Origin of the sequence: Flammeovirga sp. SubArs3 (assembly GCF_947387565.1) — a bacterium.
GTDB classification, from domain to species: Bacteria; Bacteroidota; Bacteroidia; order Cytophagales; family Flammeovirgaceae; genus Flammeovirga; species Flammeovirga agarivorans.
On sequence record NZ_CANDOA010000002.1, the window covers coordinates 1 to 57,671 of the forward strand.

The 57,671-nt window shown below is 35.1% G+C and carries 49 protein-coding genes, 3 tRNA genes and 2 rRNA genes (1 of these 54 running past the window's edge); 27 read left to right on the forward strand and 27 right to left on the reverse strand.

Translation table 11 applies throughout. The annotated features are described in order from the left end of the window. The first annotated feature begins 17 nt into the window (after positions 1-17). Positions 18-2,896, forward strand: a 23S ribosomal RNA gene (locus QL232_RS04465). 121 nt (positions 2,897-3,017) lie between these two features. After that, positions 3,018-3,129 (forward strand): 5S ribosomal RNA (rrf, locus tag QL232_RS04470). A gap of 136 nt (positions 3,130-3,265) precedes the next feature. Here the strand turns inward: rrf and QL232_RS04475 are convergent. After that, a complete protein-coding gene (locus tag QL232_RS04475) occupies positions 3,266-3,415 on the reverse strand; it encodes a hypothetical protein (RefSeq protein WP_281613271.1) in 150 nt (49 codons plus the stop codon). 10 nt (positions 3,416-3,425) lie between these two features. Continuing rightward, positions 3,426-4,415 (reverse strand): acyl transferase, encoded by a 990-nt coding sequence (locus QL232_RS04480; protein WP_168880263.1) that lies wholly within the window; start codon positions 4,413-4,415, stop codon positions 3,426-3,428. Between the two features lie 118 nt (positions 4,416-4,533). On the opposite strand from QL232_RS04480, the gene QL232_RS04485 reads away from it, so the two are divergent. Then, positions 4,534-5,160, forward strand: coding sequence for a hypothetical protein (locus tag QL232_RS04485; protein ID WP_168880264.1), 627 nt, complete (start codon positions 4,534-4,536; stop codon positions 5,158-5,160). A 37-nt stretch (positions 5,161-5,197) separates the two neighbouring features. Here the strand turns inward: QL232_RS04485 and QL232_RS04490 are convergent, their stop codons facing one another. Together QL232_RS04490 and ubiE are read right to left on the reverse strand one after the other, a co-directional pair. Beyond that, positions 5,198-5,929, reverse strand: coding sequence for an outer membrane beta-barrel protein (locus QL232_RS04490; protein ID WP_281613272.1), 732 nt, complete (start codon positions 5,927-5,929; stop codon positions 5,198-5,200). Positions 5,930-5,952: 23 nt separating this feature from the next. Next, a complete protein-coding gene (ubiE, locus tag QL232_RS04495; RefSeq protein ID WP_168880266.1) occupies positions 5,953-6,678 on the reverse strand; it encodes a bifunctional demethylmenaquinone methyltransferase/2-methoxy-6-polyprenyl-1,4-benzoquinol methylase UbiE in 726 nt (241 codons plus the stop codon). A 216-nt stretch (positions 6,679-6,894) separates the two neighbouring features. On the opposite strand from ubiE, the gene QL232_RS04500 reads away from it, so the two are divergent. Continuing rightward, positions 6,895-9,258: an OmpA family protein gene (locus tag QL232_RS04500; protein ID WP_281613273.1), complete on the forward strand. Its 2,364-nt coding sequence runs from the start codon at positions 6,895-6,897 to the stop codon at positions 9,256-9,258. Positions 9,259-9,280: 22 nt separating this feature from the next. Then, positions 9,281-12,094: an OmpA family protein gene (locus QL232_RS04505; RefSeq protein ID WP_281613274.1), complete on the forward strand. Its 2,814-nt coding sequence runs from the start codon at positions 9,281-9,283 to the stop codon at positions 12,092-12,094. Between the two features lie 54 nt (positions 12,095-12,148). Here the strand turns inward: QL232_RS04505 and QL232_RS04510 are convergent, their stop codons facing one another. From QL232_RS04510 to QL232_RS04525, 4 genes are read right to left on the reverse strand one after another with little or no spacing between them, the layout of a single operon-like run. Further along, positions 12,149-12,562, reverse strand: coding sequence for a BrxA/BrxB family bacilliredoxin (locus tag QL232_RS04510; RefSeq protein ID WP_281613275.1), 414 nt, complete (start codon positions 12,560-12,562; stop codon positions 12,149-12,151). A gap of 38 nt (positions 12,563-12,600) precedes the next feature. After that, a complete protein-coding gene (locus QL232_RS04515) occupies positions 12,601-12,945 on the reverse strand; it encodes an iron-sulfur cluster assembly protein (RefSeq protein WP_168880270.1) in 345 nt (114 codons plus the stop codon). Between the two features lie 19 nt (positions 12,946-12,964). Beyond that, positions 12,965-13,402, reverse strand: a complete 438-nt coding sequence (locus QL232_RS04520) for a SufE family protein (RefSeq protein WP_168880271.1) — start codon at positions 13,400-13,402, stop codon at positions 12,965-12,967. 17 nt (positions 13,403-13,419) lie between these two features. Then, on the reverse strand, positions 13,420-14,640 hold the full coding sequence (locus tag QL232_RS04525; protein ID WP_281613276.1) for a cysteine desulfurase: 1,221 nt from the start codon (positions 14,638-14,640) through the stop codon (positions 13,420-13,422). Between the two features lie 215 nt (positions 14,641-14,855). Between QL232_RS04525 and QL232_RS04530 the strand changes: the two genes are divergently transcribed. Further along, positions 14,856-15,302, forward strand: a complete 447-nt coding sequence (locus tag QL232_RS04530) for a MerC domain-containing protein (protein WP_281613277.1) — start codon at positions 14,856-14,858, stop codon at positions 15,300-15,302. 24 nt (positions 15,303-15,326) lie between these two features. Here the strand turns inward: QL232_RS04530 and QL232_RS04535 are convergent, their stop codons facing one another. From QL232_RS04535 to QL232_RS04550, 4 genes are all read right to left on the reverse strand, one after another. After that, positions 15,327-15,974 carry a hypothetical protein gene (locus QL232_RS04535; protein WP_281613278.1) on the reverse strand — a complete coding sequence of 216 codons (648 nt, stop codon included), beginning with the start codon at positions 15,972-15,974 and terminating at the stop codon, positions 15,327-15,329. A gap of 77 nt (positions 15,975-16,051) precedes the next feature. Next, positions 16,052-16,498, reverse strand: a complete 447-nt coding sequence (locus tag QL232_RS04540; RefSeq protein ID WP_281613279.1) for a hypothetical protein — start codon at positions 16,496-16,498, stop codon at positions 16,052-16,054. A gap of 1 nt (position 16,499) precedes the next feature. Continuing rightward, complete coding sequence (locus tag QL232_RS04545) at positions 16,500-17,717, reverse strand: FtsX-like permease family protein (RefSeq protein WP_168880276.1); 1,218 nt, start codon at positions 17,715-17,717, stop codon at positions 16,500-16,502. Positions 17,718-17,726: 9 nt separating this feature from the next. Next, a complete protein-coding gene (locus tag QL232_RS04550; protein WP_281613280.1) occupies positions 17,727-18,368 on the reverse strand; it encodes an ATP-binding cassette domain-containing protein in 642 nt (213 codons plus the stop codon). 238 nt (positions 18,369-18,606) lie between these two features. Between QL232_RS04550 and QL232_RS04555 the strand changes: the two genes are divergently transcribed. The 5 genes from QL232_RS04555 to trpC all read left to right on the forward strand — a co-directional run bounded on the left by QL232_RS04555 (position 18,607) and on the right by trpC (position 24,792). Then, positions 18,607-20,520, forward strand: coding sequence for a PQQ-binding-like beta-propeller repeat protein (locus QL232_RS04555; RefSeq protein WP_281613281.1), 1,914 nt, complete (start codon positions 18,607-18,609; stop codon positions 20,518-20,520). A 368-nt stretch (positions 20,521-20,888) separates the two neighbouring features. Then, a complete protein-coding gene (locus QL232_RS04560) occupies positions 20,889-22,295 on the forward strand; it encodes an anthranilate synthase component I family protein (RefSeq protein WP_281613282.1) in 1,407 nt (468 codons plus the stop codon). Between the two features lie 63 nt (positions 22,296-22,358). Continuing rightward, complete coding sequence (locus tag QL232_RS04565) at positions 22,359-22,928, forward strand: aminodeoxychorismate/anthranilate synthase component II (RefSeq protein ID WP_168880280.1); 570 nt, start codon at positions 22,359-22,361, stop codon at positions 22,926-22,928. Between the two features lie 73 nt (positions 22,929-23,001). Next, positions 23,002-23,985, forward strand: a complete 984-nt coding sequence (gene trpD, locus QL232_RS04570; protein ID WP_168881212.1) for an anthranilate phosphoribosyltransferase — start codon at positions 23,002-23,004, stop codon at positions 23,983-23,985. Between the two features lie 24 nt (positions 23,986-24,009). Then, the gene (gene trpC, locus QL232_RS04575; protein ID WP_281613283.1) at positions 24,010-24,792 is read left to right on the forward strand and encodes an indole-3-glycerol phosphate synthase TrpC; all 783 of its coding nucleotides are present in this window, start codon (positions 24,010-24,012) and stop codon (positions 24,790-24,792) included. Here trpC and QL232_RS04580 read toward each other — a convergent pair. Then, entirely contained in the window at positions 24,776-25,180 is a 405-nt protein-coding gene (locus tag QL232_RS04580) for a hypothetical protein (RefSeq protein WP_168880282.1), read from the reverse strand. The two genes, trpC and QL232_RS04580, sit on opposite strands and share 17 nt — an antisense overlap. Before the next feature lie 355 nt (positions 25,181-25,535). Here QL232_RS04580 and QL232_RS04585 point away from each other — a divergent pair, with 355 nt between their 5' ends. From QL232_RS04585 to QL232_RS04600, 4 genes are all read left to right on the forward strand, one after another. Continuing rightward, complete coding sequence (locus QL232_RS04585) at positions 25,536-26,210, forward strand: phosphoribosylanthranilate isomerase (protein WP_281613284.1); 675 nt, start codon at positions 25,536-25,538, stop codon at positions 26,208-26,210. A 4-nt stretch (positions 26,211-26,214) separates the two neighbouring features. Next, the gene (gene trpB, locus QL232_RS04590) at positions 26,215-27,399 is read left to right on the forward strand and encodes a tryptophan synthase subunit beta (RefSeq protein WP_168880285.1); all 1,185 of its coding nucleotides are present in this window, start codon (positions 26,215-26,217) and stop codon (positions 27,397-27,399) included. A 169-nt stretch (positions 27,400-27,568) separates the two neighbouring features. Continuing rightward, positions 27,569-28,450 (forward strand): hypothetical protein, encoded by an 882-nt coding sequence (locus QL232_RS04595; protein WP_281613285.1) that lies wholly within the window; start codon positions 27,569-27,571, stop codon positions 28,448-28,450. Positions 28,451-28,518: 68 nt separating this feature from the next. After that, on the forward strand, positions 28,519-28,911 hold the full coding sequence (locus QL232_RS04600) for a nucleoside 2-deoxyribosyltransferase (RefSeq protein ID WP_168880287.1): 393 nt from the start codon (positions 28,519-28,521) through the stop codon (positions 28,909-28,911). 56 nt (positions 28,912-28,967) lie between these two features. Here the strand turns inward: QL232_RS04600 and QL232_RS04605 are convergent, their stop codons facing one another. Next, the gene (locus tag QL232_RS04605) at positions 28,968-31,202 is read right to left on the reverse strand and encodes a caspase family protein (protein WP_281613286.1); all 2,235 of its coding nucleotides are present in this window, start codon (positions 31,200-31,202) and stop codon (positions 28,968-28,970) included. Between the two features lie 223 nt (positions 31,203-31,425). On the opposite strand from QL232_RS04605, the gene thrC reads away from it, so the two are divergent. The 5 genes from thrC (at position 31,426) to QL232_RS04630 (ending at position 37,336) form a co-directional block, all read left to right on the forward strand. Beyond that, positions 31,426-32,748, forward strand: coding sequence for a threonine synthase (thrC, locus tag QL232_RS04610; RefSeq protein WP_168880289.1), 1,323 nt, complete (start codon positions 31,426-31,428; stop codon positions 32,746-32,748). A gap of 152 nt (positions 32,749-32,900) precedes the next feature. Further along, complete coding sequence (locus QL232_RS04615) at positions 32,901-33,893, forward strand: AraC family transcriptional regulator (protein WP_168880290.1); 993 nt, start codon at positions 32,901-32,903, stop codon at positions 33,891-33,893. 445 nt (positions 33,894-34,338) lie between these two features. Beyond that, on the forward strand, positions 34,339-34,734 hold the full coding sequence (locus QL232_RS04620) for a DUF3302 domain-containing protein (RefSeq protein WP_168880291.1): 396 nt from the start codon (positions 34,339-34,341) through the stop codon (positions 34,732-34,734). A gap of 55 nt (positions 34,735-34,789) precedes the next feature. Continuing rightward, complete coding sequence (locus QL232_RS04625) at positions 34,790-35,911, forward strand: HlyD family secretion protein (RefSeq protein WP_281613287.1); 1,122 nt, start codon at positions 34,790-34,792, stop codon at positions 35,909-35,911. 18 nt (positions 35,912-35,929) lie between these two features. After that, a complete protein-coding gene (locus QL232_RS04630) occupies positions 35,930-37,336 on the forward strand; it encodes a TolC family protein (RefSeq protein WP_281613288.1) in 1,407 nt (468 codons plus the stop codon). A gap of 128 nt (positions 37,337-37,464) precedes the next feature. On the opposite strand, the gene QL232_RS04635 is transcribed toward QL232_RS04630, so the two are convergent. The 5 genes from QL232_RS04635 to QL232_RS04655 all read right to left on the reverse strand — a co-directional run bounded on the left by QL232_RS04635 (position 37,465) and on the right by QL232_RS04655 (position 44,518). Beyond that, positions 37,465-39,636: a S9 family peptidase gene (locus tag QL232_RS04635; RefSeq protein ID WP_168880294.1), complete on the reverse strand. Its 2,172-nt coding sequence runs from the start codon at positions 39,634-39,636 to the stop codon at positions 37,465-37,467. A 126-nt stretch (positions 39,637-39,762) separates the two neighbouring features. Continuing rightward, positions 39,763-40,002 (reverse strand): hypothetical protein, encoded by a 240-nt coding sequence (locus QL232_RS04640; RefSeq protein WP_281613289.1) that lies wholly within the window; start codon positions 40,000-40,002, stop codon positions 39,763-39,765. 330 nt (positions 40,003-40,332) lie between these two features. Continuing rightward, positions 40,333-42,930, reverse strand: coding sequence for a TonB-dependent receptor plug domain-containing protein (locus QL232_RS04645; RefSeq protein WP_281613290.1), 2,598 nt, complete (start codon positions 42,928-42,930; stop codon positions 40,333-40,335). Continuing rightward, positions 42,914-43,870, reverse strand: coding sequence for a FecR domain-containing protein (locus QL232_RS04650; RefSeq protein WP_168880297.1), 957 nt, complete (start codon positions 43,868-43,870; stop codon positions 42,914-42,916). Before QL232_RS04650 ends, QL232_RS04645 begins: the two co-directional genes overlap by 17 nt. Positions 43,871-43,921: 51 nt before the next feature. Beyond that, on the reverse strand, positions 43,922-44,518 hold the full coding sequence (locus QL232_RS04655; RefSeq protein ID WP_168880298.1) for a sigma-70 family RNA polymerase sigma factor: 597 nt from the start codon (positions 44,516-44,518) through the stop codon (positions 43,922-43,924). Positions 44,519-44,949: 431 nt separating this feature from the next. Between QL232_RS04655 and QL232_RS04660 the strand changes: the two genes are divergently transcribed. After that, positions 44,950-45,984, forward strand: a complete 1,035-nt coding sequence (locus QL232_RS04660) for a hypothetical protein (RefSeq protein WP_168880299.1) — start codon at positions 44,950-44,952, stop codon at positions 45,982-45,984. 184 nt (positions 45,985-46,168) lie between these two features. Here QL232_RS04660 and QL232_RS04665 read toward each other — a convergent pair whose 3' ends face one another. From QL232_RS04665 to QL232_RS04680, 4 genes are all read right to left on the reverse strand, one after another. Further along, positions 46,169-47,599: an MFS transporter gene (locus tag QL232_RS04665; RefSeq protein ID WP_281613291.1), complete on the reverse strand. Its 1,431-nt coding sequence runs from the start codon at positions 47,597-47,599 to the stop codon at positions 46,169-46,171. 17 nt (positions 47,600-47,616) lie between these two features. Continuing rightward, positions 47,617-49,146: a family 10 glycosylhydrolase gene (locus tag QL232_RS04670; protein ID WP_281613292.1), complete on the reverse strand. Its 1,530-nt coding sequence runs from the start codon at positions 49,144-49,146 to the stop codon at positions 47,617-47,619. 43 nt (positions 49,147-49,189) lie between these two features. Further along, positions 49,190-49,552, reverse strand: a complete 363-nt coding sequence (locus QL232_RS04675; protein ID WP_281613293.1) for a hypothetical protein — start codon at positions 49,550-49,552, stop codon at positions 49,190-49,192. Positions 49,553-50,067: 515 nt separating this feature from the next. Then, a complete protein-coding gene (locus QL232_RS04680; RefSeq protein ID WP_168880303.1) occupies positions 50,068-50,973 on the reverse strand; it encodes a hypothetical protein in 906 nt (301 codons plus the stop codon). Between the two features lie 493 nt (positions 50,974-51,466). On the opposite strand from QL232_RS04680, the gene QL232_RS04685 reads away from it, so the two are divergent. Then, positions 51,467-52,111, forward strand: coding sequence for a glucosaminidase domain-containing protein (locus tag QL232_RS04685; RefSeq protein WP_281613294.1), 645 nt, complete (start codon positions 51,467-51,469; stop codon positions 52,109-52,111). Between the two features lie 136 nt (positions 52,112-52,247). On the opposite strand, the gene QL232_RS04690 is transcribed toward QL232_RS04685, so the two are convergent. After that, the gene (locus tag QL232_RS04690) at positions 52,248-52,583 is read right to left on the reverse strand and encodes a hypothetical protein (RefSeq protein ID WP_168880305.1); all 336 of its coding nucleotides are present in this window, start codon (positions 52,581-52,583) and stop codon (positions 52,248-52,250) included. A 540-nt stretch (positions 52,584-53,123) separates the two neighbouring features. Between QL232_RS04690 and QL232_RS04695 the strand changes: the two genes are divergently transcribed. Continuing rightward, positions 53,124-53,288, forward strand: coding sequence for a DUF5522 domain-containing protein (locus QL232_RS04695; RefSeq protein ID WP_168880306.1), 165 nt, complete (start codon positions 53,124-53,126; stop codon positions 53,286-53,288). A gap of 332 nt (positions 53,289-53,620) precedes the next feature. After that, on the forward strand, positions 53,621-54,685 hold the full coding sequence (rsgA, locus tag QL232_RS04700) for a ribosome small subunit-dependent GTPase A (protein ID WP_281613295.1): 1,065 nt from the start codon (positions 53,621-53,623) through the stop codon (positions 54,683-54,685). Between the two features lie 61 nt (positions 54,686-54,746). On the opposite strand, the gene QL232_RS04705 is transcribed toward rsgA, so the two are convergent. The 3 genes from QL232_RS04705 to QL232_RS04715 form a co-directional block, all read right to left on the reverse strand. Continuing rightward, positions 54,747-55,913, reverse strand: a complete 1,167-nt coding sequence (locus QL232_RS04705) for an AIR synthase related protein (RefSeq protein ID WP_168880307.1) — start codon at positions 55,911-55,913, stop codon at positions 54,747-54,749. A 138-nt stretch (positions 55,914-56,051) separates the two neighbouring features. Further along, complete coding sequence (locus QL232_RS04710) at positions 56,052-56,447, reverse strand: cytochrome c (RefSeq protein WP_168880308.1); 396 nt, start codon at positions 56,445-56,447, stop codon at positions 56,052-56,054. A gap of 94 nt (positions 56,448-56,541) precedes the next feature. Then, positions 56,542-57,306, reverse strand: coding sequence for a TIGR02757 family protein (locus QL232_RS04715; RefSeq protein ID WP_281613296.1), 765 nt, complete (start codon positions 57,304-57,306; stop codon positions 56,542-56,544). Positions 57,307-57,451: 145 nt separating this feature from the next. Here QL232_RS04715 and QL232_RS04720 point away from each other — a divergent pair. The 3 genes from QL232_RS04720 to QL232_RS04730 all read left to right on the forward strand — a co-directional run. Beyond that, positions 57,452-57,523: transfer RNA gene (locus QL232_RS04720), tRNA-Glu, on the forward strand. A gap of 33 nt (positions 57,524-57,556) precedes the next feature. Continuing rightward, positions 57,557-57,628 (forward strand) — tRNA-Glu (locus QL232_RS04725). A 33-nt stretch (positions 57,629-57,661) separates the two neighbouring features. Continuing rightward, positions 57,662-57,671, forward strand: a tRNA-Glu gene (locus QL232_RS04730) (it continues 62 nt past the right edge of the window).

The following is a 57,671-nucleotide window of genomic DNA, read 5'->3' on the forward strand; positions in this document are numbered from 1 at the left end:
TCAATATGATCGAATCAAGAAAAGCAAAATAAGGGTATACAGAGGATGCCTAGGCTTTTGGAGGCTACGAAGGACGCGACAAGCGGCGAAACGCTTCGGGGAGGTGCACATGACCTATGATCCGGAGGTATCCGAATGAGACAACTCAGTATGTTGAAGACATACTTATATAGCCAACCCGGGGAACTGAAACATCTAAGTACCTGGAGGAAAAGAAAACAATAGTGATTCCGCAAGTAGTGGCGAGCGAACGCGGACGAGTCCAAACCAGTTGAGTTCCGGCTTGACTGGGGTTGTAGGACCCCGATAATCGAAATAACATGAACTGGAAAGCATTGGAAAGTGCGGCCGCAGAGGGTGATAGTCCCGTACAGGCAAGTGTTATTGAGAGCGGGAGTTCCTGAGTAAGTGGGGGCCGGTGAAACCCCCATTGAATCCGGCGGCACCATCCGCCAAGACTAAATACTCCCAAAAGACCGATAGTGAACAAGTACCGTGAGGGAAAGGTGAAAAGTACCGTGAATAACGGGGTGCAATAGATCCTGAAACTGTATACCTACAAGCGGACGGAGCTCATTCGTTGAGTGACGTCGTGCCTTTTGCATAATGAGCCTACGAGTTACCTATATTAGCAAGGTTAAGCATTTAAGGTGTGAATCCGTAGCGAAAGCGAGTCTTAAGTGGCGCATAAGTTAGTGTAGGTAGACGCGAAACCAGGTGATCTACCCATGGGCAGGTTGAAGTTGTGGTAACACACAATGGAGGACCGAACCGGTTGACGTTGAAAAGTCTTCGGATGACCTGTGGGTAGGGGTGAAAGGCCAATCAAACCTGGAAATAGCTCGTACTCCCCGAAATGCCTTTAGGGGCAGCGTCGGATGAGTTTGATGGAGGTAGAGCTACCAATTAGATGCGGGGGAGTCATATCCTACCAAATCTAGATGAACTCCGAATGCCATCAAACACTACCGGCAGTGAGGGCTAGGGTGCCAAGGTCCTAGTCCGAGAGGGAAAGAACCCGGACCATCGTCTAAGGTCCCGAAGTGATAGTTAAGTTGAACTAAGGAGGTCCAGTCGCTGAGACAGCCAGGATGTTAGCTTGGAAGCAGCTATTCATTCAAAGAGTGCGTAACAGCTCACTGGTCGAGCGACAGGGCATCGATAATGATCGGGCATTAAACTATCCACCGAAGACATGGATTTGTGCTTAGGCACGAGTGGTAGGGGAGCATTCTTACTGGGTTGAAGCTGTATGGTGATGTACAGTGGACCGGTCAGAAAAGCAAATGTAGGCATAAGTAACGATAAGGCAGGTGAGAAACCTGCCCGCCGATAGACCAAGGTTTCCTGGGCGACGCTAATCGTCCCAGGGTTAGCCGGGACCTAAGGGGATTGCCGAATGGCATACTCGATGGATATCAGGTCAAAATTCCTGAGCATCCTATATCATCGACGGAGTGACGGAGTGATGAAGTATCCGCGTACTGACGGAATAGTACGTTGAATCGCGTACCTATAGGCGCCATAGTTAAATGCGTGGTGCTTGGGGAAACGAGACAGTACAGAGCGGCCACGGCCAATCTGATAGCGATATGAAACGCTTCCAAGAAAACCTTCTACGATTATGTTATAGGATCCCGTACCCCAAACCGACACAGGTGGTCAGGGTGAGTAACCCGAGGCGCTCGAGTGATTCATGGCTAAGGAACTAGGCAAATTAGCCCCGTAACTTCGGGAGAAGGGGCGCCTACTTACTTTGTAAGAGGCCGCAGCGAAGAAGTCCAGGCGACTGTTTAACAAAAACACATGGCTATGCGAACTCGCAAGATTCAGTATATAGCCTGACACCTGCCCGGTGCTGGAAGGTTAAGAGGGGGCGTTAGTGGTAACACGAAGCGCTGAATTGAAGCCCCAGTAAACGGCGGCCGTAACTATAACGGTCCTAAGGTAGCGAAATTCCTTGTCGGGTAAGTTCCGACCTGCACGAATGGTGCAACGATCTGGACGCTGTCTCGGCCATGAGCTCGGTGAAATTGAAGTAGCGGTGAAGATGCCGCTTACCCGCAACGGGACGAAAAGACCCCATGAACCTTTACTGCAACTTAACGTTGGCCGTTGGCCAGGAGTGTGTAGGATAGGCGGGAGACTGTGAAGGAGCGTCGCCAGGCGTTTTGGAGTCATTGTTGAAATACCGCCCTCTCCTGTTCGACGGTCTAACGGGCTTAAAGTCCGGACATTGTTTGGTGGGTAGTTTGACTGGGGTGGTCGCCTCCAAAAGAGTAACGGAGGCTTTCCAAGGTTCCCTCACGACGGTCGGCAATCGTCGGAAGAGCGCAATGGCATAAGGGAGCCTGACTGCGAGAGAGACATCTCGACCAGGCACGAAAGTGGGACATAGTGATCCGGTGGTACCGCATGGAAGGGCCATCGCTCAAAGGATAAAAGGTACTCTGGGGATAACAGGCTGATCTCCCCCAAGAGCTCAAATCGACGGGGAGGTTTGGCACCTCGATGTCGGCTCGTCACGTCCTGGGGCTGGAGAAGGTCCCAAGGGTTGGGCTGTTCGCCCATTAAAGTGGCACGCGAGCTGGGTTCAGAACGTCGTGAGACAGTTCGGTCTCTATCTGTTGCGGGCGTTGGAAATTTGAGAGGCTCTGACTTTAGTACGAGAGGACCGAGTTGGACACACCTCTGGCGTACCGGTTGTTCCGCCAGGAGCATCGCCGGGTACCTATGTGTGGAGCGGATAAGCGCTGAAAGCATCTAAGCGCGAAACCCACCTCGAGATGAGATTTCCTTATAAGGGTTGTTGTAGATGACGACGTTGATAGGCTTCAAGTGTAAGTTCAGAGATGGATTCAGCTGAGAAGTACTAATCGCCCAAAAGCTTTTCTACGGTTGCTACCTTTCTTAATGAGAGGTAGCGACAGAGTTTTTCCTTTTCGCTGTCAATGAAGTTATAGTATAACTTTATGATAGTGATTAGATTCAAAGAATCATTAGATCATTAAGAAATTGATGGTGCCAATGACGTAGGTGTTCACCTCTTCCCATTCCGAACAGAGCAGTTAAGCCCTACAGTGCTGATGGTACTGGGTTAACCCCCGGGAGAGTAAGTCGGCGCCACATTCATTAGATATAGAAGGTTAGTTAACACAAGATGTTAGCTAACCTTTTTTTGTGTACCAAGATTTTTGGGCAAAATAAAAAGCCTAAATGCTTTGTGCATTAGGCTCAATATTTTTAAGGAATACAGTTTTAAAAATTAATTTTTTGTATTCATTGTATTTTTCTCAGTTGCTAGGATGGCATTTTTTACATCACTTTTAGCATAAGTAGGACAAGTTTTATATGTTCTACAAGAAGATAGGCCTAAAAGTAAAAGACCTGAACAGATAATTAAAAAGCGTTTCATTATAAATTTTTTATTGTACCATCAAATTACAACCTCTAATATCGGTATTATCAAAGCGACCTAAAACATAAAAATGATTAAAGTCTTTGCCTGGAGCACCAATATCTTTAGTTTCAATAAAACAACAGGATTCAATATTTCCCAAATCAATGACATTAATACCTCCACGTTTAGAAGTTGATAATGCAAATGGATCATTGATCTCCCTAAAATAAATACGCATCCAAGGTGGTGTGAAGAATTGTTCATCTCCGAGAGAGTACCCTTGAGATAAAAGTTCAGTCATACCATATTCAGAATGTATTAGGTCAGAGTTAAAAGCCTTTTTAAGTTGTTGGTGTACTTCTTCTCTTGTGATTTCCTTACGTCTTCCTTTCATACCACCAGTTTCCATGATTGTGATGTTGGAGTAGTCTGAGGGGAATTTTTCAGCGAAATCAAGTAAAGCGAAAGTGACACCAAATAAAATAGCCTTTTCACCACTTTGTTGTATTTCCTGCAATTTATTTGCCAATTTCTGAAGATCATCCAAGTAGAAGTCTGATTTATCAGCAGATAGCTCCATGAAATCACTGACCATACAGATAAGAGAGGCATCTTTTCTTTCTAGGTAACTAGGAAGAAGAGCTAGGATATGAATATTCTCTAATGATCCATATATAGATTGGAAGAAAGATGTAGTGATCTTTTTATAATGATTAAGGTCTGAAACATAATGTTGACTTCTTACACTACCTGTAGTGCCACTACTTCTAAAAATGATTTCTTCATCAATATTCTCACAAAGAACCTTTTGAGTCTTAAAAAACTCAATAGGCATAAACGGAATGTCAGTAATCTTATGTATATTATTAGGAGAAACTCCAAGATACTTCAAATAACTTGCATAAATTGGATTAGCAACAGCTTGAAAGTGAAAAGCTTCTAGCGCTGCAGATTCAAAATCCTGATCATTTTGAATAGAAAATATTTTTTTCTTGAATTGATGAATGAATTCCATTATATGCTTTTATGAATGTATATAAATGATTTTCTTCGTATAGAAATATCCTTGTAAAATAATTAATTCAGTATTGTGACACAAAGTTCGCAGACTAAATAAAATTATCATAATAACTATGATTTCGCTAAGATATATAACTCAATTTTTAAAGCGTATTCGTCCGTTGTTAATACTTCTGATGCTCTCATCTTGTTTTGGTGAGCCAGAATTTCCATTGGAACCAGAAATAGAATTTGCCTGGATTGAAAATTATAATTCAGAGGAAAAGAAAGATAGTGTATATATCGCTTTTACTTTTAAAGACGGAGATGGAGATCTTGGCTTAGATCCAGAAGATAATGAAGGCCCTTACGCTCCTAAAACTATTGATCCGGTAAATGGAGATACAATAGACAATAAGTACCACAATAATTATTTTGTTGAAGTATTAAGAAAAGAAGAAGACGGCACTTATCAGCCCGTAACATATGAAGGCGAAACTAACTTCAATGGTCGTTTTCCAATGTTGAATACCTCAGGAAGAGATAGACCTTTAGAAGGGGAACTCCGGTATGGTATTGTCCTTTGGTTTGATGGTGTATTTGAGTCACCACTATACAAAGGAGATTCAGTGAAGTTTAATATTCATATTTGTGATAGAGCACTAAATGAAAGTAATGAAATCACAACGGAAGGAATAGAGATAGGATCTCCGAAGCGTAAAGAAGATAATGAAGAACCCCCTCAAAATCAGCCAGAGTGATTTTTAAGGGGGTTCCCTTTTTTTAAGGCAAGCTTACTTACCCTTCAAAGTTGATGATAAATGATATTTTATGTAATCGTATCGCATCAACAGTGTGCATATATAATGAGGTATCCACAGGGTCAGCTACATTAAGTAGTCCATGTGAAATTCTTATCTCAGGTGATAAGCAAAACATTCGATTGTAAATGTGCATACCAAATCCCCAAGTGAAAGATAGGTTGTATTCCTTCAATGTAATCCAAAACTCTTCTCGAGTAGATTCTTGTTTGGTTGCAACAGTAAATGAAGGAGTTAAACCACCTAAAAGATAAAGCCTGTGATTCTTTCTTCTTTTGGATTGATACTTAAACATAATAGGTATTTCCAAAGAGGTATTGGATTGTAATTGTACCAAATCACGATTAGGGTCAATGATAATATCGTCTGAAGAAGGAAGGTTATATCCTAAAGAGTCGATTGTAAACCTTCTAGAATAAAAAGATACATTAGGTGATATTCGTAAATGCCAATGGTTATCGTCAGATAATTTGATATTCATTAAAAAACCTAATAAAAAGCTTGCTGTAGTTTGAGGAGTGATATATACAGCAGTTGTATCAGTACCGTTAATTTGAAAAGCATTTTCCGACGGATCTAAACCAACTGGTGATGAAACAAAACCTAGCTGAAATCCATAATGGAATTTCTTTTTATCAAAATTAGGCAGATTTAGTATTGTACTGGTTTTACCTTTTTGTTGAGCTTTTGCAGTGTATGAAAAAGCCAACAAAAAGATAAAACTTGTAATAATTATTTTTGGCCAGTATAAACTGAACTTATTCCAAACGTGAGTGGTGTACATGTGACTGATTTATAGCCCAACTTGTCTAAGATATCAGTAAAGGCCTTTCCATATGGGAATTTTTCTACTGATTCTGGAAGATAAGTATACGCTGAGTTATCTTTTGAAACAATCTTTCCTATTGTTGGAAGGACTTTCATAGAGTAAAATCTATATAAGTGCTTGAATAGGAAATTAGTTGGTTGTGAAAATTCAAGTACAACTAATGTGCCATTAGGTCTAAGCACTCTTTGTATTTCTGATAACCCTTTTTCAAGATTCTCAAAGTTTCTCACACCAAAAGCAACAGTAACAGCATCAAAAGAATTGTCTTCGAAAGGAAGGTTTTCAGAGTCGCCAATCTGTAAATCGATTTTGTCTGAAAGTCCTTTTTTAGCTACTTTTTCTCTACCAACTTCAACCATTCCAGCTGAGATATCTGCACCTGTAATTTTCTCTGGTTGTAAAGTACTCCATGCCTGAAGAGCAAGGTCACCTGTACCAGTGGCAACATCAAGAATTGTTTTTGGCTGTTTACTTTTTAGCTTATTAATAGCAACTTTTCTCCAATAGATATCAATACCTCCGCTAAGTACCCTGTTCAATAAATCATATTTTGAAGAAATATTATCGAACATACTGGCTACCTGTTCTTTCTTCCCGTCATTGCTATCTTTATATGGTAATACTGTCATGTTTTATACAATTTTTTCTCTACCAATAGGTTACTATTGTATAGATTGCTAATATTGTGGACTCAATTATTGGTCTAATCCAATCTTTGATGTGCAAAATTACACTTTTAAAAGCTTAGACCAACGCTTTTTGCATTTAACTTTTAATAGTATGATTTTGTTTACATTATCCTACTATTCAATACTGTACTAACGACATATTTTATTATCATTTTTATGAAGTACTTTTTTAATCGATTCGTTCTGTTTTCGGTACTTTTTCTTTTTATAAAACCTGTTCAAGCACAAAAAAATAAATACTCATCAGACTTCAAAAAAGCTATTCGATACGCTAGAGATTACATGCGTATTGAAGAGTATCATCATGCAGTCGATGTTTTATTGGAAGTGAAAGAAGAGGGGAAAGAAGTTGAAGACTGGAATTATCTTATGGGGTATAATTATATATACTCTCAAACCTTAAATAAAAGTCATGCATTACCGTACCTCCAAAAGGTTACGGATTATGAGTCATACGAAGATATTTATCGTCTGATGGCGGTTTCATTACAGTATAATCATAAGTTCCAAGAAGCATACGACTATTATGACAAGTATCTAGAATTTCTTGATTACAGTGATAGAGACATTAACAAAGAGATCAATCAACTCAAAAAACAATGCTTAACTAGTATTGACTTGATGGAAGATTCTCTAGAAATGTTGATTGTCAATTTAGGTCCTAACATTAATACTGAGTATCAGGAATTGGCTCCTGTTTTATCTGCAGATGAACAGATGATGATTTTCACAGCAAGGAGACCAGATAGCCGAGGAAAAGATATAGATCCAATTGATGGACTCTATTATGAGGATGTATATATTTCTCTTAGAGATGAAGAGGGAAATTGGTCAAAAGCAACTTCAATTGGTAACTCAGTAAATACAATCGGACATGATGCAGCGGTAGGATTATCCCCTTCTGGAAATACTTTGTTTTTATACCGAAGTGACCGAGGCCATACGGGAAATATCTTTTTTAGTGAATGGAATGGGAAACTTTGGACAAGCCCTGAGAAATTGCCAAAAGGAATAAATTCCGATAATTGGGAAACACATGCCTCATTAACTGCAGATGGACAGTCTTTATATTTTACAAGTAATCGATCAGGGAAAGGCGCCTTGGGAGAAAAAGATATTTATGTTATCCATAAAGATAAATATGGAGAATGGGGAGATCCAGAAAATTTAGGTGATCATATTAATACAGAATATGATGAAGAAAGCCCTTTTGTACACCCAAATGGAAATATCTTATACTTCAGTTCAAAAGGACATGAAGGTATGGGTGGTTATGATATCTTTTACTCAGAGAGGAATGAAAAAACAGGGGAATGGTCGGTAGCGAAAAATATTGGCTATCCCATTAATACAGCAGGTGACGATATTTTCTATTCTATTTCTTCGGATGGGGAGAGAGGTTATTTCTCTTCTATTCGCGAAGATAGCTATGGAGGTCAGGATATTTATATGGCAATGATTCCGTCTCAAACGATTAACCTTATTGCTTTAACAGGTGAGGTAAGGGATGAAACATCAAATAATCTGATCGAAGCAACGATAGAAGTAGTAGATAATACAACTGGTGAAGTGCTTCAAAGTGTTGTTGCTGAGGGTGGCAAATATTTAGTATATCTAGAACCTGAATTGAATTATGGTATACGTTTTACGCAAGAAGGTTATTTATTCCATTCTAAAAATATTCATATTCAAGGTCAGGAACAGTATATCGAAATGAACGAAACTGTTCAGTTACAAAGAGTTGAAGAACAGAATAGAGAAAAACTCAATAATATCTTTTTTGCATCGAAGACTCACTTGGATAATTCTTCTAGTTCAGAGTTAAAAGCATTAGCAAATTTCACTAAAACTACAGGAGAATATAAGGTCGGTATTTATGTACACTCAGCGAAGGTAGAAGAGGATTCTACAGTAAATGTTTATGAAACTCAAATGAGAGCAGATCTTATTGCTGATCAATTACTTAAGTTGGGTGTTGCTGAAGATAAAATTGAGGCAAAAGGATTGGGTTGGCAATTTCCTGTAGCTTCTAATCAATCTAGTTTAGGTAGACAAAAAAACAACCGTATAGAATATATCATTTTACCTGTTGAAAAAGAGGTCATTGTTTATGAAGAAACTGTTGTAGAAGATACCATCCCACAGCTTACTCCTCACCTTGGTGAAGTACTAGATGTTGTCGGAACGATTACCTTCGCATCTAATAGTAATGCAATTACTTTTGAGAGTTATATCGTAGTAGAACAGATCTATGATGTGATGGATCGATACCCAAATTTGGTGATTGAGATAGGTGGACATACCGATAATATAGGTACTTCTTCGTTTAACTATATTTTAGGTGAGAAACGTGCAAAAATAATTGTTCAACAATTAGTAATTTTGGGGATAGAAAAGGAACGGATGAAATTTAGGTCTTACGGCTTCGATGAACCCATTGCTGATAACGCTACAGCAGAGGGTAGAAAAAAGAATAGACGAATTTCATTTACACCACTTGAATACAAAAATTTTAAATAAGTAAATTAATCTGACTATCACAATGTGTTACCCTAGACAAAGACTGTTGCTCATCGTACTACTCATTCACTTTGCTTCTTTTTTTGCTATTGGACAAGAATTAACAAACAAGGAGAAAAAAGCCTTGAAAGAGGCTGAAACGTATTTACGATTAGAGGAATATCATTTCGTGGAGGACGAGATGCTTGAATCTACCAAATTAAGTCCATCTATTGCTTTAATGTGGTATTATTTAGGTATTGCTACTTTCTACTCACCCACTAAAAATAAAGTGGATGCATTGCCTTATTTTGAAAAAGCCAATGAGTTATCTCCTGATATGCGTCAGGTGAACTATTGGTTAGGTAAAAACTATCAGTTATCAACACAGTTTGATAAGGCGGTAGTCGCTTACCAAAAGGCAAGAGGCGAGCTTGCAAAGCTTGATGAAGATGCTTTGAAAGAAGCTAAGAAAAATGCAGGATATCAAAATTATACAATTGAAGAGCTAGATCGATTCATCGAACAGTCACAAAGAGGAACGGCTTTTATGGAGCAGGCTGATGATAAGTTGATGCTAAACCTTTCTTTAGCAAATACTTACCTTCCAGATATTACTCCGATTATTACTGTTGATGCTCAACGTTTGTACTTTACATCTCACCGTCAGGATATCTCAAGCCATCATGAGTTAGATCCACATGATCAACTACCTTATCAGGATGTGTTCTATATGGATAGAAGAGAAGATGGATATTGGGGTTCTCCAAAAGAGTTTGTAGAAATCAATACGGAAGAGCATGATGCCGCAATTGCACTAACAGCAGACGGCAACCAGTTATTTATGTACAGAAGTGTAGGTGCAAGTACAGTAAATCCTGGGGATATCTATGAAGTGCATAGAAAAGGGAAAAAATGGACTTCCCCAAAACCTATTAGTGCTCCAATTAACTCTTCAGCACTAGAAACACATATGAGTATGTCTAGTGATGGAAAAGTAATTATTTTCACTAGTAATAGGACAGATAAAAATGCTCATGGAGGAAAAGATTTATATATAGTAAGACAACTACCTAATGGTGAGTGGGCTGAACCTCAAAATATGGGAGATAAAATCAATACAGACTTAGATGAAGAATCTCCTTATATCCACCCAGACGGTAAAGTACTTTACTTTAGTTCACAAGGCCACCATAGTATTGGAGGTTTTGATGTTTTTAAAGTCGATATAGATTTGAAAACAGGAGAACTTGGAGAATTAGAGCAATTGAATTATCCTGTAAACTCACCAAGTGATGATCTATTTTACGTAATGTCGGCAGATGGATCTGAATCTTACTTCTCTTCAGTTCGTGAAGAGGGAATGGGTGGCTTTGATATTTACTGTGTAAAGAATAATGAATCTAACGTTCGTAAAGTTGTTTTCTTTAACTTAAAAGTAAACACTGAAAATGCTAAGAAGGTAAAAGCTCATGTGAAGTTAGTGAACATTCAAACTCACGAAGTAGAGAAAGACGAAATTGTATATACTGATGGAGGACAGCTAAAGTTTATGCATCGATGTGCTGATGATTATGCTATCCTTGTTTCTGCAGAAGGTTACTTATTTAAATCGGAAAGAATCAATTTTGATTTATATGAAACACCAACTATTGAGCTCAATGAGTTTTATGAATTACAGACTTTTGCAGTAAATAAATCTGAGCCTTTAAATAACATCTATTTTAAAGATGGAGAACTAGACTTAGCTTCTTCAACAGCAGAATTACAAGAGTTAAAAACTTTAGTAGATGATCACTCATCATATAGTTTAGAAATAATTGGCCACTCGAATTTTGATGATTCAAAAAGTCCATTGGTATTAGAGTTTGAAACAAAAACGAAATCAATGGAAACATTAGAGGGACTTAAGACTATTGGTGTCGAAGATGATAACCTTATTAATGAGAATATTGGTTATGGTACTCGTTTTCCTTTGTATTTAAAAGATAGTCCTGATAGTTGGAAGAATGATAGAATGGAATACATTATTCGTCCGAAGGGATATAGAAAAATGTTATCTAGAGCAGCCAATTGTACAATTGAGACTTATGATCAAGAATACTACGAGTTAGATACTCGAAATGATGTTGAGTTTATTGAAAGAAACGAAGGGAAGTTATCACACCTTTTATCAGAATTGAAGCAGTGTGCTTATTTAGAGTTAGTGATCACAGCTGACAATTCGAAAAAGAGTTTGATGGAAATAAATCAGGTCTTCAAATATATGGAAGATAATGGAGTTGAAAGAGAACAACTTACTTCCAATATTGTTTCTGATGCCACCACTGGGATGAACCTTCAGTATATTGAAGATGAAGTTGCAGAAGATGGTTATGTAAATTATGACCCTCAACATGATCATGATGAAATTCATGAAGAGTTAATCAGTGGAACTACTGAACTTGTAGAGACAAGAACTAGTGGAGCCTCAATAGCAAAATCAAACGAAGATTTAGCTTTTGAAAGCCGTATTGAAGATATGACTATCCAATTCCCATTCAATTCGGAAGAGTTTGGTCATGCACATGATGATGTATTACAAGAAATCTTTGATTATTTAGAGAATAATCCTTTAAAAGGTTTAAAAATAATTGGTCATACAGACAGTACTGGACCAGATGTATATAATACTTATTTAGGAATGCAAAGAGCGAAATCTGTAGCTTATTTCTTTAAAGATCTATCAAATCCTAATAGGATTAGTGTTGACAGTAAAGGAGAGGATGAACCGATAGCTTCTAATAGTACTCGTAATGGAAGGAGTGAAAATAGAAGAATTCAGTTTAAGTTTCAGGTAGTTTCTAATGCTAAGTAAATAAAAAAGGGCTGACTCAATGAAGAGTCAGCCCTTTTTTGATTTGAAGTTGAATTAGCAGAATTCGTTATAAACTGCTACTAAGTGTTCCGCAATCATATCAGCAGAACGACCTTCAATGTGATGTCTTTCGATGAAGTGAACTAATTCACCATCTTTGAACATAGCGATACTTGGAGATGATGGAGGGTATGGTAACATCAACTCTCTTGCTTTAGCTGTAGCCTCTTGGTCAACACCAGCAAAAACTGTTGCTAATTGTGCAGGCTTCTTTTCTGTTTTTGCTAAAGAACCTAGTACACCTGGACGGCAAGTACCAGCAGCACAACCACAAACAGAGTTGATTACTAAAAGAGTAGTTCCCTCTTTTGCTAAAGTTTCTTCTACTTGAGCAGCAGAAGTTAAATCTGTAAAGCCATTGTCTGTTAACTCCATTTTCATAGGAGCTGTTAAATGTTCAGGATACATATTTTTCGTTGTTAATTAAATTCGATTTAAAGAAGATTTTATAAGAAACCAAGTTCAAGTTTAGCCTCTTCAGACATCATGTCTGTTGTGTATGGAGGTTCGAATGTAAGTTCAATTTCTACATCACTCACCTCTTCAACACTTTTCACAACTTGCTCGATCTCACCAGGAATCTGCTCTGCAGATGGACAAGAAGGAGTTGTTAAAGTCATAAGTATATGTACTTTATTTAGAGGAGGAATAATGTTGATATCATAGATTAAACCTAATTCAAAAACATCAACTGGAATTTCAGGATCGTAAACTGTTTTTATTGCAGTAACGATTTTATCTTTTAGTTCTGTATTACTTACAGGTGATACAGATTCTTTATTTTCTGACATAACGCTATTCAATTATTATTTAGTTTTTTGCACTGTAAGCTAAAGCGTAGAATTTCATTTGCTTTATCATAGATGCAAAACCGTTCGAACGTTGAGAGCCGATTACACCGTTCATTCCTATTTTATCAAAAAAGAAAAGGTCGGCATTAATAATTTCTTGAGGAGAACGACCATTTAATACTCTAATTAGAAGGCTAATTAATCCTTTTGTAATGTCTGTGTTACTATCTGATTGGAAAATTACTTTACCATCTATAAAGTCAGTAGTTAACCAAACTTTAGATTGACAACCTTTAATCAAGTTTTCGTCTACCATAAACTTTTCATCAAGAGGTGGTAATTCTTGTCCAAGTTCCATGATGTAGAAAATTGTTGATTCTCTATCTCCATCTAACAAATCGAAATCTTCAATAATATCGTTTTGTACTTCTTCTATACTTTTTGTTGCCACTGTCATAATTTTACACCTATTATTTAACCAAACATTTTGACAATTCTTTTTAGAGCTTCGATAAACTTATCTACCTCTTCAAAAGTATTGTAAACTGAGAATGATGCTCTAACTGTACCTTCTAAATTATAACGAGCCATTAGAGGTTGCGTACAGTGATGTCCTGTTCTTACAGCAATTCCTCTTGCGTCTAACATCATTCCTATATCGTAGTTATGTATATTTTCTATCACAAACGAAAGTACACTAACTTTGTTTTTAGCTTGCCCGATTATTTTTGCTGAAGGAATTTCTGAAGTTAATTTCTCAGTAGCATATTCCAACAAAGCAATTTCATGAGCTGCTATATCTTCTTTACCATATTTATTGATGAATTCGAGAGCTTTTGCAAAAGCTACTGTATCAGCAATATTTGGAGTGCCTGCTTCAAATTTGTAAGGAAGAGTATTGAAAGTAGTACCATCAAACGATACTTCCTTAATCATCTCTCCACCACCTAAGAATGGAGGCATATCGTTTAAGATATCTTCTTTACCATACAAAAAGCCCATACCTGTTGGTCCGAACATTTTGTGAGCGGAAGTCACAAAGAAATCACAGTTTAATTGTTGTACATCAATAGGAAGGTGAGCAGCAGATTGAGCACCGTCTACCAATACCTTAGCACCTACTTCATGAGCTTTTTCAATGATTTTTTCAATAGGATTTATTGTTCCTAATGCATTAGAAGCGTGTACAACAGAAACAATCTTCACTTTATCTGAAAGCATTTTTTCAAATTCTTCGAAGATAATTTCTCCTTCATCAGTGATGGGAATAGGGCGTACAACCGCTCCTTTTTCCTGAGCAATCATCTGCCATGGAACAATGTTAGAATGATGTTCCATCGTAGAAACTATAATCTCATCTCCTTTGGTAATATTCGCTCTACCAAAAGTATTTGCTACAAGGTTGATACCTTCTGTAGTTCCTTTAGTAAAGATTACTTGTTCTGTTTTAGGAGAATTGATGAAGTCTTTGATTAACTCTCTAGTACGCTCAAACTCCTGTGTAGCTTTGTCCGCTAAGGCGTGAGCTCCTCTATGTACATTTGAATTATAGCCATCATAATACTCTGTTAATGCATCAGTAACAACTTTTGGTTTTTGGTTGGTTGCTGCATTATCAAAATATACTAATGGATGACCATTTACTTCTGTACTTAATATTGGAAATTCACTACGAAGTTGTTCTACGTCAATCATTTTTATACTATTTAGAATCAATCTATATCTAATGAAACTGCAATTTTGTATAAAAGTTCTTTGTATTCAAGTTTCTTGACGTTTTCATTGAAAATATTTAGGAAAAACATGAATATATGATGAAATATTGATGCTTTAAGAAAAATTAAATATTGCGACGTCATCTTACTTGCGACAAGTTTGCAATTTTCGTCTACAAGAATTTATTTTGTAGCATGATTGAAAAAGTTCAAATAAAGTTAGAGAAATACGCAGATCAGATAGGATTTACCGGCTCATTCTTTTGCCTGATACATTGTATCCTAACATCAGGTTTGATATTTATCAGCTCTACTGTCTCTCATATTCATGATGGACATGATCACGACCATGGTCACGTATTTGACTTTTGGGGGGTATTAGATATCTCTATGATTCTAGTAGGAGGTGTTGCTGTTTATTTTGCTAGTAAAAAGACTCACTCAAAACCTATAAAATGGGGTTTATGGTTGTCTTACTTAGTATATGCAACATCAATGTTGATTAAATATGTAGGGTTTGAGCCTGTATGGTTAGCTGTTTTATCTTATACAGCTTCTTTTGCGTTAATTGCTTTACACTTAGCAAATTTAAAGTTTTCGCATTCATCAAAAGAATGTGATTCTAAAGTGTGTGTATCATAACCTAGTCTAGACTTCCGTAATCAACTAAATCAACAAACCAGTTAAGTTTACATTAAAAATAAAATCTAGAGCAAGTAAGTAAGGAACAAGGTAGATCTTCCAAGTATTTATTAGCTCAGGAGCTAAAATCACTAATCGGTCTATTAGGAACTGATTAAATATGAATATGTAGAGTAGAATAGATACTCCATAAATCATTATTTTTTGAACAATTACTTCAATAACACTAGTTCTTAATTTATTAAGATCTCTGTAGTGATGAATGATATCGTCTGCTTTTGTTATCCCACTTAGCATACCACCAATTACTTCTTCCAAAAGATATTTTTCTGATAATACCCTTAAGTAGAAACTAATCAGTTTTTTACTATTAAAGAAGATAAAGACATTCCCTTTGTTTAGTAAAATAAATGAAATATATCTATAGGTTGAAAACCCTATTTGAGTGATTGTGATTAATAATAAACCGACACCAAATAGTGATCCTACTAATATCGTAGAGTCTCCGAAAATTTGTGAATTGCAAATGATTGACCCAATTGTGAAGTTCAGTAACAATAAACTGCAGAATCGAAAAGTATTTTTTACTAGTTGAAAAAGATAATGGTCAATGACTTGATGTACACTTTGTTCATTTGACTCTAATGATAATTTGCCAAATGTATTTAACATGGATAATGAAGTCAATTAAGTTAGACTTCAAGATAATGAAAATATTTGTAAATATTAGATATTAAACGATGTTGTATTTAGTCTTCTACCTTAATTAGCACAGTATCTGATAATTTATATATCAAACTATAAAAATCATCTCTGTTTAATTTCAATCTACCTTTCACAGTTACTTTCTTATTTACCCAGCTTTGTTTTTTCGGGATATCCAGTTCCATAACGGTTTCAGGCCCTGCGTTACCACAGAAAAAGCAATTAGCAAAAGCCATGTAGGACAAGATACTTGTACCATCTTCACTATCAACAGGTAAGATATACCCTGAAATAGTAATTAGAGAACCATCTAGCATTTCGACTTCCCCACCAAAAATAGGTTCTGAAACTTCGAAACCAAGTGTCTCATCCATGTAAGTCTTCATTTCTACATGCCCTAAGGTCTTCCAAACATCCATGGTGTTTTGGGCTGAACATACAGATTGAATTAGTATAAAAGTGAAAAGTAAAAATAGTGTGTGAAGTTTCATATTATTCAGATAATGCCTGTGAAATGTTCGTTCTAGCCGCTTGAATAGCGGGAAGTATAGAAGCGATGAAGCCAATAATTAAAGTTCCTGCAAATAAATAGATTTCTCCGGTATTAAATGCAGTTCCACCAATATTTAAAGCATTTAGAGTGTCGATTTGGTTGGCGGCGATATAGATAGAAGCATGACTTAAAGTAATGCCAATTATATATCCTAAAACGGAACATAGCATGCCTTCAATAATAAGTAAACCAAAAATATAGTTCTGATTGGTACCTAATGATCGTAAGTAAGCCAACTCATACTTTCTTTCTTTTAATGAGTTGAAAAGTGATATGAAAATACTTAACCCCGAAACGATCATAATAGCAATGGCAAGAAACTTTAAAGCAGTGATTGCGTCACCTAAAAGTGAAAGTAGTCTTGCTGTTTCGTATGCTGGGCTTGCTGCTTGCATTGATGTTTGTTCGTTGACCATTCTAGGAAGCGTAATTGCACCCATCGGATTTCGGAACTTGATTAACATCGTAGTAATTTCTTTTCCATGATCTTTGCCTTTATCTCCAAGGTTACCAAAGTTTACTTTTGACTCATTTTCCTCAGCATGCACATCCCAAATTGATGCTAAACTGGTTAAGAGTAATTGGTCGATTACGGTACCTGTAGGAGCAAGAATTCCTACCACTTCAAAATGTTCATGGTCGTGGTGATGTCCACCTCCACCAATGCCATGTGAACTATGAAAATCATCACCAATTTCTAATCCTAACTTTTTAGCAACCGCAGCTCCGATGGTTACTTCAAAAGGTTTCTCCTCATCCCAAAGTTTACCTTCTGCCAAAGTGGCTTTATATAATTCAGGATACTCATGAGTAGTACCAACAAGTCTATGGCCTTTATAGCTATCTCCAAGTGATTGAGGGATCGCTTTAGCCACAAGTGGATGTTTTTGTAATTTCTTAGTTTCTTCTAAAGGGATATTTCCTGTAGGAGTATCTACTTGGTAAATGGCACACAGTATAAGTTGCAAAGGACTACCTTTTGCTCCCACAACCATTCCAATTCCTGCTTGATTTTTCTTTAATGTTTGTTCGAAATAATCTTGAGTGAGTAGTAATGCAGAAATAATACTTACACCAAAAGCAAAGAGAACAAGGTTTAATGATGTATTTAAAGGTTTATGCCAAAGGTTTTTCCAGGCAAATTGAAAGATGTTCATAATGGAAGATTAGTGAAGTGGTTTTAGATTCAATACATGACCATCGAAGGCAGTCTTAAGACGGCTATCATGAGTAACAATAATTAATGCAGTATTTTCTTCCGCTGATAATTCTCTTAATAACTGAATAACGGATTCTGCATGGTAATCATCAAGACTCGCAGTTGGTTCATCTGCCAAGAGTAGCGTAGGCTTATTTATTAATGCCATAGCAACACTGAGTCTTTGTTTTTCACCTTCACTCATCTTTTTAGGTGATTGTCCTAAATGTTGTAGTATTCCAAGTCGGTTTAATAAATACTTTATACGCTCTTTATTTACTTGGTTCCCTGCTGCTTTCTGTGCAAAAGCTAAGTTTTCTTCAACTGTTAAGGCACTAGCAAAGTGAGGTTTCTGGAAGATAATACCAATATTATCTCCTCTGAACTTATCCATTTTTCGGCCTTTTAGATCCGTTATATCTTGTCCATTAATAACAATCTTACCTTCTTGGTTAGGTAACAATCCTCCTAGTAGATGTAGTAATGTAGTTTTACCACATCCTGATGGACCTAAAATTAGCATCTCATCACCAGCACCAATATTAAAGTCTGGAAAACTGATTTTAGTGGTATTTGAATAGGTATATTTTAGTTGATTTGTTTGAATCATCTTCGTGTTTATATAAGAGACCGAAAAGATACTAATATTTCAAGAATTTAGATTACTATATCTGTTGTAATATCTATGATTATAAGTTTATTAAGAATTTATAGTAATAAAACTATATCTCGAAAGATGTTTCTTTAGCTACCTAGGATTTTAATTAATGTGTGCTCTAAATTTATAATACAACAACTTCTATATATCTATTTATTTTTTTATAAACTATTTGTAAGCTATTAATAAAATGAGAAAAAGCTTTTTAACTATTGTCACACTATTACTGTGTCTGTCTGCCTTTGCTCAAAAAAAAGTGGCCTGGATTTTAGATGTCGAGGGTAATGAAAAACAAATCTTCGTACATGCTTTCACAGGGATTTCTGTATTAGAAACTTCAAAGTTCTATTATGGTATCAATCCAGATACACAATCATTTATCTGGAGACTTGAGAAAAACGCAACAAACGAAGGTGCAAAAAAAGTAAACAATATTGCTAACATGGCAGGAGCTGGTGGACAGTTCAATTCATTAGTTAGCGAATCATGGCAACCTATTCCATTATCTCCATTTGTTTCAGTAGACAAGAAAACTATTGATATTACTACAGGTAAAGTAATCCTTGGTGAAGGTGAAGATGAGTATTCAAAAATTACTCAAACTTACTTTATCGCTGAAGCATATGTTTATTTAGTAGAGACATTAACTGCTGATAAACAAAAGAAATTATACTGTATTGATATGAATGACAAATCAGTACGTTGGAAAACAGTAGTAGGAAGCATGACAGGTGCTGGTAAACTATTAAAAATGGCTGGAGCTACTTCATCATTAGATGTATCGTTATCTCCAAAAGTGACTAACTCTGGTGATTTCATCTATAGAGGAGGTAAAACACTGTTCTTATTGAAAGGAAATTCAGGTGAAATTGTTTGGCAAAACGAAGTAAACCCAGGTGCGTTTTTCTTAGACAACAAGCAAGAGTATTTAGTAGTAGTAGATGCTCCATCAGCATTTGGTCAGCCGAAATATGGTGAAGTGAAATTGGGTAAAAAAATCCAAGCATTAGATATCAAAAATGGTCAGCCATTATGGAAGAAGCCTGTAAAATTGGATGATAGCTACATTTCATCGATGAATGTTAGTGATAGTGAATTCCTAGTAAACTCAGGAAACTCAATTAACATCTATGAGTACAAATCAGGTCAGTCTATTTGGAAAAAAGGTTACAAAGCAGGTAATGTCAAAGAAGTGAAGCTATTAGGTGATAACCTAGAAGTATTCTACGGAAACAAGCAAATGTTAATTGCAAAATCTGATGCATCTGAGCAATGGAAAAAGCCAATTAAATTTGATATGGATGAAGATATCGAAGGTGGTGTAATCAAAAAAGAATACGAGAAAGGTATTTTAATGATCCACTCAAGAGGTTTAGGATTCTATGACAAAACTTCTGGTAAGAAAATCTGGAACTTTAAAGCGAACACTGATAAAGTATCATTCGATGACCAATCAACAATGGTTGCAGTTTTAGATAAGAAAAAACTATACTTATTTAACCCTAACTTAGTAGAGAAGAAGCCAGAAAAATCTAAGTTCGATATTGAAGAGCCAAAAGATATTTTCTTCTTTGAAACTACAGAAAAAGGTTACTTTATTGTTGGTCCTCAAGAATTCTTATGTTTAGATAAGAAAGGTACTTTAGTATCTCAAAAATATTACAAGCAATTAGAAGCTGACCGTTTAGCTAAAGCAGCTTTAATGGCAGGTAAAATTGCTGGTGACTTATCAACATCAGTACAAATTGGTTCAACTAATTCGAATGGTGAAACTGAATTTGCTGCTCCGTTTATGAGTCCTGAAACAACAAGAAATGTTGAAGCAGTTTCTGATTTACAAAGAGAGCAATTAGCGAAAATCAGAAACCAAAATAAACTTCATGGTAAAGCTCAAGTTATTGGTAACCATGCGTTCTTTATGGAAGGTGTGAAAACTGAAGCAGGTGATCAGTTAACGATGATCAAAGTAGATAAAAATACTGGTGAAGAGCTTGAAAGATTTGAAGTAGGTAGTGACCGTAAGGTAGTATATAAGATCATTGAATCTCAAAATATCTTATATGCTGTTGTTGGTGGTAAACTAACTGCATACTACTTGAACTAAATCATTCTATGAGGTTGTTGAAAGGAGTCATCTTATTTTTATAAGATGACTCTTTTGTTTTACGATTTTTCTAAATAATTGTCTGAATATTATATTATTCATATAAAAAAACTCAAGATCAATTAAAATTGTAAAAATTAAGAGTTTTGATTGTGAATTTATATTCTACTTATTACTTTTATGTCGCAATGAAAAATGTAACAAGAAATATCGTAAAGTCATGGTGGTGGCGCTCAGTTAATTCAAATTGAGTGAACCGTTGCGTATAGGCTTTATTTTATATAGATATTATTGAAAAGCTCGCTGGTCACTCAGTGAGCTTTTTTTTATGTTTCAATTTTGATATTCAACTAATTAAAAATAAAAATATGTACCGTTTTATCAACACACATGCGGAGCTTCTTGCAGATACTGTTACTCCAGTAAGCATTTACTTGAGAGTAAGAGATCGTTTTGCAAATAGCTTATTGTTAGAGAGTTCAGATTATCATGGAGCAGATAATAGTTATTCTTTTATTTGCTGTGAGCCAGTGGCTGAGATTTCTGTTACAGACAAATTATTACGCGTTCAATACCCAAATAAGGAAGAAGAAAAAAAGACATTAACTACATATGCTGAAGCATTACAGGAACTGTCAGTTTTTTCGAAGTCTTTTGAGCATAAGCAAGACGAAAATCAGAAGTTTCCATCACATGGGTTGTTTGGATATATGACTTACGATGCGGTACAATCGTTCGAAGAAATTGAGTTCGATAGTGATAAAGTTGATACTGAAATCCCTCAAATTAGATATCAAGCTTTTAGATATGTCATTGCAATCAACCATTTTAAAAATGAGCTTCATATTTTTGAGCATATCCCAGAAGGTGATAATAGCGAAAGTAATATCGAAGAAATCAAGACACTGATAAAAAGTAAAAATTTCCCTGCATATCACTTTTCAAGATCGGGTGAAGAGACGACAAACTTCACTGATGAAGAATTTTTAGAAGTCTTGAAAAAAGGGAAAGACCACTGTTTTAGAGGAGATGTTTTCCAGATAGTATTATCAAGAAGATACCAACAAGATTTCCAAGGTGATGAATTTAATGTTTACAGAGCATTACGTTCAATAAACCCTTCTCCTTATCTATTTTACTTTGACTACGGTACATATAAGATTTTTGGTTCTTCTCCTGAAGCTCAAATCATTGTCAAAGATAAAAAAGCTACTATCCACCCAATTGCAGGAACTTTTAAGCGTACAGGTAACGATAAGCAAGATGCCGAAATTGCTCAAAAATTATACGATGATCCTAAGGAAAACTCAGAACATGTAATGCTAGTTGATTTAGCAAGAAATGACTTGAGTAGAAACGGAGGTAATGTTGAGGTAGAAGTATTTAAGGAAATACAATATTACTCACATCTTATTCATTTAGTATCGAAAGTAAATGGTGACCTAACGGAAGGTACAGATCCTTTAAGAGTAGTAGCAGATACTTTCCCTGCTGGTACATTATCAGGTTCACCAAAGTACAAAGCCATGGAATTGATCGATAAATATGAAAATGTAAGACGTAGTTTTTATGGTGGAGCTATCGGTTTTATGAGCTTTAATGGAGATTTTAACCATGCAATCATGATTCGTTCTTTCTTGAGCTTAGATAATAAACTACATTATAGAGCAGGTGCAGGTGTTGTTGCTCAGTCTTCTGAAGAAAGCGAATTGCAAGAAGTACATAACAAGTTGGCTGCACTTAGAAAGGCATTGAATATGGCCGAGGAGCTGTAATCCTCATCTTAAAGAATGAAATAACAATAACTCTTCTTTAGGAAGAGGGTGAAGTAAAAAGCAATGAAGAAAATTTTAGTTTTAGATAATTACGACTCTTTTGTATACAACCTAGTACATTATTTAAGAGATCTAGGGCAAGAGGTAGAGATATTTAGAAATGATAAAATCACTTTGGAAGAAGTAGGGAAATATGATAAAATTCTTCTTTCTCCAGGACCAGGTATTCCTTCTGAAGCAGGGATAATGCCTGAAGTGATTAAAACATATGCATCAACAAAAAGTATTTTGGGTGTTTGTTTAGGGCATCAAGCAATAGGTGAAGCCTTTGGAGCTTCCTTAGAAAATAATTATCCATTGCATGGTGTAGCAGATCAAGCTCAAGTAACTACACCAGAAGCAAAATTATTTCAGGGGTTACCCAATACTTTTAAAATTGGACACTATCACTCTTGGGTAGTTCAATCAGATAGTTTAGCTGGTACTCCTTTACAAGTAACTGCTAGAGATGAAAAAGGATTTGTTATGGCTTTTCAGCATAAAGAATTTGATGTACAAGGTGTACAATTTCATCCAGAATCTGTATTGACTGAACATGGAATGGACATGTTAAAAAATTGGATACAAGGCTAAAACATCGAGTGGATAACTTATAGTTAAGCAAAACTATACTTAACTGATAAAAAGAACTCTTAATTCATAAATGATGAAGAAGATACTGAACCGACTTTTTGAATATGGCTCTTTAACACAAGAAGAAGCCAAAGCGACTTTAACTAAATTAGCACAAGGAGAATTTAACCCTTCTCAAATTGCAGCTTTCCTTACTGTTTATTCTATGCGTAGTATTACCGTTGAAGAATTGACGGGATTTAGAGATGCTATGTTAGAATTGTGCTTAAGAATAGATTTAGATGATTTTGATGCCATGGACCTTTGCGGTACAGGAGGTGATGGCCAAGACACTTTTAATATTTCAACCTTATCCTCTTTTATTGTAGCAGGAGCAGGTCAGAATGTAGCCAAGCATGGTAATAATGGTGTTTCCTCAGTTTGTGGTTCATCAAACTTGATGGCACATTTTGGTTACGATTTTACCAACGATATAGATACTTTAAAAAGGAATTTAGATGAAGCAGGAATTTGTTTTATCCATGCTCCTTTGTTTCACCCAGCTATGAAAAATGTAGCACCTATCCGTAGAGAATTAGGAGTGAAAACCTTTTTCAATATGTTAGGTCCAATGGTAAATCCTTCTTTCCCGAAGAAACAGATTGTTGGTGTATTTAGCTTAGAAGTAGCTCGATTATACGGGTATTTATATCAACAGACAGACAAGCAATTTGCGATTCTTCATTCATTAGATATTTATGATGAAATCTCATTAACATCACCGTTTAAAATGATTACAAAAGACTCTGAAAGGTTATTAAAACCAGAAGATCTAGGTTTGAATTATCAAACGAAAGAATCTTTGTTTGGTGGTGGGACGATTGCAGAGTCAGCTAAAATATTTACGGATGTTCTAGAAAACAAAGGTACTGCACCTCAGAAACAAGCCGTATTAGCCAATGCAGGTGTTGCCATTGCAACAGGAAAAGGTCTAGAATTAGAAGAAGGAGTTGCTCAAGCAAGAGAATCTCTAGAATCTGGAGCTGCATTTAAAGCATTTAAAAAGTTAGTATCATAAGTCATTTATTAGAGTAAGTTCACCATGACGATTTTAGATAAAATTGTTGCACATAAAAAAATTGAAGTAGCAGCAAGAAAAGAGATTTTAAGTATTTCAGATTTACAGGAAAGACCATTATTTGATAAAGAACCGGTTTCTGCTAAATCTTGGATAGGAAGTCCAACTAAATCAGGTATTATCGCTGAATTTAAAAGACAGTCTCCTTCAAAAGGATTGATCAACGGTAAAGCCTTGGTAACGGATGTTGCAGAAGGGTATTATAAAGCGGGTGCCTCGGCAATGTCGGTGCTAACAGATAGAGAGTTTTTTGGAGGAACAGTAGATGATTTATTAGCGGCTAGGTCTGTATCTCCAGTGCCTATTATCAGAAAAGACTTTATTGTAGATGAATATCAAATCATCGAAGCTAAATCAATTGGTGCTGATTTTATTTTATTGATAGCTTCTTGTTTGACTCCTGAAGAGTCGAAAACTTATGCTTCTGTTGCTAGAAACCTAGGAATGCAAGTATTATTAGAAGTTCACAACGAAGAAGAGTTAAATGCTCATATTGATCCTTGTATGGATCTTGTTGGAGTAAATAACAGGAACTTGAAAACTTTTGAAGTAAGTATTGAAAATTCTAAGCAATTGGCAGATAAAATTCCTAATGAATTTATTAAGGTGTCTGAAAGCGGAATTAGCAATATTGAAAATATTAAAGAGCTAAGAAAATACGGTTATAAAGGATTCCTGATTGGAGAAAACTTTATGAAGACAGAAGACCCTGCAAAAGCAGCAATAGATTTTATTGGTCAGCTTTAGCCTTTAATTGCATCTTACTCTTATGAAAACGAATTCGTTTTACTTGTGGTAAGTAATCGAAGTTTCTGTAAAAGTTATCTTTAGAGCCAGGCATAGAATATTGACCTAATACTTTGATGCTACCTTTGACATAAATTTCAGACGGTCCATCTTCTGTAGCGTAGACTACAACAACACCTGTTCGGTGGTGGATGTCCAGAGAATCTGCTTTTATTTCAATTTCAGGATCATTAAAATAGGCGTTACCTCTTAAGCATAGTGTATGTTTCTTTTGATTGATAAAAGCATTATCTGCACTATAATCTAAAGAGCGTTCTCTATCATAAAACTGTCGGTTACAGCTAGAGAGGAAAAAGGATAAAAGAAATATGTATGCCGCAATTCTCATATATCAAAGATAATAGTTGCCTACATCTTTCAGAAATTATTTCATAGGAGTAAGTGTATTTGGTTTTCGATTATAGATACAGTTCTCTTTTATCATTATGAGACTAGGCTCAATTGCTTCTAGTTGAAGGTCTCCTACAATAGAAATATCAATAGAAGGAGTGATGGTGGCAGGGTAATTAGGGAAACATTCTTCATACTTTTGTCAGATAGTGAAGAATTATAGATTTTAGAATTTTATCTGCTTTGTAATCAGTAGCCTGAGTCATTAAGATCATTGGAAATAAACAGAAATCGATTAGCATTTGCTTGTGTAAGTGCATAGTGTTGTGATAGATTGAGTTAAATTTCAGTTCATGAATAAGAACAAACAAAATATAGAAACCGTCAGTTGGAAGGTTTGTGGTATGAGAGATCAGAAAAATATTTATGATGTCTTAACATTAGCTCCTGACTATATGGGGTTTATTATCTACCCTCCATCTTCGAGGTTTATTGAAAAACAGGACGTTTCTTTTCTTGAAGAAAAATGGCCTGATACTGTAAAAACGAAGAGAGTAGGAGTGTTTGTAAATGAAGATGAGTCAACCATTTTAGCCTATGCAAAGAAGTATCATTTTGATGTAATTCAGCTTCATGGAACTGAACCTCCAAGTCTTTGTGAATCCTTAAAAACAAAAGGGTTTGAAGTTTTTAAAGTCTTTGGAATTAAAGATGAGTTTAATTTTGAAGCCCTAAAGCCTTATGAAGCATATGTAGATTACTTCTTGTTTGATACAAAATCACCTCAACATGGCGGAACTGGGGAGACATTTGATTGGGGAGTTCTAGAACAATATAGTTCAACAAAACCTTTTCTTTTGAGTGGGGGTCTTTCTTTAGAAAATATAAAGAATATCAGAAAGTTAGATCATTTACCTTGCAAAGGAATTGATGTAAATAGTAAATTTGAGACATCACCGGCTTTTAAAGATATAGAGCAATTAAAATCTTTAGCAGAATGGGTGAAATCCATCAATAATAAAAAATAGACAGATGACATATCAGCAACCAGATCAGAATGGCTATTACGGTCAGTTTGGAGGAGCATATATTCCTGAGATGCTTTATCCAAATGTAAAAGAATTAAAGGATAATTATGAAGCGATGATCGCTGACCCAAAATTCAAAGAGGAGTTTGATGGATTATTGAAAGACTATGTAGGTAGACCTACACCTCTTTATTTTGCAAAGAAATTATCTGAAAAGTATGGTGCTAAAATCTACCTTAAAAGAGAAGATTTAAATCATACTGGTGCACATAAAGTAAACAATACTATTGGGCAAATTCTTTTAGCAAGAAGGTTAAATAAGAAGAAAATTATTGCAGAGACAGGTGCAGGCCAACATGGTGTGGCTACAGCTACTGTTTGTGCTTTAATGAATATGGAGTGTATCGTTTACATGGGAGAAATTGACATTGCTCGTCAACGTCCGAATGTAGAGCGTATGCGTTTATTAGGAGCTACAGTAATTCCAGCAACTAGTGGTTCTAAGACATTAAAGGATGCAACAAATGAGGCAATGCGTCATTGGATTAATAACCCAAATGATACACACTATATTATTGGTTCAGTAGTAGGACCTCACCCATACCCAGATATGGTTGCAAAATTCCAGTCAGTGATTTCAGAAGAAATCAAATGGCAGTTAAAAGAAAAAGAAGGGAAAGAAAACCCTGATCATGTTATTGCATGTGTAGGAGGTGGCTCTAATGCAGCAGGTGCATTTTTCCATTACTTAGATGAGAAAGATGTCAACTTGGTAGCAGTAGAAGCTGCCGGACATGGAGTTGAGTCTGGGGAATCAGCTGCAACAACTGCCCTGGGTACTCCAGGTGTACTTCATGGATCTAAAACGATTTTGATGCAAACAGAAGATGGGCAAGTGGTAGAACCTTACTCAATTTCTGCTGGTCTTGATTACCCTGGTATTGGACCAATCCATGCTCATTTATTTGATTCAGGAAGAGCAGAATTCAAATATGTTACTGATGATGAAGCCATGAATGCAGGTGTTGAATTATCAAGGTTGGAAGGTATTATTCCAGCGGTTGAATCAGCTCATGCCTTTGCAGCTTTAGGTAAAATGAACTTTAAATCTGATGATGTTGTAGTTGTAAACTTATCAGGTAGAGGTGATAAAGACCTTGAGACGTACATTAAATGGGGGAACTATTAATCACTCATTAAACGAAAGGTCACTTTTAAAGATCACAGGTTAATTAGGTTAGCCTGTGATTTTTTTTGGTCTTAAAAAGGAAGAAGAAGAAATTAATTAAGTAATACTAAACATTGTGATTGCCGTTTTATCAACTAACTCAAATAATAAATACTAAAACAAGATTACAATGAGACAATTACTTATTATTCAACTTCTGTTTGTTCTTTTATCTTCAACCTCATTTGCTCAACTGATACCTGTTGAGATTGACTTATCTAAAAAGAACCCTACTTACCCATTCACTCCTGTAGACATGCCAATGTTTACCAATAACACAGACGATATTCAATTGACATCGCCAGTTTCTGTACTTAAGGAAGATGGTACCTATGTAACAGGAAATATCAAATTTGTAGCAGGAAGTCTAGATAATATTGTTACTCAAATCCATGTCAAAGATCAACAGACAGGAGAGAAAGTAAAATTAAAACTAGAAGAGATTAAATCTATAGTGATTGCTACATCAAAAGATGTCAATCTAAATACAGTTGTTAATCAACATGAGTCTATATCATATATTGGAGATAAAGACTTATCACAAATAACAGTTACAAAAAATCAAGTTTCTTATTTTGAAAAAGTAATGATTTCAAAAGGGAAAAAACAGAAAGCAGTATTGCTACAGGCAATCAACTATGAGCAATCAAAAAAAAATGATGTCACTGTATTTTATGATCCAAAAGGAAAGAATACTCAAGCGAAAGTAAATTTGGCTATCAATGAACCAGGTTATAAATTCAAAGGTGCAGTAATGGAGTTTGTTCCTAATGCCTATTATATCAAGAATAATACGACTGGTGAAGTGGCACATATTTCTGAGAAGGAATACAAAAAATCTATGGGAACATACCCTGAAACTATATTTACAGATGCCTCTGTTATTGAAAGATTGAAAGAAGGGAATAAAGCTTCTGTTAATAAGTACTCAGAAGATAATTGGGCTTTCTTCTTGATGAATGCAATCAATTATAATTTGAATAATACAGGAGAGGTATCTTCAACTAAATAACAATTATTGATACTGACTTGAAAAGGAATTTATGTAGCTTTAGCCGTAACAATAAAAAGAATGAAACGATGAAGATATATTTTTCTGGATCAATCAGAGGAGGTAGAGATGATGCAAAGTTATATGCAGATATCATCGAACATATAAAACAATATGGAGAGGTATTAACTGAGCATATAGGACAAATGGATTTGCAAGAAAATGAAATCACAGATCGACAAATCCATGATCAGGACCTGAATTGGTTGATTGAATCTGATATCATTATTGCTGAAGTAACAGTTCCGTCTTTAGGAGTTGGGTATGAATTAGGTAGAGGTGTTGAAATGAAAAAGCCAACCTACTGTTTTCATAGAACTCCTCAAACTTCTGCGATGGTATCTGGATGTCCGGAAATCAAAACATATCACTACGAAAGTTTGGATGAGATTAAAGTATTAATCGATCAGATTTTTCAATAAAAATAAATCCCCTCTACCATACGATAGAGGGGATTTATTTTTTTATTGAGATGATTCTATTCTGCTTGGCAAGATTCGAATGTCTTAGAACTGATGCTCCAAACGGTTTCTACTCTTCGCTGTTTCATAGATAAACCTCTTGTGTTTGAGTTGATACTGCCAAGTAAACTAGTTAATGGACTGTCTCCACCACCTCTTGAAGCGGCTCTTACACCATCAACATTAAAGAGTTGCTCTGCATTAGGAATGGCCTCCTCAGAGGCTAATAAGAACATTTTATCAGATCCTGTACCTTCGATAGTAAAATCGATATACTGTCCTTCTAAGTTGACAGGGACAACATCTTTTGCGTAACCTTCTAATATATTATCAGACTTATTATCTGAGAAATTATACGGTAATACTAATTGCATTCCACCGGCATCGTCTATAATAAATACGTATAGGAACATATTTTTCTTTTTCCAGTTAGCATACAATGTTTCATTCTTTTTGAATGCTAATCTCATATTTTGACCTTCAAAGATTTTACCTTCTGATACTACTTCATTTTTATCAAGATTGATTAGACAAAGTTCGTAAGGGAAAGCCATGTTTGAAGGAGAGTTTAATGTCATCCATCTCTTTGCTGCTCCAATTTTTTGAGCTTGACTTTGTAATTCGAATACAAAACGTTGTGATGATACAGTCATTGGGTCTGCATAATAAGGTAGAGTTTTCGTTTCGCTGGACTGTGTATGTCCGGACTGAAGTACCCATGCATATTTCAGTTTTCCTTCGCTTTCAAAACCAGACAGAACATATGTTGCATCTAGAGGTGAAGTACTTAACTTTGTGGCAGATTCTTTTAATGAAGCAGAAAGGGCATTATATTTTTCAGATGATAACGGTAAGTTGATCAATAACTTTACACTTCCTTCACATTTAAGTTTATCAACCCCTTTTTTAACTGAAGAAGAAGAGATTGATTTTCCTAAGTCTTCTTGTTGACCACAAGTGTTGGATAAAACCCACGTAGAAGTGACATCATTAAATGCTAAAGTATGTGTACCGATCTCCCATGGTTTAATTAATTGATACGAAGAAGATAGAGACATCAAGTCTTGACCTAACTTTGTTATTTGACTATCATTTAAGTCACTTTTAGCACTGTACACGACCAAGTTCGGAGCACTTTTATGAGCCCATACGCTTACTTCAAAAGCATCACCTTCTTTCACATCAGCAAGGTTACCTGTTTTTACTTTTGCATAGGAGTTAGTCATACCGTCTAATAGAGATACTTCTAACTCAATTCCTTTACTGTTTTTAAGGATAGTACCTTTTGTGATTTTCAATGCGGCTCCACCAAGCATTTTAATCTCACCGTTTGATTTATTGATTTTCTCAACGAAAAGTAAAGGGTTTTCAGAAGTAGCTACTTCTTCTCCAAACAATGAAGAAGCCATACGGTCTTCTTGCCCTTCGAAAGTAGGTGTTTGTACCTTACCATCATATCTTAAAAGTGAACGAATTCTTTTTTCTAGAGTCGCTACATCTTCTTGAGCAGGTGATGCATTAATTGCTTTTAGGAAAGCATCTGTGAATGCACCTTGTGGAAGGCCTTCTTCATTTACTGTTTCAGAAGCCGTTTCATTATTTTGAGCTGCTGAAATAATTAATGCCCCTTTTGTTGATGGAGGAGTAGTTCTTGGAACTTCCATCTTAATATCTGGAAACTTGTGATTTAAGCTTCTTGTTACGGGTGTTGCTGCAGTAACTGCATTTCTAGAGACCGAACCACTATGACAGCTATCAAAAATAGCCGTTAGTTTTGCATTCTTATTTGTAACCGCTAATAGGTATTGGTTCAATTCTGTATCTAGAATATAACTTTGCTCTCCTTTATAAGCATCAGAAGGAACAATACATTCTTGAGTTTTGTCAGCTTCGAAGTGTTTACTATTGGCAACTTGAGAACCATGTCCTGCATAATATATAAACACGATATCTCCAGCTTTTGCACTTTTACCTAACCATTGGAAGGCTGATTTTAATCCCTCAGTAGTAGTTTCTTCAGGAGTATCTAACAACTTAATTTCATCAAATTGATATTTACATTGCAGCACATTGGCCATAGCATTAGCATCTCTAACAGCACCATTTAAGTTACGCCAAGTAAGAGTAGTATTGGTTGGTGTGTCAGGAACATATTTATCTATACCAATTACCAATGCAATTTTTTTTGCATGAGCCGTCTGGAAAGAAGACAATAATAGGATAAAGATGAGTATTGGGAATGTTTTTTTCATCTGAATAGGAATACAACAATAGTGTTAGAAATTGTTTGATACAGTAAAAATATAAAAAAATATAACACAGTCCATGTGAAAATCATTACAAATTGATTATTAAATCACTATGTATATTGAGATTTTTTATAAAATTACTATATTTGCTTGACATATTTTCAATAAATGTATAGTTATACTTGTTGAGAATCTAATTTTGTAGGAGTGCGAAAAGAGAAGTAAGATGATCTACTATAGTACTAAACGACAAGCCGAAGAGGCGAGCTTAAAGAAGGCTCTCTTTAAAGGACTGCCTGAAGATAATGGCCTATATATGCCTGAGACAATTGCAAAGTTACCTCAGGAGTTTTTTGATAATATTGAGACGTTATCATTCCAAGATATCGCTTTTGAAGTAGCTAATGCTCTTTTAAGCGAAGATGTACCTTCAGAGGAAATCAGAAAGATTGTTGATGAAGCAGTTAATTTTGATGCTCCAATCGTAAAGGTAGTGGATCAGATTTATTCATTAGAATTGTTCCATGGCCCAACTTTGGCCTTCAAAGATTTTGGAGCGCGTTTTATGGCCCGTCTAATGTCTTACTTCTTAGAGAAAGGGGAAAGGTTACATATTCTAGTAGCAACATCTGGAGATACTGGTAGTGCTGTAGCACAAGGTTTCTTTGGTGTAGAAGGCATTCAAGTAACTATCCTTTATCCTAAAGGAAAAGTAAGCCCAATTCAAGAGCAACAACTTACGACTAACGGTGGTAATATTAAAGCTGTTGAAATTGAAGGTACTTTTGATGATTGCCAGAAATTAGTGAAAGAAGCATTCCTTGATGAAGAATTAAGTGATGCGTTGAATCTTACTTCTGCCAACTCAATCAACATTAGCCGTCTAATCCCTCAATCTTTCTATTATTTCAATGCATTTGCACAATTAAAGAGAGAAGGGTATAAAAAAGTAGTATTCTGTACGCCATCGGGTAACTTCGGTAACTTATGTGGTGGTATTATAGCAAATAAAATGGGCTTGAAAGTGGAAAACTTTATCGCAGCAACTAATGCGAACAAAGTAGTTCCTGTATACCTTAAAACTGAGGTATTCCAACCACGTCCATCTTTATCTACAATTTCTAATGCGATGGATGTAGGTAACCCATCAAACTTCCCTCGTTTATTAGAATTGAATGATAATTCTTTCGAGAAACTAAAGAAAAAAGTAACAGGAACTTATTTCACTGATGAAGAAACTCGTCAGACGATGAAAGAAGTTTATGATGAGTCAGGATATGTATTATGTCCACACTCAGCTATCGGTTACCAAGCAGTTAAAGATTACTTTGATAAGGAAGATCTTGGTAAGAAAACTGCAGGTGTATTCTTAGCTACGGCTCACCCTGTGAAATTTGTTGAAGTAGTAGAGCCTGTAATTAATCAAAAATTAGAGATCCCTACACGTCTTCAAGAAATTATTGATAGACCAAAAAAGGCTACACTTTTACCTGCTGACTTCAAACAATTTAAGAAGTATCTATTAGCAGAAGTAGAAGCTACAGTATAGATATTATACATTTACTCACATCTATTTTTTCAACTCCTTTTCTGGTTTTACTAGAGAAGGAGTTTTTGTTTTATATGATATCTATGAAAGAAAATAAATCGAATTGATTAACTTGTTTATTCAACAACGCCTAATACTATTAATACAACCGCATGCTGATTGAAATCAAAAACAGAAAAACTTGGATTGAAGAAATTGCTGAATTTTTAGAAGTTCCATTGGAAGAGGACTCGAAAAAAATTGTTGTTGACAATGATTTGGTCAATGGTACTTTCGAAGTTATTGAGATTGAAAAAGGCCTTTTTGTACGATACTCTGACTTTACCTTAAAAAAAGAACTATACTTCAAAGAATTAGGAGCATCAGAAAAGCAGGATATGATCCTTGATTTTACTTTTCAAGGTTACCCTGATGGGACCATCATTACCGAATATCCAGACAACACTGTATCTGATGAAAAACACATTTTAATCTACTCGGGTAATTCTACGATTGTAGCTCGTTTTCCTATTAATCGACATTCTACCTTTATCTCTATTTTAATGTCGTATGAATGGCTAAATAAAAACTTTACTGATTTCTTTAATAAGTACCCCAATATAGATGTGGGTTTGGAGACCGATAGAGTATTTCTCAAAAAGATGAAGTATGGTTATGCCTTTGAATTTACCTTAGAACAGTTAATGTCTAGGTCATATTCTGAGGAATTAAGAAGCCCAGTATATAAAGGTGTCGTTCTCATGATTGTTGCTGAAGTGATGATGAGAATTCATGACGATAAGAAAAATAAATTCTTATTTGATTCTGATACGCAATACGAATTAGACAACTTAGAATCCTATATCAAACTGAACTTAGACTCAGATATAACTATAGATCAGCTGTGTAAAAAAATAGGCTACTCAAAAACGAAACTTCATAATATGTTTAAGAGCTATTTCAATTATTCAGTGTATGATTATATCAAACAACTTCGACTATCTAAAGCAAAATCATTATTACTTACTACTGACCTAAATGTATCTGAAGTTGCAAATAAAGTGGGCTATACCTCAGTACCACATTTCACGAATTTGTTCAAAAAAGAGGTTGGTTTAACTCCGAATCAATATAGAAAAGGAGACGATCGCAATATAAACTCGTAATTTTTATCTGTTTCTACTATCTGTTCGTTGTTGTAACAAAGAAAATTTTAAATATTAAAATTGATGTATGGTAATGAAATGCTCTATTTTTTTAGTTTAGTGACAATCATTACCGTTTTAACCTTGAAATTCAGTCGTTTCGGTGACTTAAATCAATAATAAACTTAAGTGACTGTGAATAATATTCAAGTGAACGATCGCATAATATTTTATGTATTTTTGAATAATTATTTTGGTTAACTATAAACTATATTTGACGTATCAATAATTACAAAGCTCTTAATCAGATACTTGCTTTGTATTTGATAGAAGTAGTTTGTGGGTAATCAAAAAGTTTTCCTTGTACGAATCTTTAACTCACAGATAACTACCAAATGATTGATTTTACAATCATACTACTTTGTTACTATCGATTTGATCTAAAGATTTAAACAGTACTTTGAAAATGAAAAGAAGAATTTCCTTATCCTTTATCTTCATGATGTATGTGTTGATGACTTTACCAACAAATGCATCTGCTATGATTAGCCCAGAGAAAGTGAATACTGCGGCGGATATCATGTCTTGGGTTGTTATTTGTGTAGTTCCAGTAGTTGGAGCTTGGGCATTCTGGAAAATTCATGTAATTCCAGAAGTAATTGCTAAAAAGAGAAATCACCCTCAAGCAGATTCTATTCACATGATGTGTTTATTATCATTAATTATGGGTGGTATGCTTTGGCCTGTCGCTTTGATTTGGTCATACTCTAACCCAGTTCATTTACATGTGACTGAAAAGCAAGCTTTTGGTGAAGAATCTGACGATGAAAGTTCAGAAGAGAAAGAATCAGAAGTAGCTTAATTAAAAACATCAATTGCTATCAAAAATCACTACAAATAGATAAAGAAAATTACTCATGGTAGATTTAATATTAATTGTTTATTGCCTAATTGTTTGGTTAGTATTTATCAAATTCAAACTATTAGCTTGGAATACTACATCTAAAATTATTGTATTTATTATTCCAGTGGTTGGAATCTCAGCTTTAGTATTAGCTATGAACGTATATATGCCTTCGTCAGATGACGTTCGAGTATATAATAAAACGGTTCAAGTAAAATCTAATGTTAGAGGTAGAGTACAAGATGTTCTTGTACAGGAAAACTCTAGAGTAAATAAAGGAGATACACTATTCGTTATAGAACAAGCTCCATTTATCTCTCAGATTGAAGGATTGAAAGCTTCTATCGAGAAAGCAAAAGCAGCGGTTAGCGTTCAATATAAGAATGTAGATGCTGTAAGAGCCAATAGAAAAGCTGTTGAAGCACAGTTGGAATTACAAAGAAAACGTGAGCAACAGTTCCAAGAATTGGTTGATGCGAATGCAGGTAACCGTTTCGATTTAGAACAGGCCCAAAACAATGTAAAGCAGTTAGAGGCTCAATTAATGCAATTGAGAGCTCAAGAGGCATCTATATTAGCAACAATCAAAGCAGAGTACAATGGAGAGCAAGTTTCTGTTGCAGAGTTGGTAGCTAAATTAGAAAAAGCAGAATGGGATTTAGACCAAACTGTAATTAAAGCTTCTATCGATGGTACTGTAGTTAACTTACAGTTACGTCCAGGTGCTATGGCTTTACCTTTAACAGACTTAATGACTTTAGTAGAAGGTCGTCAAAATATTATTGCCTCATTTGATCAAAATGAGTTGCATAAAATGGCAGAAGGAAATGAAGTAGACCTAACATTTGCTACTCGTCCTGGTGAAATTATTCCAGGTAAAATTGAATCTATCGTTTGGGCATCAAGTAGAGGTCAATTATTACCAACAGGTAAGCTACCAACAGCTGATCAAGGTATTCAAAAGCAAGGAAAGTATTTAGTAAAATTCTCAACAGAAGAAGATTACAATATTCCTATGGGTGCAAATGGATCAGTTGCCGTTTATACATCAACCACAGAACCATTCTACATCATTCGTAAAGTAATGATTCGTTTATCAGCGAAATTCAATTACTTAATCTTAAAAGCTCACTAAAATTTAAGGGTTGTAGAAATGAAAAAGGTATTTTATAAAATTGGCCTTACACTAACTGCTGCGATTGCTTTTAGTGGATGTGTCAAACTCAAAGATGCTCCGACTTCGGCGGAGATGAAAGAAGATAATACAGCTTTGGATAATATGCAGATCCCTAATGAATGGGCGATGCAAGAAATGGACTCCGCAGCAATTGATCTTTCTTGGGTCAAAGAATGGGAAACAGATGCTATTGATGCATTAATCGCTGAGGCTTGTTTATACAATGCAGATATTCAGGTAGCTGCTTCTCGAATCGAACAAGCTAACCAAGGGTTAAAATTATCGAAATCCAGAATGAAACCTCAAGTAGGAATTGGGGCTTCTGGAGGATATGCACCAGTGACGAACACAGCGGCTCCAAGTTATGGTATGCTAAATGCGTCTTGGGAAATGGACCTTTGGGGAAAGTTAAGGTATGGCAATGAGAAAGCGCAGAATATGATTTACTCAGCTGAATATGCTGATAAGAAACTTCGTCAAGTGCTTTCTGCTTCAATTGCAAGAGCATATTATACTGCGGTTTTCATTAAAGAGCAAAAGGAACTATTAAATCAGGCAATCGAAGCAACTAATGAAATGGCTACACTCAATGAAGCCAGAGTACAAATTGGTGTTGCTAAAGAATCTGATGTTCTTCAAATGAACGCTCAAGAAGCAAAGTTCAAAGAACAATTAGTATATCTCGATCAAAAGGAAAGAGATGTAAAACGTTCTATTGAGTTATTAATGGGTAGATATCCTAAAGGTGAAATTGAAGTAGCAGCTGAGTTGATAAACTTAAATTCTACAATGCCTGAAAGTTTACCATTAAGTATGCTTGAGAATCGTCCAGAAATTATGATTTCACAATATGCTGTAGAGAATGCATTCTATGATAAGAAAATAGCAGAAGCTTCTAGATGGCCGTCAGTAAGTCTTGATTTGAGCTTTGGTGGAGTGAATTCGATATTACAATCTATGTGGTCACTTTCAAATCCAATATTATCCATTGGAGGTAGCTTAACAACACCAATTTTTACAGGCGGAGCTATAAAAGCTAATATTGCGATTCAAAACGAAGCACAAAAACAAGCGGTATTATATTACGCGAAGTCTTATTTAAATGCTTTAAGTGAAATTGAGACCAACTTGAACGGTATTAATGCTGTTGAAGGAAGATTTGAACAATCTAATGTTGCTTTAAAGAATTTAAAACGTACTTATGAGTTATCAGAACTTCAGTACAAAGTGGGTAACGAGAATATGTTTACGTTATTACAAAAGCAACTTCAACTGCTCAATGAAGGAACAAATCAGTTAGACTTAAGGTTTGAAAAGATCAACCAGCGAATCAGCTTATACATGGCCCTTGGTGGTGATTATGTAGGAGCAGAAAAACAATAATAATTTGAATAATCTATTATAACTAAACAACCATAATTTACACTCGTTCATCCATGGTTTAGTTATAAAAAAATAGCCTCTAGGTGTTGTTTCACCAAGAGGCTATTTTTGTTCCTTTTAATTAAGGATTATAAATTGTTCAATACAAACTCAGTCATCTGAGTGTATAAGTGATGTCTTGTATTACCACCATAAATACCGTGATTACGGTTAGGGTAATAGAACTCTCTAAATTGCTTACCCGCTTTGATTAAAGCATTCGATAAATCAATCGCATTCTGAACATGCACATTATCATCACCTGTACCATGAATCAGGAAGTATTTACCTTTTAAGCCATCAACATGATGAATTGGAGAGTTGTCGTCATATCCTGAAGCGTTATCTTGAGGAAGACCTTGGAAACGCTCAGTATAGATAGTATCATAATATCTCCAGTTTGATACAGGAGCTACAGCGATTGCCATTTTAAATTGTTCTGGTCCTGTAAATAAACATAATGATGACATGTAACCACCAAAACTCCATCCCCAGATACCAATTCTACCTGCATCTACATAGTTTTGCTTTCCTAACCATTTAGCAGTTTGGATCTGATCGATAGCTTCGTATTTACCAAGTTGACCATAAGTAACATGTTTAAAGTCTTTACCTCTAGATCCTGTACCTCTAGGGTCTACAACGGCTACGATATATCCCTTCTGAGTGAGCATTTGATGCCAAGCGTAGTTTGAACCACCCCATGAGTTAGCCACTTGGTTAGAACCTGGACCACTATATTGGAACATTAATACTGGGTATTTTTTCTTCTCATCAAAGTCTGCAGGCTTTAACATGTATCCATAGAGTACTACATTTTCTTCAGTAGTGAATTCAAAATGCTCCTTTTTAACAAAGCCGTATTCTTTGATTGTTTCTTTAAAGCTAGCATTGTCTTCTAAAACGGTCACTAGAGTATTCTTTTTCGTTTTATACAATGATGTAGTAGACACTTCAGCAGAACTACTATGAACAGCAATATAGTAGCTGAAGTCGTTACTCATATTTACTCTAGTCTGACCAGCTTTAGTTGATAGTCTGACTTTCTTTTTTCCAGCGATATCGATAGAGTAGAAATCGCGATCTAATGGTGCAACCTCGTTAGAGATATAATAAATAACGGTTTTCTTACCATTTTCTTTAATACCAACCAAGTCAGTAACTTCCCAATCACCTTTTGTGATTTGTCGTACTAACTTTCCTGTAATATCATATAAATAGATGTGCTTGTATCCACTCTCTTCAGAAGTGTAAATAAAATGTTGACCATCTTTTAAATAAGTAAGATTATCGTTGTAGTCTAAGTCAACATAAGTTTTACTTTCTTCTGAAAGAACTACTTCGCTACTACCAGTTAATGCACTAGCATGTAAAATCTCCAATTTGTTTTGAAGACGATTCATTCTTACGATTGATAAGATACCTGCATCTTGAGTCCATTGAATTCTTGGGATATAGATATCAGTTTCTTGACCGATATCCATTTTTTGATGCTTATTATTTTCTAGGTTGACAACAGTTACTTTTACAACTGAGTTTTTCTCACCAGCCTTAGGGTACTTAAAGCGGTAATCTACAGGATAAAGTTGTCCCCATAATTGCATGTTGTATTCAGGAACTTCCGTTTCGTTGAATGATTGGTATGCAATTTTTTTACTGTCAGGAGACCATGTAAACGCTTTCGCCATTGAGAATTCTTCTTCATATACCCAATCAGCAGAACCATTAATAATATGGTTGAACTTCCCGTCAGTTGTTAATTGAGTTTCTTTCATTGTGGCCAAGTCAACAACGAATAAGTTGTTTTCTCTCGCGAAAGCTACTTTTTTACCATCAGGAGATAACGTAGCGTATGACTGCTTTCCACCTTCAGATAATTTTTGAAGTTTCTTCGTTTCGAAGTTGTAGATGTAATATTCTGCTTTGAATGATCTTCTGTAGATCGATTCTCTTTCAGACATTAATAAGATCTGGCTTTCATCTGATGAGAATGAATAGTCAGAAATTTTTACTTCTAATTGGTTGCCATCTAAGATAGTAGCTACTTCTTCACCAGTTGCTACATCATTTTTGATGATTTTATTGTCTTTAAGTTTAGAGTAGTACTGCCCTGTTTGCATCCAACGAACAGCTCTGACAGAGTTGGGATAAAATTTATACTCTGTCCAGATATTATCAAGAGTAATGTTTTTTGTTTGTGCATTTACAGATACAGCAATTAGCATAAGTAAACACCAAAATAAGTTGAACGTTTTCTTCATTATTTAGAATTTGCTTTGGTTCTATGAAAGACTTTCGATTTCGAATTCCAAATAAAATAAAATGAAGGCATAAAAAAAACTTACAGCTTTTGATAAACTGTAAGTCTTAGTGTTAGGAGCAGTAATTTAGTAGGTTAAATGCTCCTGTGTTTCTTCATTTTGATCAGTTTGTTGAGACGTTTCTTGTTCATAATTTTCACCTTCCTGTGGAGGTAAACCACCATTTTGAATATGATAAAGTTCGTCTTCTAAGAAGTAGATATGATTTTGCATATCATCAAGCTTACGATTTTTATCATACACGGTCTTATGAAGCTTGTCAATATAACGTTGACTGTCTTGCAACATCTTTTTTAGCCTTCCCATGTAATCCTGATCCGGTTCATTCCAACCCTGATCAAGTAACGTAGTTTTTTTGCGGTTAAGTTCTGCTTGAGGAGAATTCTTCGGATATAGGTTTCCTAAATTTTTCATCATTAATTTAAAATAACACTTAGTTATAAGTAGTAAAAAAATCACATTTAATTATTGTGTCAAGAATCAACAATCTAGAGTAAAAATGTTAGTGGTATTTATTTTCAGTGAATAAATTATTTTTGAAACACGTTTGCTAATTCTTCATTTACAAAAATATGTACAGAATGTTTTTTTACAAATTTTTGCATTAGTTTTTATTATAAAATCTTAACATTTAAATTAAAAAATAACATTAAAAGACAAGTTGGGCAGAATTCCCAATTGGGAAACATCAGTGAGTATATATTCATAGCTGTTGTTGCCTACACTAGTTACTTGTCGTTCTTCTGTATTTTTCTGATTGTATAGATCATAAATCGTTAATACAACTTCTCCCTTTACTCTTCTTCCTAACTTAAAGTTATATTGAGAAGAAAAATCTAGTCGATGATACAAGGGAACATCGTAAGGAGTTGGGGCATTTAATGTATTAGAAGGAGCATTTTCTCTTGGATTATCAGGTATCGTTGGGATATCTACCAAGTTGTTGAAATCGTAGCTTACATCTTTTAATACCCAAGTTAAACCTACTTTCCACCTTTTTCTTTGATACATACTGGCCAATTGCAGAATATGTGTCTGCTTGCTTTCCGTTTCTTTAGGTGTGTATTGTTTATGGTATTGATTGTAGCCATAACTGACATAATTATACCATCTTTTATGGTTGAACTCATAGATAAAATCTAAGCCATAAGAATTCCCATCACCTACATACTTATGAAAGTATACTGGGTTTCTAAAGATAAGGTCAGACATTTCTCCAGTACTTTGTTTTAAGTAACCTTCAATGTCAAAACTATGTCGATTTAAGCTGGCTGTAAAACCTCCAATATAATGGTTGGAAGTAATTACAGGTACATTCACTTCATCAGAAATGATCCAGTAGGAGTCGTAAGTTAACTCATCTGATAACTCTCTGATAAATTGATAGTATCTTCCGGCAGAAAATTTAACGTTGAACTTTCCTTTTTGGTCTATTGGTAAATTACCTTGGATTCTTGGTGCTATATAAGGTTTTTGAGTAGGTTGATAATACCAAACCCTACTGCCTGCTGTTAATCTAAGTCTTCCTAAAGTAAGATTGTATTGTCCATATACACCTAATGTATTGGATTGTGATAAACTATCGACTTCATTTAGAAAAAATGAAGAAGGCTGACTCTCCTTAAAGACATTATAGTTGGTATAGATTGCACCAACATCTAAACTATTCTTACCAAAATAGATACTTTGGTCTGAATGTAAGCTAAAGTCTTGTACGTTTTGGTTGGATGCCTGTGTTTTTCGAATAGGTCTTCTCGAAGACGAATCTTTTAAGTGATATACTTTATAGCTTGTTCTATCATTCTGAGAATAGGTTGCATATACATGTGATGACCATTTCTCAAATTCACCTTTCCAGTTTAACGAAAATGCATTGTTAGTCCATGAGCGATCATCCGAGTTTGTCGGCGAAGGTCTTTGAGCTGGTGCATTAGGCCTAGAAGGATTTGTAGGCGGATTCTTTGGAACTAAATTATAGGAAGTAGAATAATTATCTTGAGAATTAAGATAGCTTAATGAAAGCTTATTGAAATCGTTTAATTGATAGACAATCTTAGCATTGGCATCATGATAATTGATGTCAGGGGTAATGGTCTGTTGATAAATATTGTCTGGTGCATCATCAGAATTATCAATTTCTGTTTCAGCAGCTCTATCGTATAGATATTTTTCAACCGCCCCATGATACTGTCTAAAAGTACCATATACAGCCAATTTTCCTCTAACAATCGGCAGAGATAAATATCCTTTATAACCTAATAAACTTACCCCAACATTTCCTTCCATATAGTTTAATGGTGGATCTTTTAAACCTATATCTAAAATACTAGATACCCTTGCCCCGTAAAGACAATCATAACCACCAGCATATAAAGTGGCCGAAGAAGTAATATCAGGGTTGATCACATTTTCTAAACCAAAATAATGATCCAACTGATACATGGGATAGTTATCTATTAATGTAAGGTTCTGGTCTGTTTCCCCGCCTCGCACTTGCATGGCTGATGAAAAACCTGTGGTACTTACACTCGGTAATAACTTTACCGCATAATAGATATTTTCAGTACTTGATATCGGTAGGTTACCAATACCTGAGTTTTTGACATTTTTACCTTGACTCTCCGACTGATTGATGGTTGCAACTTCATTCAGCTGCTTTTCATAAACTAATTCAGGTAGTTCTTCAACATCGCGGGATAACTGAATGACCACTGTAGTATCTAATGGCAAATCAGCAAAAGCGAGCCCAACTGAGTTGTACCCTAAATAATTAAAGCGAAGAGATTCTTGATTATTGCCTGTGATAGACAATTGGAATGAGCCATCGTTTTTAGTAGAAGCATGTTTGTTTCCCATGATGATGCTCGCATAAGGCATCGGGTTTCCCTCTTCATCGATGACTACTCCATTTATTTTTTTCTTTGGAAATTGTGGCTTTTTGATGACAATAAATTCTTCATCAACGATTTCGTATGATAGAGAATAACCTGATAATATTTGTGTTAATGCAGTATGTAGGTCTGCATTTTTTAATGTTGCTGTAACAAATTTATTATCTACAGATTTTTCGCTGTAAGATAAAAACACATGAAAAGTAGACTCTACCTGTTTTAATGCTTCTTTTATAGGAGCATGATTATAAGTAGTGTTTAATCTATTTTCCTGTGCATAGGTGAAGAGTGTATAGAGCAGTAGGAAAGTAGTAAGTAGATATTTTTTACAGAGAAATCTCAACCTCTTTATTTTTCTTGATATTGTAGTTAATGCCCATAGTTTTGGCAATTACTTCTAATGATGTTTCTAGTGATTTATTAGAAATAGTACCTGTAAAGCGCATAAATTGAATATCCTTGTTTTTATAAATCACACGGACATTGAACTGACGTTGGATTTCTTTAAATACTTCTTCAAGTGGTGAATCAGTATATTTAAATAGTCCTTTTTGCCAATTCGCCTGTTTACCTTCTTGTGTTCCTCTTACAAAGATACCGTTGATGTAGTCAACTTTTTGTCCTTTTGTAAGCGTTACAGTATTTCCATTTCTGTCCTCGACACTTACTTTACCAGTATAACAAGCTACTTCCCATTTATTATCTCTAGAATAGATATTAAAGCTTGTACCCAATACGGTTACTGCACCTTGTTCTGTTGATACTTGGAAAGTATTTCCTTTTTCAACTTGGAAGAAGGCTTCTCCTTTAAGTTCAATATATCTGCCTTCCTCATTGAAATCATCTTTATTATAAGCGATTGTAGATTCGGCATTCATATTAATAGTGGAACCGTCAGGCAGGGTAATATTTTTTGTTACTCCCTTATCTGCTACTTCGGTATGGTAAGCAGGTACAAAATTTCTATAATAGAAAACAGCAATCAAACCCAATACAAGCATGGCAGCACCATACCTCCACCATTGAGGAGTGAATTTAACCTCTTTAGTTGTTGTCGTATTGATTTGGGAAGAAATGCTATCCCAAAGTTCTTTTTCTCTTTGAACAGAAAAGTAAGGTTCTTTTACTGTCGTTTTCTGTACAAACGCTTTTGCGTCTTGTATGATGTTTGACTCTTCAGGGTTTTCCTCAAGATACTTTTCCCAAACATCATTCAATGAATCATCTCCGAGTGCCCAGGCGCAGAAGTCTTTGTTTTCTATGTATTTTTTTAATGCAGACATCTTCTTATTCAGTTAAGTACATTCAGTAAAGTGATCTAAAAGTGATTTGTACTATATATTTGAGAAAAAACTTTCAATCATTTTTCCAACAACGAGTAGATTTAAGGAATCACCCATATTAGATCGCATCTTTTTTAATGCAGATGCCTGTAAATTTCTAACAGATTGATTGCTAATATTCATTACTTCACTAACTTCTTCAGGAGAGAAGCCATTATAAAATCTTAAGTAGATGACTTCTTTCTGACGTCCAGATAAAGTTTCTAATGTTTTTAATAGCTTTTCCTTATTGATTTGATCAGTTTCAGAAGATATCATGGATTCCTCCATTGTGAAGGTAATATCAAAAGTATCTTCCACTTCTTCTGATGTAGATGTCTTACTGCCTTTTTTTACTTTTTCATAAATACTCCTTTTAAGAGAGACCATTAAATAGAGTTTTACATTATTGGTTTCTCCTAATGTTGATCTTTTCTCCCACAAGCGTAAGAATAGATCTTGCACACAGTCTTCTACCAATGCTGCATCTTGGCAGAAATGATAGCCATACTTATACAAAAGCTTAATGTATTGATCATAGAAATACTTTAATGCTTGTGCATCGTCTTCTTCTTTAAGCGATTTCCAATATTGAAGATCCTGTGTCATTTAAATGAATAAAGCTTAGCAAATAATTGAAGAGCTGTTGTAGTTGGATAAAAAATACTACTTGCTCAAGGAACATCCTTCTCTTGCTAAAATACTAATAAATAATATCATGAGAGTAAGATGTACAGTATTGGAAGCAAAAATTCGACCCGATTCATAATGAATATAGATTTCAGCCTAATTTTTAAGTTCCCAGAATAGATACTTTTTTTTAATAAATGAGAGTTTTTCGAATGCAAGAAAAATAAATTATCATTTTTTCAACTATAAAAGTTTCGTTTTTGATGCTGTTACGGCAGTTTTTTGAAAAAAATAAAAAAAAGTTGAAAAAAACTGAGTACAAAAAAAAGGTCTAATCCTTTATTGGAGTGAAACCGAAGATAAGTCTTCAACCAAAAAAAAATAAAGTACTTAATCAAAAACATTGTAACATGAAACTACAAAAAATTGCTCTTGTATTAACTGTTTTAGCTGCATCTGTAGCATGTACTACTGAAAACTCTGATGATCTATCAACTACACAAACATTAGAAGATGCAATTGCATCAGGTTCTAATTCAAGAAACTATGAAACAGTCGAAACCAATTTAGAAGTAAAAGACTATACAGATAATGTAATTTCTGATGCTACTGAAAGAGGTATGGACTACTCTTCTTCATCAAACATGAGAACTTCAGGTGAAGGTGGAGAAGAAGGAAAACAAAAAAGACCAAAACAACAAGGAGCTAAACGTTTCCATGTAAGAGATTATATCGATTGTGCTGATGTAACAACTACAGAAGATGGAGATACTAAAACTGTAGTGATCGACTTCAGTAGCGGAGCTTGTGAAAGCAAAGACGGTAGTGTAGTCGGAGGTTCAGTAACAGAAGTACATACTGTAACAGAAACAAGTATAGCTCACTCTACAACATTTGCTGATTTCTCAGAAAATGGTAAAGTAAAAAATGGTACTACTTCAGTATCTGGTAATGTTACTTTTGAAGAAGAAACTGAGGAAGGTAAGAAAGCGAGAATTGCTTCAGGTGATTTAGCTAAATCTGTGAACTTAACAATTGATTTCCCTGCTACGGATTCTACGGAAGCATATACTGAAACAATTGTTCGTTCTATCGATGAAGAAATTTTAGATGGTACTAAAACAGTAACAGGTTCTATGTCTGTAACAAGTACTGTTGATGGAGAAAGCTTCTCAACTGAAATTACAGAAGCGTTAGTATACAACCCACAATGTGGAGAAGAAAAGCCAGTATTTGCTCCAATCTCAGGTGTTGAGGTAATGACAAAAGGAGACGAAACAATTACTGTAGATTACGGTGATGGCGAATGTGACTTCGAGGTGACAGTTACTTTAACTGACGGTACTTCAGAAGTAGTAGACTTAAAAGATGCTTACGATGTATACGGTTTCGTAGGAGTAAGCAAAGGAAGAAAAGCTAAGAAAGGTAGTAAAGGATCGAAATAAATTAAAGGTTGCTTTGTATTAAAAATATATAGTTAGTTAAGTTGGAAATACGTAATAACTACTTATTTGATTCGAGTAGATTCAATCAAGGTGATAGTGATACTGTCACCTTGATTTATTAAAGAAAAAAGGTTGATCTATTAGGGGTAGATCAACCTTTTTTGTCTTTATATCAATCAGATTACTATTTTTCTTTTAATCCGAATTTTGGATCTACTTTTAATCTAAATGCAACGATTAAAGCTGGTATCCCAGAGATAACAACAAATAGGAAGAAATTAGTGTATCCTAGAAATTCTTGTAAATAACCACTGATCATCCCTGGTAACATCATACCTAAGGCCATAAAACCGGTACACAAAGCATAATGAGCTGTTTTATGATGTCCTTGAGAAACATATAACATATACATCATCAAGGCTGAAAACCCAAAACCATAGAAGAATTGCTCTACAGCAATCACGCCTCCAATAAAAATAAATGATTCAGCATGAAAGAAAGAAAGTAACCAATATCCTAAGTTGGGAATATTGATGGACAATAACATTGGAATTAACCAAAACTTTAATCCTTTAGTGTAGATGGCAATTCCTCCAAGAACACCCCCAACAACTAAACATCCTAATCCAATAGTTCCATATAACCAACCTAGTTGTTCATTGTTGAGTCCTATGCCTCCAACTTCAGTACTATCTAATAAGAATGGAGAAGCAATTTTTACCAATTGTGCTTCACCTAGTCGGTAGAGCAAAATAAAGGCTAGAATACTCCAGATGTCTTCTTTAACAAAGAAAGATAGGATAGGAGTGTTCATTTTATCTGGATCTTCTTTAATCTTTTTCTTTAATGTAATCATCAAATAAGCAATGACTACAGCTCCTAGGATAACGTAAGTCCAAGATGTTTCCCAACCTAAAAAAGAATTGATCAAAAAGCCAAATAAGAGAATTATCGATACTTGGCTAAACATAATACCAACTTCTCTCAACCCATGTGCTCTATCTTTTAGTGATCTAATGTTTTCTTTATTTGGAAGTATTAGTCTATGAAATAAACTAAAACAGACCATTGCAGCAGCTAGGCCAAAAAATATAGTACTCCAAACAGATTTGTAATCTTCAAAAACTTCAAAAAGGTAGCCACTTAATAAGACAACACCGCCTTGGCCAGCCCACATTGCTAATCGGTAAAAAGTACTTCTGATACCAACAAAGAAGGCCTGTTGGTCACTTCGTAAACCAATCATATAAAAACCATCTGTGGCGATATCATTTGTAGCTGAAGTAAAAGCAATAATCCAGAAGCAGGCTAAAGTGTACCTGAAAAAATTATCTGTGGGTAACGTTAGAGCTACGGCGGCAAATGCCCCACCGATCACTAATTGCATAATAAAGATCCACCATTTTTTTGTTTGAAGTAGATCTACAATAGGACTCCAAAAAGGTTTTATTACCCATGGTAAATACAACCATGATGTATATAAGGCAATTTCAATATTGCCCATCCCTAAGTTTTTATACATAATAACCGCAACAGTCATTACGATTGTGTAAGGTAGTCCTTCTACAAAATATAATGAAGGGAGCCATAACCAAGGGTTTCTCTCTTTTGCCATATAGTAATAGTCTATGCTTAGTGGATTACTTTGATTTTTTTAGACAGGAGTCCACCTGCCTTGATAGTGATTGCATTACTTCTTCCGCTTTCATTTTTATTAGCATCTAAAGCAGTAACAATGTAAGTATATTTTTTCCCTTTTTCGATGGTTCTATCGATAAAACTATGTTCTTCGTAAGGAGATCTATCAATAATATCCAGTATAAATTGACCGTCTAGAACCCCAAAACCAAAGTCTTCATACCTGTAGATAACGTATTTTCGGGTGTCAGTATTTTTCTGAGTGTCTTTCCAATAGAGCTTAAATCCTTTATAAAGATCACCTTCAGAATTATTGATATTTACTTTAGCTGGAGCTTCCAATTCCATTTTTAAGCTTGAAGGAGGAATAGAATAATATGGATAGTTCCTCTGTAAAGTCTGTACTACATTTTTAGGGTTTTCAAATAAGAACTTAGCACTGAAAAAAGCACTTCCTTTTACATTCTTGTATTTTTTATTGATGTCTAACTGAGCGCTGATCTCAGAAGGATCTTCCCATTTACTGACTTTATATAAAGCATGTCCGATATATAAATTGGTTCCATAAGAGTTGTCATTCCACCACTTTACTACTGTTTCATAAGGTGCAGCACCAAGGTTTCGATGCCAGTATACCTGAGGAATAATATAATCTAACCATCCTTTTCTCATCCATTTGACTACATCTGCATATAAGTCATCATAATTTGTGATTCCTGCTCTTGTCTGAGATCCTTTTGGATCTACATTGCTGTTTCTCCAAACGCCAAAAGGACTAATCCCAAATTGTACATCTGGTCGTTCTTTTCTTAACCTATTGGAAAGGTTTTCAACAAAGTAATCGACATTTTCTCTTCTCCAACTTTCAAGGTCTTGCTTTGTACTATCCCCATACATAGCAAAAGTCTCATGATCAGGAAATTCTTCTCCCACTTTTTTATATGGATAGAAATAATCATCAAAATGTACCGCATCTAGATCATAATGTCTAGCCACTTCCATAATAGCATTTAAAACATATTCTCTTGCTTCGGGATGGCCTGGGTTATACATCCACTTACCTCCATATTGTACAAACCAATCTCTATGTTGAAAAAATGGATGGTCGGAAGCTAAAGAAGTAGTATCACTATTCATTGTAGCTCTGTAGGGATTGAACCAAGCATGAAAATCTAATTTTCTTTTATGTGCTTCTTCAATCATAAATGTTAATGGATTAAAGAAGGGTTGAGGACTTTTTCCTTGTTCGCCTGTTAAGTATTTACTCCATGGTTCAAATCCAGAAGGGTAGAAAGTATCTGCGACTGGTCTAACTTGAACGATAACCGTATTTAATCCTATATCGCTAATCTTATCTAAATATCTGACATAGTCCTCCTTCTGTTCTTGCATTGATGCAGAACTAGAGGCAGGGAAATCAATATTGTTGACAGTGGCTATCCATACTGCTCTGAATTCTCTTTTTTGAGCATAAGTAGTAGTAATACCTAATAAAAATAGTATTAAAAAATATCTGATTCGCATAAGGGAAGGATGTTCTTAGTAATAGTATAGTAAAGGTAAGGAATTATTGTTGATGGTATTCTATTAATCCATCAGTAGGAGAGGCGATAATAGTAGGGGTAGGAAGTTGGAAAAAGTCGAAGGATTCTTGAAGTATTTCTTTAAAATAGTAAGCAATTGATCCTGTGATACAAACCTGATCGGAAGAAGATTTTACAAATGGGAGTACATAATATTCTACAAATTGCTTCATCTGTGATTGAAGTAGGATATTTACTGTCTCATCATACTCCTTTACTTCATTGATGAATGGGGCAAAAGTAGCACAAAAGGCATTTGGTTTTTCAGTTTTGTATAGGCGTTTTAAAATGTAATCAGTGCTATAATCAAACTCTTCAATAAAAGCATCTACTGTTTGAATAGACAATTTATTAGTAAGAAGTAGTTGAAGGAAAGCTAGGCCAATGGTTGCTCCACTACCAAAATCACTAAGTAAATAACCTAAAGAAACAGGACGATTGATAATTGCATTGCCATTATAATAACCAGAATTAGCACCTGTACCTAGTATACAGGCAATACCATTGTTTTTATGAAGTAAGCCTCTTGCTGCACCACATAAATCATCTTCGACAAATACTTTTTGAGTGGAGAATATCTGACTTAATATTTTGCTTAGAATAGCTTTGTTTTCATCACTGCCACAACCACTACCATAAAAAAATATGGAAAGGTTTTCATTGTCATTAATTAAATGAGATAACTCTTCTGAATCAACTCGTATTGATTTGTAGAGGTCTTCCTCAGTCCAGAAAAAAGGGTTATATCCTGGAGAAGCTAATGAAAACTTTACTGAACCATCCGCTTTATCTATGAGAGTCCAGTCTGTTTTTGTAGATCCGCTATCAGCAATTAGATGTAATATGTCAGTATTATTTTTGATTAATCTTTTTGTTGTGTCTTGTTGAACAACATAATATCAGTTCCGCTTCTTTGAAGTGCAAAGACTACAAAAACAATTAATGCAATCACTAAAACAATACTTGTTACAGAAATTAATTTGTATAGATCAGTATTGGCTTGTGTCTGCAGTTCTTTTTCTTTGTACTGTAATTGTTGCTTTTGAAGTTCTTTTTGTTGAGCTAACTGCAATTGTAAATCTTTATCATTGGCTTGTAAACGAGCAGCATTCAATTCAGTTCTTGTTGAGGTTAAATCTTTCATTAAGTCCGCATACAAAGCTTTTTGATTTCTTAAGGCTTCTTGAACTGATTGTTCTGATTGCTCAGCAGATTTTTGGTCTTTTATAGCTTGTAGATATTTGGCTTGAGAACGTTCTAGTTGCTCTTGAATATCTTTAAGTTGTTCTTGAGTAGTTTTTATTAATTCGTTTTGCTCTTTCGCTCTTTGCGTCATGTCTTGAATGACACGATTGTTTTCATCAATATTTCTTTGCATTCTATACTTATCATCTTTCAATTCTGAAAGGTGACTTTCTAGCGATCGAATAGAACCTTGTTTCATATCAAGTTTCTGATCATGCGTAGTAAGCTGAGCTTCTTTCTCATTTAACCTTTTTTCCAATCTTAAATTATCATCTTTAAGGTCTTGGATTCGGTCTGCTTGATGTTTTATTTTCGACAAGTATGATCCACTCTCTGCCTCGATCTGTGCATTCTTCTTCTCCAGTTCATTAATACGCATACGTTGTTGTTTAGTACCGTCGGAACCTGACATAGCAGCATAAGCAGCAATAGTTCCACAGATCACTAAACCAATAATCCCCATACGTATCCAGCTTTTTTGCTGCATCAGTTCTTCTTTAAAATCGGTAGAGTTATTTCTCATTTGGTCTAAGCAAAGATAAAAAATGTGTAGTGAGGTCTTTTGTTCCAAATACAACGGAATAATGATGCATAGATATTGGTGAACAAAAGTACTTGGTTACACTACATTCTAAATACAAAGGTAAGAAATACTTTAAAATATGAAGTATCGCACTTATTGTACCTTAAACTCGAATTTTATTACCTAAAATTAAAAATAAAAGTTAATACCTGCTTCATAATAAGACATTTTTTTACTTCGGATAATGATATGTCACCTTGTAAAAATGAAAAAATAGAGCTGTTAGAGCATGTTGTCTTAGAATAATTATATTCTTTGTTGTTAAAATTAAAAACATTTATTTGTAAATAAACGTTTATGGATTTTTTTATTACGGATGAATGGTATACATTTGCAATCACATTTTTGAGAAATAAAAATACTCAATCTAACTTGCTGATAATCAGCACAAGCGTCAAACGGACACTTGATTGTATCACGAAATAAACTTTTAATGAGAAAGTTTTTACTAGTTATTTCCATTTTCATTTTATCATTGGAAAACATTGAATTTGCAGTTGCATCTACAAATAATTCAATTATAAGTGTAAAAGATACAGAAACGATTAAAAGAGAAGATTACATTAGAACTCTTTACAAAGCTTTTGATCCAATTTGTAGAAAATATGGAATTAATACTAAGGTAGCGATCTCTCAGGCTATTGCTGAGCAGGGTTGGAAATTAAGAGAAGACTATAGAATTTTCAACATTGCATCAACAAGTCCAACTAAGAGTAAATTAGTATATGATATCGGAGAACAAAGATATCGTCGTTACAGAATTTATTCATCATTGGAACAGGCTGTAGAAGACTACTGTAAAGTGCTGTCGAGTTATTATACATACCGTGAAAATGGATTATTTGACACATTTGATCCAAACTTACAGATGGAAGCGATTGCAAAAGGCGGATATGCCACCGATCCACATTACCTTAAATTGGTAACTTCTGTAATGGACAAATATGTTGCTCCAATTGTAGATAACATTCGTGAAGAAGAAGCTTTGGCTAGAAGATCGGAAGAACTTCAATCAGTAGCTTCAGTAAGTAGCGTCGAAGCACAACATATCAGATTCTGTTTACCATCGAGTTACTAGAAACTGATTTACATATCGACTTTATTAAGGAATATCCTATATGAGAAGACCCCGCAATTGCGGGGTCTTTTATTATTTAAAGGGTACGAATTAATTCTAATGATAAGAATGTGTTACATTTTGATGTCATTGTCATCTATGGCTTCACCATTCTTCTGATTTGCCCATCCATGGCTCTATAACCACTTCGGCCTAGATCTCTTACCACCTCACCTTGCATGATTAGCTCATCCCAGATGTTAGCTTCAACGACTTCATAAAAACGTTCTTCTTCTTCTTCGTCTGAAAAGGTATACATTTCTTTTAAACCTCTTCGTTTAATCTCGTTTTGAATAAGAATCTCTTTCATGGATTGAATCATCTGAGCACAAACACCTAATTCGAAATCTGAATTGGCGTGGATGTTTACTTTGAAATTGTAGTCATTTCCTTGAGCAGTAGCAGTGACTCGGGGTTTTACAAAATGTTTCATGAGGCTCTGTTTACGTAGTTTTTTGATTTTTTCCGAGAACGATAAACAGTAATGAGACGGTTGTTCTCGAAGATAAAGATGTACGATTTGTACTTTCTTTTGTCCCGTTTGCAATGTGAACCATAGCATTCCGATTTATACGCTTGGTACACAATGTTTAGATAATCTTTCTTTCTCCAATGTCTACAACGTTTGTTCATAGCATTGAAAGCGTGGTCTGTGATTTCAATAAACATATAAGGCTTGCGTTAAAAAAAACGCACAGTCTCCCGTCTAGAGCTTGCACGTCCGAATCAAAATAAATTTGTACATATAAAGTGCACAGCACCTATTTATAATTTACAAAAAATTAGCAATAAATCCAATTTTCATCTTACTCGCTGTTTAAATATGAGTCAATCGCACTTGCGGATAGATTTTGTATTAAAATTTTGATCAAAAATTAATCATGTATCTTATTGATTTATAGAAATAGTTTACTAAATTGATATTCTGTGCTTGTAAAATTATTACTACCTTTGGATTGAAAAATTTAGTAATATGAGCGATAAACCACTAAAGGAAGGTGAAGATTATTACATTGAAAATGGATTATATGTCTTCACTAAAGCATACCATATTAAAAGAGGGTACTGTTGTAAAAATCAATGTAAACATTGTCCTTGGGGGTTCAAAAAGAACAAAGTAAGGAAGTCAGTATTCTAAAAAAGGTATACAATAAATAAAAAAGATAGATCTAACTCAGGAGTAGGTCTATCTTTTTTTTGTAGATAAACATTATTTCTTATTGTAAAGTAGACTCAATGCTTAATAGATGTTTCTAATTTCAATAGAATTTAGACTTCTTATTTTTTATTCCGTAATTGATAGTATGACACATTTAAATACATATCACTCACCTATGGTGTACTTGATCTCGGCATAATCCGACAGGTACAACTTTATCTATGCCAAATTTTTGTTTAGGTACAATCATGTATCTGTCGGTTTTTCGTACCCTTTTTTTTGAAAAACACAACGATAAAAAAAACAAAACATTGGAATCAAAAATCACAAATGCCTCATTAGGCTATAATTCAAATATTCAGAATAATTTAGGTCCTCTATTTCAAGGTGAAATTGCTAGAGTAGTTTCAGAACATAAAGAAAGATACATTGTTAGAAATGAATCTGGTGTATATGAAGCTGAAATAACAGGACAACTACGCTTCACTGCAGAAGAAAGGTCTGATTATCCCATCGTTGGAGACTGGGTAAGTATCACAGAATACGATGAAGGGAAAGCCTTAATTCATCAAGTAGTTTATCGCGATCAAGTCCTAAAACGTCAGGCAGTAGGTAAATCAGGAGAAGCACAATATATTGCTTCAAATATAGACGTTGCCTTTATTGTAGAGGGAGTCAATAGAGATTTTAATATCAACAGATTAGAGCGTTACATGACACTGTGTTATGACGCTAATATTCAGCCTGTTTTTATCCTGAATAAAGTCGATTTAGTTTCTGATCTAGAATTAGAAGAAATTAAGTTGGAAGTTGAAAACAGATTGATTGGTGTTGAAATGCTTTGCACTTCAGTTGATCAGCAAATTGGTATTGAACAACTGACTGCTCTAATTCAAGAAGGGAAAACATACTGTTTTCTGGGTTCTTCTGGTGTGGGAAAATCTTCTTTGATCAATATTTTATTGAAAGATGAAATGATGACCACAGGAAGCATTGGAGAAAGGAATGATAGAGGTAAACATACTACAACTTATCGTTCATTATTTTTAATGCCTTCTGGAGGAATTCTAATCGACAATCCAGGCGTAAGAGAAGTAGGTATGGTAGATAGTCAGCATGGACTGGAACATACGTTTCCATTAATTCAAGAAAAAGCTTCTCAATGTAGGTTCTCAGATTGTACACATGAACATGAAAAGGGATGTGCAGTGATTGAAGCAGTCAACTCAGGTGAAATTCCAGAGGATGCATATCATAATTACATGAAGCTCCAGAGAGAACAAGAACACTATGAGAGTTCAGAGTTGGAGAAACGTCGTAAAGGAAAAGCATTAGCCAGAATGGTAAAAGATGCCAAACGTATAAAAAATCGATAAAAAAATAAGGCAGCACTTCTAAAAGTGCTGCCTTTTCTATATGCAATAAGTCAAAAAAGACTTAGTATGAAAACGTACCAAATTGAGAATGGATATCTAATGATTTACCTGACTCTTTCGCTTCAACACGACCAATGATTTTCGCGTCTACATTGAAAGATTTGGCAATGTCAATAATAGTTTGGGCATGTTGCTCATCGATATAAATTTCCATTCTATGTCCCATGTTGAATACTTTGTACATTTCTTTCCAGTCTGTACCACTATTCTTATGGATCATCTCGAATAACGGAGGAACATCAAATAAGTTATCTTTTACAACATGAACATTGTCCACAAAGTGTAAAACTTTAGTTTGAGCACCACCACTACAGTGTACCATACCATCAACTTCTGAACGTAGTTCATCCAATACCTTTTTGATAATTGGGGCATATGTTCTAGTTGGAGAAAGTACTAATTTTCCAGCATCTAAAGTTAAATCAGCAATTGCATCAGTTAACTTTTGAGTTCCAGAATAAACGAGATCATTAGGAACTTGAGGATCGAAACTTTCAGGATACTTTTCTGCTAAATACTTAGCGAATACATCATGACGAGCAGATGTAAGTCCATTAGAACCCATACCGCCATTGTACTCAGATTCATAAGTAGCTTGTCCGTAAGAAGCTAAACCTACAATTACGTTACCTGCTTTGATATTGCTATTGTCGATCACTTCGTCTCTACGCATACGAGTAGTTACAGTAGAATCTACAATCACAGTTCTTACTAAGTCACCTACGTCGGCTGTTTCACCACCTGTAGAATGAATGTCAAAACCGTTATCTCTTAGCATCTGTAATACTTCTTCAGTACCATTGATAAGCTCAGAAATAACTTCACCAGGAATTAGATTTTTATTACGACCAATTGTTGAAGAAAGCAATGTACTACCAACGGCACCAACACATAATAAGTCGTCAGTGTTCATGATAATAGCATCTTGGGCAATGCCTTTCCAAACAGACATATCACCTGTTTCTCTCCAATATAGGTATGCTAATGATGATTTAGTACCCGCGCCGTCAGCGTGCATAATAGCACAGTAGTCTTCGTCTCCTGTTAAAATATCAGGAACAATTTTACAAAATGCTTTAGGAAATAAGCCTTTGTCCAAACGCTTAATTGCATTGTGGATATCTTCTTTTGAGGCGGAAACTCCGCGCTGTGCGTATCGCTCTTGCATGAGATTCGATATGATTGGAAAAAAATGAAAAGCCCATGGGGATTTCAATCTCCATGGACTGATGCTGCAAAAATAGATTATTTATACAGATTATTAAACATTTATAATGTGAAATTCTTATAACTCATCATGTTAGGCTTATCTCTCCATCGCAACATCGTCTGCAGTAATCATATCAGCCTTGTTTCCCCAAGAGTTTCTGATGTAGTTTAAAACGTCTGCTGCTTCTTGGTCGGAAAGAGCTCCTTGCCTCGGCATACTACCATCATAAGTAATTCCATTTATCGTTATTGGTTTTTCCAAACCATGTAAAACCTGACGGATTGCTTGATGTTTATTCTCTACTAAATATTTTACACCAGCAAGAGGAGGTACAGTAGGTTCAACACCCACACCATCTTGTTGATGACAATGCATACAGTTTACCATGTAAACTCCCTGACCTCTTTTAATACTTTCTTCCAATGGACTGTAATTTCCAAATGATAAGAGGGCTATTACAGGGAAACTGAGGAGTAACATTCTGTATTTCATGATAATTATGTTTATGTAAGTGTGTTTTTTACGTTTATGTAAACAAATATAGTTTTTTTTGTATTTCTGAATGGTGATCTATCTCAACAAAATACTAGCTCGATGCAAACTTTTCCAAACCTAAACCAAAGAGAGCAAAGTCGTATTTTACAGGGTCCTGAGCATCAAATTGTTTTAAGTGATTCGTAAGCTCAACGGCCGATTTCCAATCAGATTGTTTACGCTCAAGTAATTTTAATTTTCTACTGACTCTCTCTACATGAACATCTAACGGACAAATAAGTTGAGAAGGTTGTATAGTGTCCCAAATCCCAAAATCTACTCCTTTGTCATCTTTTCGGACCATCCACCTTAAAAACATATTGATCCTCTTACAAGCAGAATTTCTCTGTGGTGTAGCAATATGTTTTCTAGTGCGTTGAGGAGCATCTTCATCATCGAAGAAATAATTATGGAATTGAATCAATGCGTTCTCGACATTTTCGTCAGAAGGAGTATAACCTAACAAAAATGCATCTTCTAAAGATTCATAATTGGAATAATGTCTTTTGAAGAATGATAAAAAGTATAGCGTATCAATATCATTAAAAGTTCGGTGCTTGAAAGATAAAAACTTCTCCAGATCACTTTCCTCATGATTCATGATAAAATCATAAGGAGCATGATCCATTAACGCAACAAGCTCTCTACATTTATTGATAATGGTTTTACGTTGACCCCAGGCTAAAACTGCTGCCCAAAAACCCATAATTTCTATATCTTGCTTTTTTGAAAAAGAATGGGGAATACAAATCGGGTCGTCTTGAATAAAGTTTGGTTGATTGTATTTTTTGAAACTCTGATCTAAAAGTTCTTTCATTTTATAAAAAAATAATCTTTAGGTACCCAAAATAGACATTAAATGATGATATTTTCTTAATGATTGTAACTTTTATTCTTTTTTTTTGAAAATCGTTTGGAGTGATTGCACTACTCTATTACCTTTGCACTCGCAAAAAACAGTTGCTCCGTTCGTCTAGGGGTTAGGACGCCAGGTTTTCATCCTGGTAGCACGGGTTCGAATCCCGTACGGAGTACGAAGTCTGATTGAGACTTAAAATCAATACCCCGCTCCGTTCGTCTAGGGGTTAGGACGCCAGGTTTTCATCCTGGTAGCACGGGTTCGAATCCCGTACGGAGTACAAAGTCTGATTGAGACTCAAAATCAATACCCCGCTCCGTTCG

Coding starts and splice junctions, on each gene's coding strand:
- QL232_RS04475 (WP_281613271.1), bottom strand. CDS start 3,415: ATGAAACGCTTTTTAATTATCTGTTCAGGTCTTTTACTTTTAGGCCTA.
- QL232_RS04480 (WP_168880263.1), bottom strand. CDS start 4,415: ATGGAATTCATTCATCAATTCAAGAAAAAAATATTTTCTATTCAAAAT.
- QL232_RS04485 (WP_168880264.1), top strand. CDS start 4,534: ATGATTTCGCTAAGATATATAACTCAATTTTTAAAGCGTATTCGTCCG.
- ubiE (WP_168880266.1), bottom strand. CDS start 6,678: ATGACAGTATTACCATATAAAGATAGCAATGACGGGAAGAAAGAACAG.
- QL232_RS04500 (WP_281613273.1), top strand. CDS start 6,895: ATGAAGTACTTTTTTAATCGATTCGTTCTGTTTTCGGTACTTTTTCTT.
- QL232_RS04505 (WP_281613274.1), top strand. CDS start 9,281: ATGTGTTACCCTAGACAAAGACTGTTGCTCATCGTACTACTCATTCAC.
- QL232_RS04510 (WP_281613275.1), bottom strand. CDS start 12,562: ATGTATCCTGAACATTTAACAGCTCCTATGAAAATGGAGTTAACAGAC.
- QL232_RS04515 (WP_168880270.1), bottom strand. CDS start 12,945: ATGTCAGAAAATAAAGAATCTGTATCACCTGTAAGTAATACAGAACTA.
- QL232_RS04520 (WP_168880271.1), bottom strand. CDS start 13,402: ATGACAGTGGCAACAAAAAGTATAGAAGAAGTACAAAACGATATTATT.
- QL232_RS04525 (WP_281613276.1), bottom strand. CDS start 14,640: ATGATTGACGTAGAACAACTTCGTAGTGAATTTCCAATATTAAGTACA.
- QL232_RS04530 (WP_281613277.1), top strand. CDS start 14,856: ATGATTGAAAAAGTTCAAATAAAGTTAGAGAAATACGCAGATCAGATA.
- QL232_RS04535 (WP_281613278.1), bottom strand. CDS start 15,974: ATGTTAAATACATTTGGCAAATTATCATTAGAGTCAAATGAACAAAGT.
- QL232_RS04540 (WP_281613279.1), bottom strand. CDS start 16,498: ATGAAACTTCACACACTATTTTTACTTTTCACTTTTATACTAATTCAA.
- QL232_RS04545 (WP_168880276.1), bottom strand. CDS start 17,717: ATGAACATCTTTCAATTTGCCTGGAAAAACCTTTGGCATAAACCTTTA.
- QL232_RS04550 (WP_281613280.1), bottom strand. CDS start 18,368: ATGATTCAAACAAATCAACTAAAATATACCTATTCAAATACCACTAAA.
- QL232_RS04555 (WP_281613281.1), top strand. CDS start 18,607: ATGAGAAAAAGCTTTTTAACTATTGTCACACTATTACTGTGTCTGTCT.
- QL232_RS04560 (WP_281613282.1), top strand. CDS start 20,889: ATGTACCGTTTTATCAACACACATGCGGAGCTTCTTGCAGATACTGTT.
- QL232_RS04565 (WP_168880280.1), top strand. CDS start 22,359: ATGAAGAAAATTTTAGTTTTAGATAATTACGACTCTTTTGTATACAAC.
- trpD (WP_168881212.1), top strand. CDS start 23,002: ATGAAGAAGATACTGAACCGACTTTTTGAATATGGCTCTTTAACACAA.
- trpC (WP_281613283.1), top strand. CDS start 24,010: ATGACGATTTTAGATAAAATTGTTGCACATAAAAAAATTGAAGTAGCA.
- QL232_RS04580 (WP_168880282.1), bottom strand. CDS start 25,180: ATGAGAATTGCGGCATACATATTTCTTTTATCCTTTTTCCTCTCTAGC.
- QL232_RS04585 (WP_281613284.1), top strand. CDS start 25,536: ATGAATAAGAACAAACAAAATATAGAAACCGTCAGTTGGAAGGTTTGT.
- trpB (WP_168880285.1), top strand. CDS start 26,215: ATGACATATCAGCAACCAGATCAGAATGGCTATTACGGTCAGTTTGGA.
- QL232_RS04595 (WP_281613285.1), top strand. CDS start 27,569: ATGAGACAATTACTTATTATTCAACTTCTGTTTGTTCTTTTATCTTCA.
- QL232_RS04600 (WP_168880287.1), top strand. CDS start 28,519: ATGAAGATATATTTTTCTGGATCAATCAGAGGAGGTAGAGATGATGCA.
- QL232_RS04605 (WP_281613286.1), bottom strand. CDS start 31,202: ATGAAAAAAACATTCCCAATACTCATCTTTATCCTATTATTGTCTTCT.
- thrC (WP_168880289.1), top strand. CDS start 31,426: ATGATCTACTATAGTACTAAACGACAAGCCGAAGAGGCGAGCTTAAAG.
- QL232_RS04615 (WP_168880290.1), top strand. CDS start 32,901: ATGCTGATTGAAATCAAAAACAGAAAAACTTGGATTGAAGAAATTGCT.
- QL232_RS04620 (WP_168880291.1), top strand. CDS start 34,339: ATGAAAAGAAGAATTTCCTTATCCTTTATCTTCATGATGTATGTGTTG.
- QL232_RS04625 (WP_281613287.1), top strand. CDS start 34,790: ATGGTAGATTTAATATTAATTGTTTATTGCCTAATTGTTTGGTTAGTA.
- QL232_RS04630 (WP_281613288.1), top strand. CDS start 35,930: ATGAAAAAGGTATTTTATAAAATTGGCCTTACACTAACTGCTGCGATT.
- QL232_RS04635 (WP_168880294.1), bottom strand. CDS start 39,636: ATGAAGAAAACGTTCAACTTATTTTGGTGTTTACTTATGCTAATTGCT.
- QL232_RS04640 (WP_281613289.1), bottom strand. CDS start 40,002: ATGGGAAGGCTAAAAAAGATGTTGCAAGACAGTCAACGTTATATTGAC.
- QL232_RS04650 (WP_168880297.1), bottom strand. CDS start 43,870: ATGTCTGCATTAAAAAAATACATAGAAAACAAAGACTTCTGCGCCTGG.
- QL232_RS04655 (WP_168880298.1), bottom strand. CDS start 44,518: ATGACACAGGATCTTCAATATTGGAAATCGCTTAAAGAAGAAGACGAT.
- QL232_RS04660 (WP_168880299.1), top strand. CDS start 44,950: ATGAAACTACAAAAAATTGCTCTTGTATTAACTGTTTTAGCTGCATCT.
- QL232_RS04665 (WP_281613291.1), bottom strand. CDS start 47,599: ATGGCAAAAGAGAGAAACCCTTGGTTATGGCTCCCTTCATTATATTTT.
- QL232_RS04670 (WP_281613292.1), bottom strand. CDS start 49,146: ATGCGAATCAGATATTTTTTAATACTATTTTTATTAGGTATTACTACT.
- QL232_RS04680 (WP_168880303.1), bottom strand. CDS start 50,973: ATGAGAAATAACTCTACCGATTTTAAAGAAGAACTGATGCAGCAAAAA.
- QL232_RS04685 (WP_281613294.1), top strand. CDS start 51,467: ATGAGAAAGTTTTTACTAGTTATTTCCATTTTCATTTTATCATTGGAA.
- QL232_RS04690 (WP_168880305.1), bottom strand. CDS start 52,583: ATGAAACATTTTGTAAAACCCCGAGTCACTGCTACTGCTCAAGGAAAT.
- QL232_RS04695 (WP_168880306.1), top strand. CDS start 53,124: ATGAGCGATAAACCACTAAAGGAAGGTGAAGATTATTACATTGAAAAT.
- QL232_RS04705 (WP_168880307.1), bottom strand. CDS start 55,913: ATGCAAGAGCGATACGCACAGCGCGGAGTTTCCGCCTCAAAAGAAGAT.
- QL232_RS04710 (WP_168880308.1), bottom strand. CDS start 56,447: ATGAAATACAGAATGTTACTCCTCAGTTTCCCTGTAATAGCCCTCTTA.
- QL232_RS04715 (WP_281613296.1), bottom strand. CDS start 57,306: ATGAAAGAACTTTTAGATCAGAGTTTCAAAAAATACAATCAACCAAAC.